50 protein-coding genes are annotated in these 56,918 nt (G+C 60.0%); 8 read left to right on the top strand and 42 right to left on the bottom strand.

Annotated features, from left to right (window positions below):
• Positions 1 to 60 precede the first annotated feature (60 nt).
• The 4 genes from ndk to I4W07_RS03655 all read right to left on the bottom strand — a co-directional run bounded on the left by ndk (position 61) and on the right by I4W07_RS03655 (position 4,029).
• Positions 61 to 465 (bottom strand): nucleoside-diphosphate kinase, encoded by a 405-nt coding sequence (gene ndk, locus I4W07_RS03670; protein ID WP_006234152.1) that lies wholly within the window; start codon positions 463 to 465, stop codon positions 61 to 63.
• Between the two features lie 386 nt (positions 466 to 851).
• Positions 852 to 2,282: an argininosuccinate lyase gene (gene argH / locus I4W07_RS03665; protein WP_196025641.1), complete on the bottom strand. Its 1,431-nt coding sequence runs from the start codon at positions 2,280 to 2,282 to the stop codon at positions 852 to 854.
• A gap of 118 nt (positions 2,283 to 2,400) precedes the next feature.
• Positions 2,401 to 2,571 (bottom strand): hypothetical protein, encoded by a 171-nt coding sequence (locus I4W07_RS03660; RefSeq protein WP_158550218.1) that lies wholly within the window; start codon positions 2,569 to 2,571, stop codon positions 2,401 to 2,403.
• 231 nt (positions 2,572 to 2,802) lie between these two features.
• The gene (locus tag I4W07_RS03655; protein ID WP_035138001.1) at positions 2,803 to 4,029 is read right to left on the bottom strand and encodes an argininosuccinate synthase; all 1,227 of its coding nucleotides are present in this window, start codon (positions 4,027 to 4,029) and stop codon (positions 2,803 to 2,805) included.
• 554 nt (positions 4,030 to 4,583) lie between these two features.
• Here I4W07_RS03655 and I4W07_RS03650 point away from each other — a divergent pair.
• Positions 4,584 to 5,411, top strand: coding sequence for a Cof-type HAD-IIB family hydrolase (locus tag I4W07_RS03650; RefSeq protein WP_196025640.1), 828 nt, complete (start codon positions 4,584 to 4,586; stop codon positions 5,409 to 5,411).
• 276 nt (positions 5,412 to 5,687) lie between these two features.
• On the opposite strand, the gene polA is transcribed toward I4W07_RS03650, so the two are convergent.
• Positions 5,688 to 8,438 (bottom strand): DNA polymerase I, encoded by a 2,751-nt coding sequence (gene polA, locus I4W07_RS03645; RefSeq protein ID WP_196025639.1) that lies wholly within the window; start codon positions 8,436 to 8,438, stop codon positions 5,688 to 5,690.
• A gap of 166 nt (positions 8,439 to 8,604) precedes the next feature.
• On the opposite strand from polA, the gene I4W07_RS03640 reads away from it, so the two are divergent.
• Together I4W07_RS03640 and I4W07_RS03635 are read left to right on the top strand one after the other, a co-directional pair.
• The gene (locus tag I4W07_RS03640) at positions 8,605 to 10,002 is read left to right on the top strand and encodes an aminopeptidase (protein WP_195544804.1); all 1,398 of its coding nucleotides are present in this window, start codon (positions 8,605 to 8,607) and stop codon (positions 10,000 to 10,002) included.
• 100 nt (positions 10,003 to 10,102) lie between these two features.
• Positions 10,103 to 10,912 carry a YaaA family protein gene (locus I4W07_RS03635; protein WP_055286104.1) on the top strand — a complete coding sequence of 270 codons (810 nt, stop codon included), beginning with the start codon at positions 10,103 to 10,105 and terminating at the stop codon, positions 10,910 to 10,912.
• A 134-nt stretch (positions 10,913 to 11,046) separates the two neighbouring features.
• On the opposite strand, the gene I4W07_RS03630 is transcribed toward I4W07_RS03635, so the two are convergent.
• Complete coding sequence (locus I4W07_RS03630; protein ID WP_006234163.1) at positions 11,047 to 11,568, bottom strand: hypothetical protein; 522 nt, start codon at positions 11,566 to 11,568, stop codon at positions 11,047 to 11,049.
• A gap of 171 nt (positions 11,569 to 11,739) precedes the next feature.
• On the opposite strand from I4W07_RS03630, the gene thiC reads away from it, so the two are divergent.
• Both thiC and thiD read left to right on the top strand, forming a co-directional pair.
• The gene (thiC, locus tag I4W07_RS03625) at positions 11,740 to 13,074 is read left to right on the top strand and encodes a phosphomethylpyrimidine synthase ThiC (protein ID WP_117820371.1); all 1,335 of its coding nucleotides are present in this window, start codon (positions 11,740 to 11,742) and stop codon (positions 13,072 to 13,074) included.
• A 182-nt stretch (positions 13,075 to 13,256) separates the two neighbouring features.
• A complete protein-coding gene (gene thiD, locus I4W07_RS03620; RefSeq protein ID WP_196025638.1) occupies positions 13,257 to 14,087 on the top strand; it encodes a bifunctional hydroxymethylpyrimidine kinase/phosphomethylpyrimidine kinase in 831 nt (276 codons plus the stop codon).
• A 61-nt stretch (positions 14,088 to 14,148) separates the two neighbouring features.
• On the opposite strand, the gene I4W07_RS03615 is transcribed toward thiD, so the two are convergent.
• The 4 genes from I4W07_RS03615 to I4W07_RS03600 form a co-directional block, all read right to left on the bottom strand.
• Positions 14,149 to 14,808 (bottom strand): SGNH/GDSL hydrolase family protein, encoded by a 660-nt coding sequence (locus I4W07_RS03615; RefSeq protein WP_195544807.1) that lies wholly within the window; start codon positions 14,806 to 14,808, stop codon positions 14,149 to 14,151.
• Between the two features lie 79 nt (positions 14,809 to 14,887).
• Entirely contained in the window at positions 14,888 to 16,003 is a 1,116-nt protein-coding gene (locus tag I4W07_RS03610; RefSeq protein WP_196025637.1) for a TIGR02452 family protein, read from the bottom strand.
• Positions 16,004 to 16,144: 141 nt separating this feature from the next.
• Entirely contained in the window at positions 16,145 to 16,840 is a 696-nt protein-coding gene (locus I4W07_RS03605; protein ID WP_196025636.1) for a Bax inhibitor-1 family protein, read from the bottom strand.
• Positions 16,841 to 16,918: 78 nt separating this feature from the next.
• Positions 16,919 to 17,257: a hypothetical protein gene (locus I4W07_RS03600; RefSeq protein ID WP_196025635.1), complete on the bottom strand. Its 339-nt coding sequence runs from the start codon at positions 17,255 to 17,257 to the stop codon at positions 16,919 to 16,921.
• Positions 17,258 to 17,507: 250 nt separating this feature from the next.
• On the opposite strand from I4W07_RS03600, the gene I4W07_RS03595 reads away from it, so the two are divergent.
• The 3 genes from I4W07_RS03595 to I4W07_RS03585 all read left to right on the top strand — a co-directional run bounded on the left by I4W07_RS03595 (position 17,508) and on the right by I4W07_RS03585 (position 20,065).
• Positions 17,508 to 18,557: an inorganic phosphate transporter gene (locus I4W07_RS03595; RefSeq protein WP_006234237.1), complete on the top strand. Its 1,050-nt coding sequence runs from the start codon at positions 17,508 to 17,510 to the stop codon at positions 18,555 to 18,557.
• Between the two features lie 67 nt (positions 18,558 to 18,624).
• Positions 18,625 to 19,248: a DUF47 domain-containing protein gene (locus tag I4W07_RS03590; protein WP_117655140.1), complete on the top strand. Its 624-nt coding sequence runs from the start codon at positions 18,625 to 18,627 to the stop codon at positions 19,246 to 19,248.
• Positions 19,249 to 19,534: 286 nt separating this feature from the next.
• A complete protein-coding gene (locus I4W07_RS03585) occupies positions 19,535 to 20,065 on the top strand; it encodes a nitroreductase family protein (protein WP_196025634.1) in 531 nt (176 codons plus the stop codon).
• Between the two features lie 166 nt (positions 20,066 to 20,231).
• On the opposite strand, the gene I4W07_RS03580 is transcribed toward I4W07_RS03585, so the two are convergent.
• The 32 genes from I4W07_RS03580 to I4W07_RS03425 all read right to left on the bottom strand — a co-directional run bounded on the left by I4W07_RS03580 (position 20,232) and on the right by I4W07_RS03425 (position 56,892).
• Positions 20,232 to 20,906, bottom strand: a complete 675-nt coding sequence (locus I4W07_RS03580) for a DivIVA domain-containing protein (protein ID WP_196025633.1) — start codon at positions 20,904 to 20,906, stop codon at positions 20,232 to 20,234.
• Between the two features lie 61 nt (positions 20,907 to 20,967).
• On the bottom strand, positions 20,968 to 21,213 hold the full coding sequence (locus I4W07_RS03575; RefSeq protein WP_227790178.1) for a YggT family protein: 246 nt from the start codon (positions 21,211 to 21,213) through the stop codon (positions 20,968 to 20,970).
• Positions 21,214 to 21,270: 57 nt separating this feature from the next.
• Entirely contained in the window at positions 21,271 to 21,993 is a 723-nt protein-coding gene (locus I4W07_RS03570; protein ID WP_196025632.1) for a cell division protein SepF, read from the bottom strand.
• 60 nt (positions 21,994 to 22,053) lie between these two features.
• Positions 22,054 to 22,791 (bottom strand): YggS family pyridoxal phosphate-dependent enzyme, encoded by a 738-nt coding sequence (locus I4W07_RS03565; RefSeq protein ID WP_089571590.1) that lies wholly within the window; start codon positions 22,789 to 22,791, stop codon positions 22,054 to 22,056.
• Between the two features lie 119 nt (positions 22,792 to 22,910).
• Positions 22,911 to 23,768, bottom strand: a complete 858-nt coding sequence (locus I4W07_RS03560; protein WP_196025631.1) for a phosphate signaling complex PhoU family protein — start codon at positions 23,766 to 23,768, stop codon at positions 22,911 to 22,913.
• 92 nt (positions 23,769 to 23,860) lie between these two features.
• Positions 23,861 to 24,664 (bottom strand): phosphate ABC transporter ATP-binding protein PstB, encoded by an 804-nt coding sequence (pstB, locus tag I4W07_RS03555; RefSeq protein WP_196025630.1) that lies wholly within the window; start codon positions 24,662 to 24,664, stop codon positions 23,861 to 23,863.
• A 12-nt stretch (positions 24,665 to 24,676) separates the two neighbouring features.
• Complete coding sequence (gene pstA / locus I4W07_RS03550) at positions 24,677 to 25,582, bottom strand: phosphate ABC transporter permease PstA (protein ID WP_196025629.1); 906 nt, start codon at positions 25,580 to 25,582, stop codon at positions 24,677 to 24,679.
• Positions 25,583 to 25,585: 3 nt separating this feature from the next.
• Entirely contained in the window at positions 25,586 to 26,512 is a 927-nt protein-coding gene (pstC, locus tag I4W07_RS03545; protein WP_006234251.1) for a phosphate ABC transporter permease subunit PstC, read from the bottom strand.
• Position 26,513: 1 nt separating this feature from the next.
• The gene (locus I4W07_RS03540; RefSeq protein ID WP_196025628.1) at positions 26,514 to 27,350 is read right to left on the bottom strand and encodes a phosphate ABC transporter substrate-binding protein; all 837 of its coding nucleotides are present in this window, start codon (positions 27,348 to 27,350) and stop codon (positions 26,514 to 26,516) included.
• Entirely contained in the window at positions 27,347 to 28,147 is an 801-nt protein-coding gene (locus I4W07_RS03535) for a purine nucleoside phosphorylase YfiH/LACC1 family protein (protein ID WP_138374476.1), read from the bottom strand. Before I4W07_RS03535 ends, I4W07_RS03540 begins: the two co-directional genes overlap by 4 nt.
• A gap of 210 nt (positions 28,148 to 28,357) precedes the next feature.
• Positions 28,358 to 29,512, bottom strand: coding sequence for a cell division protein FtsZ (ftsZ, locus tag I4W07_RS03530; protein ID WP_022094491.1), 1,155 nt, complete (start codon positions 29,510 to 29,512; stop codon positions 28,358 to 28,360).
• A 199-nt stretch (positions 29,513 to 29,711) separates the two neighbouring features.
• Positions 29,712 to 30,707: a cell division protein FtsQ/DivIB gene (locus I4W07_RS03525; RefSeq protein ID WP_230317456.1), complete on the bottom strand. Its 996-nt coding sequence runs from the start codon at positions 30,705 to 30,707 to the stop codon at positions 29,712 to 29,714.
• A gap of 217 nt (positions 30,708 to 30,924) precedes the next feature.
• On the bottom strand, positions 30,925 to 31,836 hold the full coding sequence (gene murB, locus I4W07_RS03520; protein ID WP_006234257.1) for a UDP-N-acetylmuramate dehydrogenase: 912 nt from the start codon (positions 31,834 to 31,836) through the stop codon (positions 30,925 to 30,927).
• Between the two features lie 5 nt (positions 31,837 to 31,841).
• Positions 31,842 to 33,260, bottom strand: coding sequence for a UDP-N-acetylmuramate--L-alanine ligase (gene murC / locus I4W07_RS03515; RefSeq protein WP_196025627.1), 1,419 nt, complete (start codon positions 33,258 to 33,260; stop codon positions 31,842 to 31,844).
• A gap of 97 nt (positions 33,261 to 33,357) precedes the next feature.
• A complete protein-coding gene (gene murG, locus I4W07_RS03510) occupies positions 33,358 to 34,473 on the bottom strand; it encodes an undecaprenyldiphospho-muramoylpentapeptide beta-N-acetylglucosaminyltransferase (RefSeq protein WP_195361176.1) in 1,116 nt (371 codons plus the stop codon).
• Positions 34,463 to 35,956, bottom strand: coding sequence for a putative lipid II flippase FtsW (gene ftsW / locus I4W07_RS03505; protein ID WP_195361177.1), 1,494 nt, complete (start codon positions 35,954 to 35,956; stop codon positions 34,463 to 34,465). The genes murG and ftsW overlap by 11 nt, the downstream gene beginning before the upstream one ends.
• 35 nt (positions 35,957 to 35,991) lie before the next feature.
• Positions 35,992 to 37,398, bottom strand: a complete 1,407-nt coding sequence (gene murD / locus I4W07_RS03500) for a UDP-N-acetylmuramoyl-L-alanine--D-glutamate ligase (protein WP_196025626.1) — start codon at positions 37,396 to 37,398, stop codon at positions 35,992 to 35,994.
• Between the two features lie 9 nt (positions 37,399 to 37,407).
• Positions 37,408 to 38,427 carry a phospho-N-acetylmuramoyl-pentapeptide-transferase gene (mraY, locus tag I4W07_RS03495; protein ID WP_006234262.1) on the bottom strand — a complete coding sequence of 340 codons (1,020 nt, stop codon included), beginning with the start codon at positions 38,425 to 38,427 and terminating at the stop codon, positions 37,408 to 37,410.
• Positions 38,428 to 38,430: 3 nt separating this feature from the next.
• The gene (locus I4W07_RS03490) at positions 38,431 to 39,855 is read right to left on the bottom strand and encodes a UDP-N-acetylmuramoyl-tripeptide--D-alanyl-D-alanine ligase (RefSeq protein WP_195239097.1); all 1,425 of its coding nucleotides are present in this window, start codon (positions 39,853 to 39,855) and stop codon (positions 38,431 to 38,433) included.
• 126 nt (positions 39,856 to 39,981) lie between these two features.
• Positions 39,982 to 41,604, bottom strand: coding sequence for a peptidoglycan D,D-transpeptidase FtsI family protein (locus I4W07_RS03485; RefSeq protein WP_055309809.1), 1,623 nt, complete (start codon positions 41,602 to 41,604; stop codon positions 39,982 to 39,984).
• Positions 41,605 to 41,864: 260 nt separating this feature from the next.
• Positions 41,865 to 42,335: a hypothetical protein gene (locus tag I4W07_RS03480; protein ID WP_196025625.1), complete on the bottom strand. Its 471-nt coding sequence runs from the start codon at positions 42,333 to 42,335 to the stop codon at positions 41,865 to 41,867.
• Positions 42,336 to 42,425: 90 nt separating this feature from the next.
• Positions 42,426 to 43,391: a 16S rRNA (cytosine(1402)-N(4))-methyltransferase RsmH gene (rsmH, locus tag I4W07_RS03475; RefSeq protein WP_117584231.1), complete on the bottom strand. Its 966-nt coding sequence runs from the start codon at positions 43,389 to 43,391 to the stop codon at positions 42,426 to 42,428.
• A gap of 20 nt (positions 43,392 to 43,411) precedes the next feature.
• Entirely contained in the window at positions 43,412 to 43,846 is a 435-nt protein-coding gene (locus tag I4W07_RS03470) for a division/cell wall cluster transcriptional repressor MraZ (protein ID WP_035137949.1), read from the bottom strand.
• Positions 43,847 to 44,308: 462 nt separating this feature from the next.
• Complete coding sequence (gene xerD / locus I4W07_RS03465; RefSeq protein ID WP_196025624.1) at positions 44,309 to 45,250, bottom strand: site-specific tyrosine recombinase XerD; 942 nt, start codon at positions 45,248 to 45,250, stop codon at positions 44,309 to 44,311.
• A gap of 2 nt (positions 45,251 to 45,252) precedes the next feature.
• The gene (locus tag I4W07_RS03460; protein ID WP_196025623.1) at positions 45,253 to 46,914 is read right to left on the bottom strand and encodes a CTP synthase; all 1,662 of its coding nucleotides are present in this window, start codon (positions 46,912 to 46,914) and stop codon (positions 45,253 to 45,255) included.
• Positions 46,915 to 47,092: 178 nt separating this feature from the next.
• A complete protein-coding gene (locus I4W07_RS03455; protein ID WP_196025622.1) occupies positions 47,093 to 47,431 on the bottom strand; it encodes a helix-turn-helix domain-containing protein in 339 nt (112 codons plus the stop codon).
• Positions 47,432 to 47,680: 249 nt separating this feature from the next.
• Entirely contained in the window at positions 47,681 to 49,162 is a 1,482-nt protein-coding gene (locus tag I4W07_RS03450; RefSeq protein ID WP_196025621.1) for a DUF1846 domain-containing protein, read from the bottom strand.
• Positions 49,163 to 49,718: 556 nt separating this feature from the next.
• Entirely contained in the window at positions 49,719 to 51,206 is a 1,488-nt protein-coding gene (locus tag I4W07_RS03445; protein WP_412766505.1) for a YfcC family protein, read from the bottom strand.
• A 138-nt stretch (positions 51,207 to 51,344) separates the two neighbouring features.
• Positions 51,345 to 52,340 carry an ornithine carbamoyltransferase gene (gene argF / locus I4W07_RS03440; protein ID WP_006234279.1) on the bottom strand — a complete coding sequence of 332 codons (996 nt, stop codon included), beginning with the start codon at positions 52,338 to 52,340 and terminating at the stop codon, positions 51,345 to 51,347.
• 105 nt (positions 52,341 to 52,445) lie between these two features.
• Positions 52,446 to 53,687, bottom strand: a complete 1,242-nt coding sequence (gene arcA, locus I4W07_RS03435; protein WP_196025619.1) for an arginine deiminase — start codon at positions 53,685 to 53,687, stop codon at positions 52,446 to 52,448.
• 579 nt (positions 53,688 to 54,266) lie between these two features.
• Positions 54,267 to 55,391, bottom strand: coding sequence for an aminotransferase (locus I4W07_RS03430; RefSeq protein WP_196025618.1), 1,125 nt, complete (start codon positions 55,389 to 55,391; stop codon positions 54,267 to 54,269).
• 259 nt (positions 55,392 to 55,650) lie between these two features.
• Complete coding sequence (locus I4W07_RS03425) at positions 55,651 to 56,892, bottom strand: arginine deiminase (RefSeq protein WP_196025617.1); 1,242 nt, start codon at positions 56,890 to 56,892, stop codon at positions 55,651 to 55,653.
• Positions 56,893 to 56,918: the final 26 nt, after the last annotated feature.

The following is a 56,918-nucleotide window of genomic DNA, read 5'->3' as shown; positions in this document are numbered from 1 at the left end:
CGGATGGAGCTCCGCGGCGCCCAAGCCACACGCTAACAGCTTTAAGGAGTCAAAGCTGGTTTAGCCAAAGAAGCGCTTGATCTCAATCTCGGCGTTCTCCAAACAGTCGGAGCCGTGGATCACGTTGGCGTTGACATCGACGGCAAAGTCGCCGCGGATGGTACCAGGAGCAGCGTCAAGCGGGTTGGTAGCGCCCATGAGGGTGCGCATCTTAGCAACAGCGGAGAGACCGGAAACGACCATCTTGACGACCGGACCGCTCGTCATAAAGTCGCAGAGACCGCCAAAGAAGGGCTTGTCGGCCAGATGGGCGTAGTGCTCCTCGACGGTAGCGCGCTCGAGCGTGGTCATCTCCATGCGCTCGATGACAAGACCGCTGCGCTCAATGCGAGCAACAATCTCGCCGATTTTGCGATCGCGCACGGCGTCGGGCTTAATCATGATGAAGGTCTTCTCGATAGCCATAAAAGTAGCCTTTCAAGTAGGTTCGCGCGTGCCCAAGTCCCATTCCGGCACCCGCCTGGACTGCATCGTAACAGAGTTTTAGCTGCAGTTAAACAAAAAGCTGTTTATTGAAACGCTGCAATTTATTAAAGCGCTCCATATGTGTCACTTCTGTTTCGAAGCCCGATTAGAGTACCATCCGACCGCCCATCAACCGCATCGAACAGAGCAGGCGGTCGGTTGCCGCCCGCGAACGTAACCCCTTCACAACCTGCCCAAAGGTCCTACAGAAGTTCTCGACAAGCCCCTCCCCCATAGCAACAAAACACGGGCGTCCGCATCAGCAGACACCCGTAAAAGCAAAAACGATTTATCGATAAATGGCCAAAGCCGCTTCAGTCAAATCCCTACTTTATCCCGTGGCCCATCTCGACGACCTTGGTCAGCGATCCAAACACGCCCTCGTCGGCCACGAGCTGTGCCTCGGCACGCTGCAGCTGCACGGCAACGGCGGCAGGGGCGGTACCGCCCTCGGTCGTGCGTGCAGCGACAATCGACGGGATGTCGAGCGCCTCGGTAATGTCGTGCTCAAAGAGCGAGCTTGCCTCCTGGAACACCTCAAACGGCAGGTCCTCAAGATTGCAGCCGCGCTTCTCACACATCAGGACCAGATGGCCCACCACGGCGTGTGCCTCGCGGAACGGCAGGCCACGCTTGGCCAGGTAATCGGCAACATCGGTAGCGGCAAGGTGCCCCACGCCGCACTCGCGCGCCATGGCATCCTCGTTGACAGTCCAGGTCGAAATCATACCGGCCATAACGGACAGGCACTGCATGAGCGTATGGGCGGTATCGAGCGCGCCCTCCTTGTCCTCCTGCAAGTCCTTGTTATAAGCGAGCGGCAAGCCCTTCATGGTCACGAGCAGCTGCACCAGGTTGCCATAGACTCGGCCGCTCTTGCCGCGGATAAGCTCGGCAAAGTCGGGGTTCTTCTTCTGCGGCATGATGGACGAACCGGTGGAGTAAGAGTCGGAAAGCGTGATAAAGCCAAATTCGGAGCTCGACCACAGCACGATCTCCTCGGAAAGACGCGACAGGTGCATCGCCATGACGGAGCCGGCGTAATGCAGGTCGAGGAGGAAATCACGGTCGGAAACCGCATCGAGCGAGTTGGGAATCACGCCCGCAAAGCCAAGTTCGGCAGCCGTCATCTGACGATCGAGCGGATAGCTCGTGCCGGCAAGCGCGGCAGCGCCCAGCGGACAGTTGTCGGCGGCATCAAAGGCGGCCTTCAGGCGTGTAAAGTCGCGCGCGAACATCCAGGAATACGCCAGCAGATGATGCGACAGCAGCACGGGCTGAGCATGCTGCATGTGCGTGTAGCCCGGCAGAATCACCTTGTCGTACTTCTTGGCCGCATCAACCAGCACATGACGCAGCCCAAGATTGGCCTCCATGAGCTCTTTGGCCAGCGCCTTGACGCCCAGGCGCGTATCGGTCGCCACCTGGTCGTTGCGCGAACGCCCGGTATGCAAGCGCTTACCGGCCTCGCCGATGCGGCGCGTCAGCTCGCTCTCGATGGACATATGAATGTCTTCGTCGTTGATGTCGAAGGTGAAGTTGCCGGCATCGATATCCTGTTCGATTCCGGTCAGGCCCTTGGCAATCGCCTGCTCGTCCTCGGCACTGATGATGCCTTGGGCGGCCAGCATCTTGGCATGTGCCTTAGAGCCGGCGATATCCTGCTTATAGAGATGTTTGTCGACCGGCAGCGACGCGCCAAACTCCTGCGTAACCTCGGCCACGCCCGCCTCAAAACGACCGCCCCAAAGAGCCATGGGATCGTCCCCTTTCATCAAATACCAAAACAAGCGCCCAAAGCAATGCGCCATATCGCTAAAGCGATTTTTCAACCGCTAGTTTTACACATTCCCCACCGTGTGCGGTGCCATGTAGCTAATTTGCAAAGAAGTGACGCGCCATGCACTTGGCGCCCAACGTCTCCCTCCGGATGTTGCCCTGCGAACCATCGATCCAGGCCTTCAGGCTCATAGGGACGTCCTCGACCCTTGCAGCATCGAACTCGGGCGCGAGGGCAAGTAAAGCATGCGCGATAGCATTGAACATAATGGATACTCCTCATATATAGGCGCAGAGCCGCCAAATTGATAGAAGGAGCCCCGCCGGACAACCCCGGCGGGGCTCGGACTCAGCCACAGTCGCGGCATCATATATGCGGGCGGAACGTAGGGGCCACCGATGTTAAGAAGTGTCAGCAAGCATAACGAAAGGTAGGGACCCCGTGCGCCCGTTATGTATCACGCGGATGGGCCGCGCGGATACCAAGGGAAGGAGGCGCTAGGCCTGGGCGGCAGCAGAGCTGGGGCCCTGGACCTTTGCCCACGTCTTGAGCGACAGCGTATCGATCTCGATAAAGCCGGCGCTGGCCTTCTCGTCAAACGTGGTGTCGCGGTCGTAGGTAGCCAGGCCGTAGTCGTAGAGGCTGAAGGGACTCTTGCGGCCGACGACATGGCAGTTGCCCTTAAAGAACTTCAGACGGACAGTGCCGGTCACGAACTTCTGGGTATCGGCCATAAAGGCGTCGAGCGCGTTCTTGAGCGGGCTGTACCACTGGCCGTTGTACACGGCGGTGGCCCAATCCTGCTCGAGCTTGATCTTGGTCTTGAGCAGGTCGCCCTCGACGCAGATGTCCTCGAGCGCCTTGTGGGCGGTGATGAGCGTCAGGGCGCCGGGAACCTCATAGCACTCGCGGCTCTTGAGGCCCACCAGACGATCCTCGACCAGGTCAAGACGGCCAAAGCCGTTGTCGCCCGAAATCTTGTTGAGGGCGATGACGATCTCGGAGAGCTTCATCTTCTTGCCGTCGACGGCGACGGGCTTGCCGGCCTCAAACTCAATCTCGGTGTAGGTCGGGGTGTCCGGCGTGTCCTCGGGGTTCTTGGTCATAACCCAAGCGTCGTCGAGCGGCTCGTTCCAGGGATCCTCCAGGTGACCGCACTCAATGGCACGACCCCACAGGTTGTCGTCGATGGAGTAGGGGTTGTCGTTGGCACCCTCGGGAACCGGCACGTTGTGAGCGTGGGCATAGGCGACCTCGTCGGGACGGCACTTCAGATCCCACTCGCGCACCGGGGCGATAACCTTGAGCTCGGGGTCGAGGGCCTTGACGGCGGCCTCAAAACGGACCTGGTCGTTACCCTTGCCGGTGCAGCCGTGGGCGACGTAGGTCGCGCCAAACTCGTGGGCGACCTCAACAAGCTTCTTGGCAAGCAGCGGGCGAGACAGGGCGGAGAGCAGCGGATACTTGTTCTCGTACATGGAGTTTGCGGCGATGGCCTTAGTCAGGAACTCATCGGAGAACTCGTCGCGCAGGTCGAGTACCTGGCAATCGAGAACGCCCAGGTCGAGCGCCTTCTGCTTCTTGGCATCCAGTCCGGTCTCTTCCTGGCCCACGTTGCCGCAGACACAAACGACATCGAGATTCTTCTCGTCCTGGAGCCACTTGACACAAACGGATGTATCAAGACCACCGGAATATGCGAGAACGACTTTTTCCTTGCTCATGGCTGTTTCCTTTCGCCCTTGGTAGCTAGTTAGAACATCGGTCAGTTGCAAGTCACCTTGAGGTCAAAAACCGTGCAATATCAGGTTATTCAGCAGAATGCATCACAGGCATGCCCTAGAAACATGCAGCTATGTCGTGCTTAAACCCAACGACCTCAAAATGACTCTGTTGAGGCATTGCGCCCCATGCGGACAGAGACGATTGTTATCGTCGTCGGGAAATTGCGCGCTGGCGTCGGATGGCATTGTCTGCAGTGGTGATGATCTTTACGAACTGCATCTGCCTCTCCTTTCACGTATCGCCGGGCGCAATTCAAATATCGCAAACGGTACCTTTTCCTCGGTAAACGGCTCTTTTGCCGTCTCCGTTTTCGATGTTCGCTATATTACGATAAAGTGCACGCTGCGCAAGCGACAAATTCAAATTTCTGAAAAGTTTTTTCATTAGTTTGTGAATTGCAGTGCAAATACGCACCATTCCTGCGAAAATACGCTCGACTACTAGTTGATGGTTATAACGTCTGAAACAATCTCGAAACGAAAGGCGCATTTTTATGCAAACTTACGAATCGGACGCCAACATCGGCAACATTAAGCTTCTCGCCGTCGATATGGACAAGACGCTGCTGACCGACGAGCGTGTGCTGCCCCAGGGTCTTGATGAGCGCCTGGACAAGCTCGCCGACGCCGGCATCGTATTCTGCCCCGCCAGCGGACGTCCCGCCCCCAAGCTCGAAGAGATGTTCGAGGGCATCAAGAACCGCCTCGCCTTTTGTCCCGACAACGGAGCGTGCGTGATCTATCGCGGCAGCTATATCTATAAGAGCAATATTGACGTGGAGCTGTATCAGCAGGTCTTGAGACGTGCCTCGGAGGATCCTCGCGCTGTCCCCGTCCTGTGCTGCTTCGACGAGTTCTACGTGCCTGCCCGCGACCATCAGTACCACGACGAGATCAGCGTCTACTACAACACGATCAACTACGTCGACAGCTTTGAGGGCATGGATTTCGAGTCCAACAAGATTTCGGTCTTCTTCCCCGGCTACGACGCCGAGCCCGCTTTCCGCGAGACCTATAGCCCCGAGTTCTCGGACAAGCTCTACGTCACCAACGCCGGGCGCGAGTGGATCGACTTTATGAACCTGGGTGTCGACAAGGGCGCCGGCGTCGCGCATCTGTGCGAGCAGCTCGGCATTGATATCGCCGATGCCGCCGCCGTGGGCGATACGTACAACGATATTCCCATGCTGGAGCGCGTCGGTCACAGCTTTATCGTGGACAATGCCGAGGAGCATATGAACGCGCATGCTAAGTGGCGCATTCCGAGCAACAACGACGGGGGCGTACTGACGCTCATCGACGCCATCCTGGCGGCTCGGTAACGTGGCTCGTCGGGCCTGGCCGGGCGGCGCGGATTAGTTTTTCGTTCGGTCAGGTCCTGGGCTCGCTCGGAAAGCACATTAAGTGCTTTCCGGCTCGTGCGGAATCTACGAAAAACTAATCCGCGCCGCCCGACCAGGTCCTAGGTTTACTTGCTTGCCGCCTAGATGGCGTCTTGAGTGTCTAGATACTTGGCTGATTTTTTGGAATGAAGGGGGCTCCTTGTTGGCAAGGAGCCCCCTTCTGCTTTTGGTTACTTCGGGATTGTGGGTGCTTCTTTATTTGGCGTCGGCCCAGGTTATGCCGGTGCTGGCTTCGGCGATTAGGGGGACGCGGAGGTCCACTACGTGTTCCATGACGTCGCGGACCATGGCGGTGAGGCGCTCGACTTCGTCGACGGGGCACTCAAAGTCCAGTTCGTCGTGCACCTGTAAGATCATGTGGGCGGCAAAGCCCTCTTCTTCCAGGCGGCGGCTTACGCGGGCCATGGCGATCTTGATGATGTCGGCGGCGGTGCCCTGCATGGGGTGGTTCATGGCCGTGCGCTCGCCAAAGCCGCGGAGTTGCGGGTTTTTGGCCTTGAGCTCGGGAATATGGCGTCTGCGGCCATACATGGTCTCGGCATAGCCCGTCTGCTTGGCGCGCGCCACCACATTGTCGAGGAACGTGCGCACGCCCGGGTAGGCCTCGTAGTAGCGATCGATCATATCGCGCGCCTCGGCCATCGAGATATGCAGCGACTGCGACAGGCCGTAGGCCTGCTGGCCGTACACGATGCCAAAGTTCACGGCCTTGGCGCGGCTGCGTAGGTCGGGAGTCACCTCGGACACCGGCACGCCAAACACGCGCGCTGCCGTCTCGGCGTGGAAGTCCTCGCCCTCGTTAAAGGCGCGCACCAGGTGCTCGTCACCCGAGAGATGCGCCAGCAGACGCAGCTCGATCTGCGAGTAGTCCACCGCCAAAAAGACGCTTCCCTCGCCTGCCGAAAACGCCGTCTTGACGGTACGCCCCAGCTCCGAGCGCGTCGGGATGTTCTGCAGGTTCGGGTCGCTCGAGGACAGACGCCCCGTCGCGGTGATGGTCTGGTTGTACGTGGTGTGCACGCGACCGTCACCACGGCGCAGCGGGCCCAGCGTGTCCAGATAGGTGGACTTGATCTTGGACTTCTCACGCCAATCCAAGATCAGACGCACGATCTCGTGGTCGCGGGCAAGGTCGCTCAACACCTTGGCGTTGGTCGAATAATAGCCGCGCTTAGTCTTTTTGAGGCCCTTGGTCGGAAGCCCCATAACGTCAAACAGCACATGCGAGAGCTGCATGGGACTGCCGATGTTAAAGGTCTCGTCACCCGCCAGGTCGCGAATGCTGCGCTCGACCTCGGCAATCTGAGTCGCCAGGCCCTCGGACAGACTATGCAAGCGGTCGGGGTCCACAAGCATGCCCGCGCGCTCCATCTTGGCAAGCACCGGAACGAGCGGCATCTCGATGCCATCGAACACGTTGGCGGCATTCTCGCGGGCCATGCACTCGCGCAAAGGCGCCACGAGCGCCAGCGTCAGGGCCGCCGTACGGGCGGCAGGCGCCGGAGCGTCCTCACCGGCACCCTCTGCACCGCGCGCCGCAGGCAGCGCCATCTGCAGATAGGTATCGGCCAGATACGCCTCGTCAAACTCGGAGCGGTCGGAATCCAACAGGTAGGCGGCAACCACGGTATCGAAGATGCGCGTGGAATCGACTGCCAGCGGATCCATGAGCTCGGGCTCGGAGGAATCGATGGGCGAAAGCTCATGCAGCAGCGCTTTCATATCCGGGCTCGCCACGCGGCCCTCCATAAACAGGCGCGCAAGCACGCCGGCAATCACGCCGTGGACGAAGTTGAAGCCCTCAACCTCAGCCGCCGCACCGCTGTCGCCCTCCTCGAGCGCGAACAGGCCCTTGGACGTCGCCAACCACAGCGTGCGCGTCAGTCCAAAGAGCGCGCCCTCTTCCTTGTCGTCGTCCACCACGGCGGCGACCCACTCACCGGCACCAATCGCACGGGAGACCTCAGCCGCAACGGCACCAAGCGCGTCAGCATCGCCGGCGGCCGCGCGAACCATCGCAGGCATCTCAAACACACTGGAGGCAGCAGCAGCCCCGCCCTCGCCGCCGATCAGCGCCAAGAAACGGTTCTGCATGGCGGTGATACCAAGCGTACCCAGCGCCGCGGAAACCTCATCGGCAGAAAACGCCGGGAAGGACGTCGTCTCAAAATCGAGCTCAACGGGCGCATCGGTGCGGATGGTCGCGACCTTGCGGCTCAGCAGGGCATCGTCGATGTGTGCTCGCAGGTTTTCGCCCATCTTGCCCTTGACCTCGTCGGCGTGTGCGATGACCTCGTCCAGGCTACCGTACTGCGCAATGAGCGCGCTCGCCTTTTTGGGGCCGATGCCCGGCACGCCGGGGATGTTATCGGACGTGTCGCCCTTCAGGCCATAAAAGTCGGGCACGAGCGCCGGCGTGATACCGTGATACAGATCGTCCACGCTCTCGGGCGTCATGATCGCCACGTCGGACAGGCCCTTGCGGGTCGAGACCACGTTGACGTGCTCGGTCACGAGCTGATACATATCGCGATCACCGGTCACCAGCAGCATGTCGCAGCCGGCCTCCTCACCCAGGCGCGCCATGGTTCCCAGGATATCGTCGCCTTCCCAGCCCTCAGACTGCAGAATCGGCACGTTGAGCGCACCGAGCAGCTCCTTGATCATAGGGAACTGCGCATGCAGATCGGGGTCCATGGGCGGGCGCTGCGCCTTATACTGCGGCAGCATCTCCATGCGCACGCGCGGCTTGCCCTTATCAAACGCCACGACCACGCCGTCGGGGTTAAAGGCATCGATCATCTTAAGAAACATGTTCAGGAAGCCGAAGATCGCGTTGGTGGGGCGACCGTCCGGCGCGTTCATAGTCGGCGGCACGGCGTGGAAGGCGCGATGCATGAGCGAGTTGCCGTCGATAACGGCAAAGGTGCGGCGCTTGTCAGACATATTGAATACCTCGCTTTAGGCTGGGCACGGTTTGCTCACTCCAGTTTACACGCTCCCCGCCCCGCGGCCACCTCACATCAAGCTCCCCCGCCACCGTGAGCCCGCGCGTGATACGATGGCTCACGGTACATCAACCAGCACGATCGATCCGAAAGGAGCCTGCGTCATGGAGCGTCCCTGCGCATGGAAAAAGTACACGCCACAGCAAGTCGAGGAGCTCGAGGAGCTTTGCCGCGGCTATAAGCAGTTTTTGAGCGAGAACAAGACCGAGCGCCTGTGCGTCAAGACCGGCATCAAGATGGCCGAGGAGGCAGGATACGTCGACCTGGAGACCGTGATCGCCGAAGGCCGCGAGCTCAAGGCAGGCGACAAGGTGTACGCCGCCAATCACGGCAAGGACCTCATGCTCGTCAACCTGGGCAACGCCCCGCTCGAGCAGGGCTTTAACATCCTGGGCGCCCACGTGGACTCGCCGCGCCTAGACCTTAAGCAGAACCCCGCCTTCGAGGCCGGCGACATGGCTTATCTCGACACGCACTACTACGGCGGCGTCAAGAGCTACCACTGGGTGGCCTCCCCGCTCGCACTCGTGGGCGTCATCTGCAAAAAGGACGGTACCACCGTCGACATCAATATCGGCGACAAGGCCGACGACCCGGTCTTTACCATCTCCGACCTGCTGATCCATCTCTCGAGCGAGCAGATGTCTAAGCCTGCCAAGGACGCCGTCGACGCCGAGATCCTCGACGTGATCGTGGGCGGCCGTCCCGTCAAGTTCGATGAGGACGACAAGGACGCCCCCAAGGAGCCCGTCAAGCAAATGTTCCTGGACATCCTTAAGGAGCAGTACGACGTCGAGGAGGAGGACTTCCTCTCCGCCGAGATCGAGGTCGTGCCCGCCGGCCCCGCCCGCGACATGGGCCTCGACCGCTCCATGATTTTGGGCTATGGCCACGACGACCGCGTCTGTGCCTACCCCTCCATGCTCGCCCAGATCGACGTCGCCAACGTGGAGCGCACGAGCATCACGCTCATCGTCGACAAGGAGGAGATCGGTTCCGTGGGTGCCACCGGCATGACGAGTCGCTTCTTCGAGAACACCGTCGCCGAGATCATGATGCTCGCCGGCGAGGACAGCCCGCTGGCTCTGCGCCGCGCGCTCGCCCGCAGCCGTATGCTCTCCTCCGACGTGTCCGCCGGCTTCGACCCGGGCTATGCCGGCAAGTTCGAGACCAAGAACGCCGCCTTCATGGGTCGCGGCCTGTGCTTTAACAAGTACACGGGCAGCCGCGGCAAGGGCGGCTCTAACGACGCCGACGCCGAGTATGTGGCCCTCGTCCGCGACATCATGGACGAGGCCGGCGTGGACTTCCAGACCTGCGAGCTCGGCCGCGTCAACGCTGGTGGCGGCGGCACCATCGCCTACATCATGGCCAAGTACGGCATGAACGTCATCGACTCCGGCGTTGCCGTCCTGTCCATGCACGCCCTGTGGGAGGTCGCCAACAAGGCCGACATCTACGAGGCATATCGCGGTTACAAGGCCTTCATCGAGCGAGCCTAACCAACCCTTCATCAGTTGCGGTGAAATACGGACTAAACTGGCCCATAAACAGCCAAAACAGACCGTATTCCACCGCAACTTTTTTGGCAGAGGAGAGCCCATGCTGCAGGTCATCATTTCGCCCGCCAAGCAGATGCGCGCGGCCCAAGATGCTTTTGAAGTCCTGGGCATCCCACCCTTTGTGCGCGAGACGGCTCGCCTCCACCGCGCACTGCTAGATATCGAGCGGAATGAAGGCAGCGGCGGCCTGCAGGCGCTGTGGAACGTGAGTGACAAACTGCTGGGACCTTGCCTCAACACCCTGCATGAGTTCGGGCCCATCCTGAAAAGCGGCGATCTCGACAATCCCGCACTCGCCCGTCACCTCTCCCCTGCCGCCATGTCCTATCACGGCATTCAATACCAGAGCATGGCACCCGAGGTGATGGATTCCGCGCAGCTCGCATGGCTGCAAGACCATCTGTGGATCCTCTCCGGCCTCTACGGGTGCGTTCGTCCCTTTCATGCCGTCGAACCGTATCGGCTGGAGATGGGCGCGAAGCTTGTCGTCGACGGTGCCCGAGACCTCTACGCATTTTGGAGCGATAAGCTCGCGCGGGCTATCGCCCCGGCAGGTTCAAACACCACGATCGTCAACCTCGCCAGCGTAGAGTATGCCAAAGCCGTTCTGCCCCACCTCGCGGGCGACGCCACAGCCGTCACGTGCCTCTTTGGCGAGGGTATCCGCAACGGGAAGCCCATCCAACGGTCGACCGCCAGCAAAAAGGCGCGCGGCTCCATGGTGCGGTGGATGGCAGAAAACAAGCTCGAGGATGCAAGCGAACTTACCGCATTCAACATCGGCTATCGCCACGTCCCCGAGCTCTCATACCTAGGCACCCTCATGTTCATCAACGAACAGATGCTCTAGAGCCGGCACCCAACACTGACCCGCTCAGCCTTCTCTATATAACTTGCGGTGGAATAATTCCTATTTGAGCCTTTTTCGCACAATCAGGAACTATTCCACCGCAACTTTTATGAATTGGCTGCTAGGCTCGACACCTATTCTGCTAGACCGTCGGCCTTTGCAATCCCGTTTGTCGAACCGTCCTGATAGACAATCTTGACGTGCTCGACCTCGGACACCGCAACACCCGACGGGGGCTCCAGGCGCCATTCCGTCAGCGCGATATCCATCGTCGTGGGCACATCCCCTTGATCTTTGAGCTTCACCGTCAACGTTTTGAACGTCGCATCATACGTCACGCGTTCGATTTCCTCACCAGGAATAGACCCACCACTCAGCTGCAACTGCACAAACTCATCGCACGGGTACCAATAATCGCCCGGAACGGCGAGCGTATTGGCATTACCGCCAGTACTCCTCACCGTCATAATCGGTAGGCTATCATCAGCCTCGAACTCCCATGCAGCGCCGCCGCGACCACCAAACGTCCAGATACAAAAGGCAATCACCAGCACGGCAAGCACCGCAAAACCGATCGCGACAAGGCCATGGTGCGCACGGCTTTCCTCGGCCGATACATCCCATTGCGTCTCTCGATATAGATGCTTGTCTTCCATGTTCGCCTCCTCACAGGCACGCTCGTTAGGCCAATCGTACCCATTCGAGCTATACTTGAGCCCATTACATAAACGGGGGGCTTGCAGGACAAGACGGCAGGCTGAGATTGGGCGCGCCCGCCCTGACCCGCAAACCTGATATGGGTAATGCCAACGAAGGGAGCCGTGCCAATGAGCACACAGACCGAGCCCAAGCTCGTCACGCAAATCGACTTCGCCCGCGCCGGGCAGATCACACCGCAGATGAAGGAGGTCGCCGAGCGCGAGCATCGCGACCCCGAGTACATCCGCGAGCGCGTGGCCGACGGCCGCATCGCCATTCCTGCCAACATCGTGCACATCAAAAAAGGCATGCGCGCCTTTGGCGTCGGTGAGGGCCTGTCCACCAAGGTCAACGTGAACTTGGGCATCTCGGGCGACAAGGCCGATGCCGCCGAGGAATGGAAGAAGGTCAAGATCGCCGAGGACTTTGGCGCCGACGCCATCATGGACCTCTCCAACTCGGGCAAGACGCGCCAGTTCCGCCAGCAGCTCATCGACGAGACGCCGCTCATGGTAGGTACCGTCCCCATGTACGACGCCATCGGCTACATGGAAAAGCCGCTGGTCAAGCTTACCAAGGACGACCTGTTCGAGGTCGTGCGCGCGCACGCCGAGGACGGCGTGGACTTTATGACCATCCACTGCGGCATCAACAAGTCGGTCACAAAGACCTTTAAGGAGACCGGCCGCCTCATGAACATCGTGAGCCGCGGCGGCTCGCTGCTGTTTGGCTGGATGGAGGTCACCGGTAACGAGAACCCGTTCTATGAGTTCTACGACGAGCTGCTCGAAATCTGCCACGAGTACGACGTGACGATTTCGCTCGGCGACTCCTGTCGCCCGGGCTGCCTCTACGACTCCAACGACGCCACCGAGACCGCCGAGATGATCGAGCTGGGCAAGCTGTGCAAGCGCGCATGGGCCGCCGGCGTCCAGGTTATGGTCGAGGGTCCGGGCCACATGGCGCTCGACGAGATCGCCGCCAACATGAAACTGCAGAAGCGCCTGTGCCACAACGCCCCGTTCTATGTGCTCGGGCCGCTGGTGACCGATATCGGCGTGGGCTACGACCACATCACCGCTGCCATCGGCGGCGCTATCTCCGCCAGCTCCGGCGCCGACTTCCTGTGCTACGTGACGCCGGCCGAGCACTTGTGCCTGCCCAACGCCCAGGACGTGCTCGACGGCCTCATGGCCACCAAGATTGCCGCACACGCCGCCGACATCGCCAAAAAGGTGCCCCACGCCCGCGACATGGACGACAAGATGGGCCAGGCACGCCGCAAGCTCGACTGGGACGCCATGTGGAAGTGCGCGCTCGACCCGGTTACGGGCAAGAAGCGCTACGAGGAGTCCCCCGCCGCCACCGAGGGCACTTGCACCATGTGTGGCAAGATGTGCGCCGTCCGCACCGTCAACAAGATCTTCGAGGGCACCACGATCGACCTCGGCATGGAGGACTAACCCTGTCGCCGCGGCCGCTTCTGGCGGCGAGCTGGTGCCTGTCAATTGTTGACTTGTGAACATTTACTTACACTTGCGTAGAGATTGCATCGCCCGCCCGGGTTCGGCATAGAGTCGGCCCGGGCATCTTTATAATGCTGGCTTAAAGACCCATTTGATTCCGACCGAACAAGGGAGCGAACATGGATCGTAGTAAGGTACCTGCCGTCCTGTCCATCGCGGGATCCGATTCCAGCGGTGGCGCCGGCATTCAGGCCGACATCAAGACCATCACGGCGCACCGCCTGTATGCCGAGACGGCCATCACCGCCATCACAGCGCAAAACACCCTGGGCGTTACCGCCGTGCAGGATATCTCGCCAGATATCGTAGCCGCGCAAATTGACGCCGTTTTTGACGATATCCGCCCCAGCGCCGTCAAGATCGGCATGGTTTCTTCTGTCGAGATTATCGAAGTCATCGCCGACCGCTTGAGCGCCTGGAACGCAACGAACGTGGTCGTCGACCCCGTCATGGTCGCCACCTCGGGCGCGCGGCTGATTGCCGAAGATGCCGCCGAGGCGCTCACCCGCCGCCTGTTCCCGCTAGCGACGGTTATCACGCCCAATATTCCCGAGGCCATGGCACTGCTCGACTATGAGGTCGACTCCGAGCGCACGCAGCAAAATGCTGCCATGCTCCTCACCCGCCGCTTTGGTTGCGCATCCCTCGTTAAGGGTGGGCATCTTGTCAACGAGGCCAACGATGTACTGGCCGAACCCGCGCCACTCGATGACGAGGGCAACCATCTGGGAGATCCACTCACCACGTGGTTCCGCCACAAGCGCATCGAGACCGACAACACGCACGGCACCGGATGCACGCTCTCGTCCGCCATCGCCTGCGCGCTGGCTCAGGGCATGGATCTTGCCGACGCCGTCAACGCCGGCAAGGCCTACCTAACCGGCGCTCTGGCCGCCGGCTTTGACATGGGCAAAAGTTCCGGCCCCGTCAACCACATGTGGCAGTATTAAGATTTGCAGCCCAAAACCACCGCAAAGGCGCCCGTCCCCTTTGCGGTGGCTTGGGGTCGCGCTACTCTCCGAGCATCTCTTGGAGCTTGGCTGCCACGGCGTGACCCAGGCTCTCATGGCTTTCGGGCATCATATGCAGATAGTCGATATCGCCCGGCTCGGCAAAGTCGGCGGCATTCAAAAAGTCGCAGCCAAACTGCTCAGCCACATGCGCGTAGTACTCACCAAAATGTTCCGAGGCTTCTACGGAATGCTCGTCAAAATCGGTCATATATACGTCGGCGATCTGCGGCTTAATCTTGATAGGCGCCATCAGCAGAATGCGCGGACAAGGCGCAGCGTCGGTCCACGGAAACGCGCGGACGGCGCGAATCAGCGCCATGGCGCCACGAGCGATATCGGCAGCCGTCACGTTAAAGACCGTCTTGCAGTCGTTGGTGCCCAGCATGATCACAATGGCGTCCAGCGGCTTATGGGCCTCGAGCATCATCGGAAGCGCGCGAATGCCGTTAAGATTGGTGTCCAGATGGCACATGTCGTCGCGTACCGTCGTGCGGCCGTTGAGGCCTTCTTCAATTACATGCCAGCCCTCGCCTAAGTCACGTTGGGCCACGCCACACCAGCGCACATCCCGCGCATAGCGCACCGCGGTGCCGTCGCGCATGCCCGCCGGATCGTAACCATAGGTGTTGCTGTCGCCAAAGCATAGAACGTTTTTCATCGTAAGCCCTTCCTTTTAGTAAAAAGCCGGCGGGAGCAGCCTCTCCCGCCGGCTCGACCTATCTGTCAACACGTACCGGTTACAGGTACTTGCGCCAATCGTCCTCGTCCTCATCATCCTCGGTAGCAGCCTGGGCCTGCTCGGCGGCGCGAGCTGCCGCAGCGCGAGCGGCAACCTGAGCATAGGACTCCTCGTTGCGCTCGGGGAAGTTTGCCAGCACGTGCTCGAACTTGGCAAAATCCTCATCCCAGCGCGTAGAAGGCACGGCAAAGAAGACTTGCTTGACCTTAAAGTCGCCCGACGCGAGCTCCTTGCGGAAGAGCTCGGCCACGGCCTCTGCGTCAAAGCCGTTGTTGTCGCAGCCCCAAGCACCCAGCACGAGCTTCTCGCGACCCAGCTCGTCGCAGATGGCAAGCACAAAGCGAATGCGGTCGCGCAGGGCATCCAGCAGAGCATCGTCGCTCACGCGATACTCCTGGCGGGCGCGCTTAACGTTGGGCGCGGCGGCCACGATCACGTCGGCGTATGCATGCACGTGGTTGCGGTCGAAGCGCACCGCAGGCACCACTAGGGCGCGGTTACGATAGAGCTCGCAGTTGATGTTGCGGCGACGGTTCTCGCCGTACCACTTACGCTGCTTATCGAGAACGTTGTACAGAAACGAATCGGCGCACAGCGTGGCCTCCTGGCCCAGATAACCCTGAATATAGCCACCGCCCGGGTTGGTGAACGAGGCAAAGGCGAGCACGGCCATGTCGCAGAACTGCGCATAGCCACGACCGTTGTCCAGGATGGCCTGCGTGGCGGAGGCATCGAGCACGGTGACCTCGGGCAGAGCCGGAGCGGGCTCCTCAGCAGGCGCGGACTCAGCTTCAGCGATTTCCTCGGCAGGCTCCTCGACGGGCTCGAGCGCTGCCTCGACCTCGGCAGCCTCCGCGCCCTCGACGTCCTCGGCAACCTGTTCTTCGGCGGCCACAGCAGTCTGAACCTTGGCCTTCATCGCCGCGACAAAGCCGGCAGGCATACCGTCAAACTCGCGAACACCGGCAAGCGAACGCTCGATATCCTTGGCGCACGCTTCGGACACAGTTGCCACGTGACGCTCGGCGGCCTTGGCACGGGCCTCGCGCTTGGGATTGTGCTGACCCGCTCGGTTGGACCTGCGGTTACGGTTCCTGTTGTCGACGTCTGCCATAAGTGGTCACCTTTCTCGGTCTCTGCCGCTATCGGCTTTTCCCATCCATGATACCCCGCCGCGTACAAAAAAGACGGCCCCGAAGGACCGCCTTTCGCATCGTTTTACCGTGTCCGGCAAGAAGCGTCGCAATGCCGCGCTTTAATCGCGACGGCCGAGGATGTTCAGAATACGCAGGAACACGTTGATAATGTCCACGAACAGATTGGACGCCATGAGCACGGCGTTGGGCAGCGTAGGCGGCACCGTCGTGGCAACATAGGTGTCGTAGCCAATAAAGCCGGCGAACACCACGATCACGATCAGGTCGGTGATGGACTGCGAAACGCCCATGAACATCAGCACGATCTCGACCAGAATCGTGGCAAGCAGGATGCCAAAACCAATGCCATACACACGCTGGAAAAACTTGGGGAACGTCACGCCCAAGGCGCCAAAGACAAAGGTGATGGCGGCCGTGGCGATAAAGGCAGTGTTGATAGTGGGCAGGTCATAGTTGGCAAGGCCAAACGACGCGGTCAGGCCAAAGGTGCTCGCAAAGATCACGTAACCCACGAGCGACAGGCCCACGGACTGCTTGCCCGCAGCAGCCGACATCATGACGATACCGACAATAGTCAGGATAAACGAGCCAAAGACCAGTGGCAAGGCGGCGCCGCTCATCATCATGCGGGTAAACGCCATGGTGCTCGTAAAGTAAGCACCGGCGCCCATGGCGCAAAAGCCCAAGAAAATGAGAGCAGACATGGCGAGATTGTACGCGCGCGGCGACATCTCCTTGGCGCGACTTGCGCCGGTCTCGATGGGGCCGTTCTGATAGCCCTGGATATCGTTCATACTTCGTCCTTTCAAAAAACGCAAGACAGCGCCGTAGTTGACAAGATTCCTGCCATTGTACCCGAATGCTGTACGTCCTTACCTGCGGCGCTCGCCCTCAAGCGTACGATCAAAGGCCCAGACCCACCAACGCATCACGTGCGCCTGCGAGCCGTCCGCCCGCTCGCGCGTCTGGTCCTCCAGATACAACTCGGTCGCGTGCCTGCCAAAACGCACCTTATAGGTTGCCGTACGGATGCCGTGAACCGTCAGGCCAAACCCAGTGGTCGAGACAATCTCGTCAATCGTAAAGCAACGACCGTCGACCCAGCAGACGGTGACCGGCACGACCTGTCCGCCCGCGAGGATGCGAGCCACGACGTCCACATACTGCTTGTGCACGCGCCGAGTTTTGCCATCTGTCTGTCGATATTCCATGCCTCCTATTATCGAACGCATGTTTGCATGTTGTAAAGCGAACAGACTGTGGTTTTGGAGTGTCGTAGTAATCGCACGTGTCCGCATGGCGTGTTAGCAAAAAGAACACCCGCGGTCAACAGGGCTAATATTCAATTTTAGTGCCAAAAAGTTCACTTCTCCCATCAGAACTCGGTAAAGAGACCCGCAGGAGGTGATACGATTTATCATGTTTTTGTAACGTGTCTGCAAACTTCGAGAAAGCCCATATATGGACGTAACGTTCTCAACCTTCCTCGGCCAAATTGTGTCGAACCCAGTCCTTGCCGTCACCGTGATCCTCGCGTTGGGCGCCATCTTCGTCAATGGATGGACCGACGCGCCCAACGCCATCGCGACCTGCGTCACTACGCGTTGCATGCCCGCCCGCGCCGCCATTCTCATGAGCGCCGCATTCAACTTCCTCGGCGTGCTCATCATGACGCACTTTAACGCGAGTGTCGCCAACACCATCTCACATATCGTCGACTTTGGCGGAAACAGCACCATGGCGCTCGCCTGCCTATGCGCGGCGCTGTTCTCCATCGTCGTCTACGGCGCCACAGCGTCGCGTTTTGGCATCCCCACCTCGCAAAGCCACAGCCTTATCGCCGGCCTGACCGGTGCCGCCATCGCCCTCGGCGGTGCGAGCAGCGTCAACGTCCACGAGTGGATGAAGGTCATCTACGGCCTAGCACTCTCCATCGGCCTGGGCTTTGTCATGGGCTGGGTCCTGTGCAAGCTCGTCTCGATCCTTTTCGCCGCCGCCAACAGGCGACGTGCCAATGTCTTCTTTAAATACGCTCAGATCGCGAGCGCTGCGGCCATGAGCTTTATGCACGGCGCGCAGGATGGACAGAAGTTCATCGGCGTGCTCTTTTTAGGCGTGGCCTTTGCCAGCGGCCAGACGAGCGTCGGCGATGCAGGCATCCCCATCTGGATTATGCTGCTGTGCTCGGCCACCATGGGTATCGGCACCAGCGTGGGCGGCGAGCGCATCATCAAGTCCGTCGGCCAGAGCATGGTTAAGCTCGAGAAGTATCAGGGCTTCTCCGCCGACCTCGCGGGCGCCGCGAACCTGCTACTTGCCACCCTTACCGGCATCCCCGTGTCCTCCACGCACATCAAAACCTGCGCCATTATGGGTGTCGGTGCCGTCAAGCGCCTTTCGGCCATCAACTTCGGCGTCGTCAAGGACATGATGTTCACCTGGTTCTTCACCTTCCCCGCCTGCGGACTCATCAGCTTTGTCATGGCCAAGCTGTTCATGATGTTCCTCTAGTCAAACCGAACGTCCATCTGGACCGCAACACTTCGCCCACCCGTCTTCGCCTCGAAAGGACCCACCCATGGCAAAGAAACCCGATTCGTTCTACTTTGACAACTACGTCGCCTGCGCCGACCTTGCTGTCCAGGCCGCAGAGTTGCTCATCAAGATTTTTGAGAACTTTGATCCCGCGCAGATCCACGACATGCTCGAGGAGATGCATGCGATTGAGCATGCGGCAGACAAGAAGCACCACGAGCTCGAAGACGCCCTGCTCACCGCCTTTATCACCCCGCTCGAGCGCGAGGATCTGGATCTGATGAGCTGCGCGCTCGACACCGTGCTCGACCGTATTGAGGGCGTCGTGCAGCGCGTCTACTTCACCAACATTCAGAGCATCCATCCCGACGCCATCGTCATCGCCCACAAGGTGACTGACGCCTGCCGCGCCATGAAAGACCTGATGGTCGAGCTTCCCAACTACCGCAAGTCCAAAACGCTGCGCGAGCTGGTCATCCAGATCAACACCATCGAGTCCGAGGCCGACGAGCTCTACATCAACGCCATGCGCAACCTGCACGTTAACGGCAAGGATCCGCTCGAGGTCATCGCTTGGCGTGACGTCTACGCCTTCCTGGAGTACTGCGCCGACTGCTGCGAGAATGTGGCCGATGTTGTGGATTCGATTGTCATGAAGAACAGTTAATTGGGGGTACGTGTCCCGGCGGTCGCGGGACCGGCCACTAATAACCTTTTTCACTCCGGCTGCAAGCAGAGTCGTTCAAAAGGTTATTAGTGGCCGGGCCCGCTCCCTTACGTACCACCATTGGGAACTTTGGCTGATAGTTATAGCGCAATGGGGGTTTGGCTGAAGGGACCTTTGGTATCCGTTCGGACACTTTGGCCCTCGATGAGCGTTTGGCTGATTGCTGCTTTGGGTACTGTTTGGGTTACTTTGGGTTTGTTTGATTTTTAATTGTTGGAGGGCTTGTATGTCTTATTTGGATCTGGCTCGGGGTCGGTATTCTTGTCGTGAATTTCAGGATCGTTCTGTTGAGCGGGCTGTGGTGGATGCCATTGTTGAGGCTGGGCGTATTGCTCCTTCTGCTTGTAATAATCATCCAACCCGCGTGATGGTGTTGGATACGCCTGAACTTCTGGAGAAGGCTGCTGCTTGTCAGCCTCGGTTTGCTCGTGATGGGTCTATCTTTGGCGCTCCGCTTATCTTCCTTATTTGCAGCGTTACCGATGATGCTTGGGTGCGCCCGTATGATCAGATGAACTCGAGTGCCATCGATACTTCGATCGTCTGCGATCAGATGATGATGGAGGCCACCGAGCAGGGCCTGGGAACGTGCTGGGTATGCCATTTTAAGCCTGAGGTGGCACAGGAGCAGTTCAATCTGCCCAAGGGCGTTTATCCCTATCACATGCTTGTCTGTGGCTATCCTGCCGACCACATCGCCGACCCCGAGCATCGCGAGGCCCGTACCATTCCCCTCTCCGACTTCCTCCTCAAGTAGATTTTGGGACATGCCCTAAAACCTATCCTTGACCGCTCACCGGTTCGCCGAGTTCTGCGCCACTATGTGCAGGGCTCGGTTTTTTATGTTGCGCGCCCCGGTACAGTCATAAAAAAGGACCCGCAAGCTGCGGGTCCTTTCTAGGCACTAAATTGTAGGCCGAATGTTAGTCCAGGTCGTCGGCAGCAAAGTTGTCGATCGGGGCGAAGGGATCGGCCACGGGGACAACCGGGTCAGCGACGGGTAGCGGCTCGGCGGGAACAGTCACCGCAGGAGAAGCGGCAGAACCGACCGGCGTGGAGGCCATGAGGTCGGCCGGGAAGGAGTTCTGGGCATCGTCCATGAAGTGCTGGATGAGCTTGAGATACTCGGCCTTGAACTCCTCACGAGAAGCCTTGAGACGATCGATCTCCTCGAGCTCGGCCTGCTTCTCGGTCAGAGCTTGGCGGATAACCTCGCGTGCCTTGGCGTCAGCCTCGTTGCGGATACGCTCAGCGTTCTCGTTGGCATCGTTGACGATGGTCTCAGCGGTCTGCTGGGCAGCGATCAGGGCAGCGGAAATCTGGCGCTCCTGAGCGGAGAAGTCAGGGGCGGGAGCAGCCACGGGGGCGGCAGGAACGGCCTGGACGGGGGCATCCTGAGCCTGGGCAAGCTGAGCCTGCGCATCGGCAAGCTGCTGCTCGGTAGCAGTCAGACGACCTTTAAGGTCGACGATCTTAGCAAGCATAGCGTCAACCTCGGAGGACAGCGTCTCCAAGAAGACGTCGACCTCGGCAGGATCGTAGCCACGCTTGGCCTCAGAGAAAGTCTGAGCCTGGATGTCTGCAGGGGTAATAGCCATAACAAGTCTCCTTTTTCATCGCCTTGGCGCCACACGCCCGACGTAAGTTACTAAGTCAGTTCTACACGAGTATACCTATAAGAAGCTGCAGAACCAGCCTCTGCACCAACTGCAAGGCAATAATCGCAACGACCGGCGAAAAATCGATACCGCCCATCGGCGGGATGAAACGACGGAACAGGTTAAGCCACGGACCGCACACGCTATCAAGCACCGCAGCAATATCCTGAAGCAAACCACCCTGCTTCATGGGAATCCACGTCATAAAGCAGTAGACGACAATGAGCGTGGAATAGAAGTTGAACAGCGTGTTGACCAGCTGGACGATAGTGTAGATGTTGATGGGAATCTCCTCGTCTTGTCTTTACTTAAGGTAGCCGTCGGCACGAAGCTTCTTGAGATCGGAATCTTTGACCTCGCAACCGGCGGGCAGCACCATGAACACGCGGTCGCCCACCTCCTTGACCGTGGCGCCCAGACCACAGGCAAAGCCATAAGAGAAGTCCAAGACGCGCTTGGCAACTTCGGTACGTACGCCCACAAAAATCAGTGCGACAGGCTGCTTGGTGCGAACGCGGCGCACCACGGTCTCCACGTCGTCATAGCTATCGGGGCGCAGGACATAGGCCGGCAGCTGCGGTGTGGCGTTGATGATATTGCTCGCATAGGCCGAGGCATCGCTCGGTGCAGGCGCGGGCGCAGCGACGGCACGGGCGCGGGTGTTCTCGGCGTAGCTCGACGGCGTGTCATAGGCACCAGGACGATAACCGCTCGCAACACTGTCCTGCGAGCGCGAAGGCGGGTTATACGTCGTAGCATGGCGGGAGTCATCGCCGACCAGCTGACCGGAGCGCGTATACACGGCAACCGACTCAGCTTCACCGCGGCGCGTCTGACCAAGCAGGCCGTTGCTCGGCTCGTCTTGGGTGTAGAAGCCCTCGCCCGAAGCACCGCTGTAGCCGTTGCCCTGATAACTATCGTCATAGCCGTCATCGTAGCCGTAGTCGTCGTCCTGGCCATAACCCTGGTCGTAACCCTGCTGGCCGCCCAGGTGCATCTTATTTTTAATCTCGTCAAGGAAGCCCATGGTTGTGTCCTCTCGCGGTTTAGTGCAGGCGCCCCGATAATCAGTGCGCACTTCAGAGCCTTATTTTACTGCAAACTCCGGGCTAAATACTACCCTGCCCAGGCGAACGAGCGTAGAGCCCTCCTCAAGGGCAGGCTCAAAGTCCTCGCTCATGCCGCAGGAAAGCTCAGGCAGGTTCAAATCGGGATGCGCCGCCTCCAGCTCATCCCTCAGCTCACGAAGCCCCGCAAAGGTGCGGCGTGCCACATCCTTATTCCCCCGGGGCGCCATAGTCATAAGCCCCTGCACGCAAATTCCCTCAAGTTCCGCAAGCTCACCCGCGGCGGCGCGAATCTCATCGGGCGAAAAGCCTCCCTTCGACTCCTCACCACTCACATTGACCTCAATGAGCACACGCTGGGGGCCGGCGAGCTCGCCTGCCTCAATCTTGCGGACAGCACGGCTCGAGATCGCCTGCGCCAGATGCAGCGAACCCACCGAGTGAATCAGCTCGGCTGAGCCCAGCACCGCATTGATCTTATTGGTCTGCAGGTTGCCGATCATATCGAAGCGCACCTCGGGCAGCTCCGGATGCTCCGCCAGACCCGTGAGCTTGCGAACCAGCTCCTGCGGGCGATTCTCGGCAAAATGGCGATACCCCGCCTGGATGGCGGCAACGGTCTCATCGACACCAACGGTCTTGGACACGGCAATGAGGCGCGCGGCGTCGTGGGGACGGCCTGCGCGATCGAGCGCCGCATAAAAACGTTCCAGAATCTGCTCGCGGCGAGCGCGCATCAAGTCCAAATAGTTATCCATTGCCAATCGCCTCCGCTGACAGCCAAACAAGTAGTCCCATGCTATCGCAAGAGCGCGGCCCCGCATGTGCAAGGCCGCGCTCACTTAGGTATTTACAATCTTTCGACGAACGGAATTACTTACTCCTCGTCGTCCTCGCCATCGTCCTCGTCCTCAAGATGATCGAGCAGGTAGCGAAGACCCTCGCTGACCTCGTTAGTGGGCACCTTGGCAACGTAGCGAGCGTCGACGGCGGGCCTCATGATAACACCCTCGCCCGAAGGCACGCGCATGCTCTCGAGCTCATCCTCATCAGTGCGGGCGATATCGCCGGCATTCATGCGCTGACCGGTCAGCAGGAAGGTCAGACGGCAGGCGGCATCGATGGAAATCGAGGCGATACGATCAAGGTAGCGCGAGACCATGATGGCGCGGCGCAGGTCATCGTAGTTGCTGTCGTCGTCCATAAACTCGCTGGCGTCCATGCGGTTAAAGGTACGGAAGAACTTCTCATAGGCAGCGTGCACCGGCTCGTCCTCGACGGCCAGGTTGCAGATGATGGACATGTCGTTGGCGACCAGAGCGGAGATCGAGGAACCAAGCACCTGGTAGACGGCCTCGGCCTCGGCATCAACCAAGGTCACAAGCTCCTGAGGCAGCGAGATATCGGCCTTGACCATGTGGCTGGCGGCACGGCAGATCTGACGGACCTTATCGGTCATGCGTTGCAGGTTAAAGTCGACGTAGATGATCGTCTGAAGCAGGCGGAAGTCGGAGGCGACCGGTGACTGCGTGGCGATCAGGTTGTAGCAGACGGCCTCCAGGTTGGCGCAGCGTGCGTCAATCGAAAGCGTGCGCTTCTTGGTCTTGGTGGCGAGCTTGCGGTCGTCGGTCACATAGGCCTTAACGGCATCGTGGAGGGCCAGATCGACGGCCTCGTAGATGCTCAGTATCTCGTGACGGGCCTCGATGAGCTGACGGGAAAACAGTTTGCGCATGGTTCACTCCAATCAGTTGGGTGCGGTCATGCCGCCCGCACAGTGAATACGCACCGGACCAGGTCCGATCGGATTGGGACTAGTCGCACCGATCAGCCAAAGCGGCCGGTGATATAGTCTTCCGTCCGCGAATCTACCGGGCTTGTGAAGATCGCGTCGGTTTGACCATACTCGATGAGCGTGGCGGGCTCGCCGGCAACTTCCTGCAAGAAGAATGCGGTGTAGTCGCTGATACGAGCTGCCTGCTGCATTGAATGCGTGACGATGATGATCGTCATCTCGGGCGCCAGCTCGGCCATCAGATCCTCAACCTTAGAGACGGACGTGGGGTCGATGGCGGAGCATGGCTCGTCCATCAGAAGGACATCGGGCTGCACCGCAAGCACGCGCGCGATGCACAGACGCTGCTGCTGACCGCCCGAGAGCGCCAAACCATCCTTGTTGAGCTGATTGGATACCTCTTTCCAGAGGTTGGCGCGTTTGAGCGATTCTTCCACGATGTCATCGAGGTCGCTTTTGCTAGTCACGCCCTGCAGACGAGGGCCAAAGGCGACATTCTCGTAGATGGATTTGGGAAACGGGTTGGGCTGCTGAAAGATCATGCCCACACGACGACGGAGGTCGACCGGGTCGACACCCTCGGCATAGATATCATTGCCGTCGAGCGTCATGGTGCCCGCGACGCGCGTACCCTCGATCAGATCATTCATGCGGTTGATGCAGCGCAAAAACGTCGACTTGCCGCAGCCCGAAGGGCCAATGAAGGAGGTGATGGCGTTTTTGGCGATGTTGAGGTCAAGCCCCGTCAGCGCATGAAAGTCACCGTACCAAAAGTTGAAATCCTTGGCCGTAATGGCCGCTTGCTCCAACGCGGGAGCGGACTGATAAACGGACATGGGACTCCTTAACTAGCGACGCTTGCGCGACAGGAAGCGCGCAAACAGGTTGAAGGCCAAAATGATCACCATCAGCAAGAGCGCGGTGCCGTAGGCTGCGTTCATGTTGATGCCGTCGTTGGCAAGCAGGTACAGGTGAACGGTCATGGGACGACCGGAATCGAGCGGCGAAATAGGTAGATTGATGGCCTGGCCCATGGTGTAGAGCACCACGGCGGTCTCGCCGATGGCACGGCCGATGGCAAGGACGATGCCCGTGGCAATGCGGCCAAAGGCCGAAGGAAGCACGATCTTGGAGACGACCTGCCACTTGGTAGCGCCCAGGCCGTACGCGCCCCAACGGATATAGCGCGGAACGGCGCGAATGGCTTCTTCGGTGGTGCGCATGACGATGGGAAGCATCAAGAGCGCGAGCGCCAGAGCGGCCGAGACCATCGAAAGGCCCAGGCCCATAGCCTCGACAAACAAGGCGTAGCCAAACAGGCCCATAACGATGGAGGGCACCGAGGCCAAAGCGTCAGCAGCGTAGCGAATGAGCTCGACGACCTTGCCCTGCTTGGCGTACTCGGCCAGATAGACGGCTGCCAGCACAGCGATCGGCGTGCAGATAAGCATGGCGAACGCCGTCACGTAGACGGTCGAGACGATCGTGGGCCAAATTCCGCCCTCGGCGTTGACGCCCTGGGGCCAACCGAAGATAAAGTCGAGCGAGATGTGTGGCAGGCCGTTGATGACCACGTAGGCGATGATAGCGACCAGCACCAGCGTGGTGATGTAGGCAGCGGCACGAAACACGCCAAGCATGATCTTGTTGGACAGGTCCTTGTTGATGCGGCCCTTCTTGCCGTGGGAAAGGGCACGCTTGATGCGCTCGCGCGACGAGGTCGTATCGACCGTCGTGTCAACGGAATCGGACATAGCCTACCCCCTCTTCTTCTTGGAAATCAGACGGACGATGCCCACCAGCGTGGCGGAGATGATAAACAGGACCACACCCATGCCGAACAGCGCCGAGCGGTGCAGACCCGAGGAATAGCTCATGTCGAGCGCAATCTGGCTCGTGAGCGTCGAGATGGGGCTCGCAATGCTGTCGGGAATAACCGGGGCGTTACCTACGACCATGAGCACGGCCATGGTCTCGCCGATGGCACGGCCCATACCCAGCACGATGGCATCAACGATACCCAGCTTGGCGGCAGGTAACACGACCTTATAGATGGTCTGCCACTTGGTGGCGCCCATGGCATACGATGCCTCGCGAATGCCCATGGGAATGGAATTGAGAGCATCGATGGTGAGCGTGGTGATGGTAGGGACGATCATGATGGCGAGCACAAACCACGCCGTCAGCGCACCAAAACCAAGGCCGCCGGTCAGTTGTGCGATAAACGGGCGGATGATGATCATGCCAAAGAAGCCGTAGATGATGGAGGGTATGCCCGCCAGCAGGTCAACGGCGGGGCTGATGAGCTTGCGCACGCGCTTGCTGGCAATCTCGACCAGGTAAACGGCCGTACCCACGCCCAGCGGCACGCCCATGGCGAGCGCACCGACGGTCACCAGACCCGAGCCGGCAAGCAGCGACAAGATGCCGTAGTGGCCCTCGGAAGGCGCCCACGTAAAGCTAAAGAAGTCCGCCAGACCGATGTCAGTAAAGACGGGCAGCGCCGAGTACGTGGTAAAGACAAAAATCAGGATGACGGTAACGACCGCCAAGAACGCGCAAGCAAAGAAGATCCACTGCAGCGCCTTCTCCTTGATATAGGTACTGCGCGATACGAGCGCCAGCTCGCGCTTCTTGGGCGTCTGAACATTCTGCTCAGTCTGGGAGTTTTCCTGTGCTTCCATGCTACTCACTCCCCTTCTCGTCGTTGGTGACGGGAATAAAGCCCGCCTCGCGAATCTGCTTGTCCATCTTTTCGGACGTCACATAGTCGATGTAATCCTGCGCCTGCTGCGAAGGCGCACCCTTCACAAAGAAGTAAAGGTCGCGCGAGATGGGATAGCCGCCACTCGCGACCGTCTTCTCGGACGCCTCAACATGATTGACCGAGACGGCCTTGACCGAGGTATTGGCGTTGAGGCTATCGACGAAGCCCAGTGAAATGTAGCCGATGGCCCCACGCGAACGAGATACCACGTCGCGCACCTGGCCCGTACCCGAAAGAACAGCCGAGCGGCGATCGAACGGCGTGCCATCCATCACGATGGTACGGAAGGCCTCGCGCGTACCGGACGCCTCGTCTCGGTTGATGACCTGAATCCTCAGGTCCTCGCCACCGACCTCTTTCCAATTGGTAATCTTGCCGGCGTAGATATCACGGAGCTGCTCGGTCGAGAGGTTATCGACGGGGTTGTCGTCGTTCACGATGACCGCAATACCGTCGTGGGCAATGACGATGGGAGTCAGGCCCAGATCCTGTTCGTCGGCATTGAGCCCACGGGAGGAGCTGGCGATATCGGCCGTGCCGGCGCTGACGGCCTCGATCCCAGCGGAAGAACCCAAACCGGAAACGAGCACGTCGATGCCGGTCTCCTCCTTAAAGCCCTCGGCCGCAATCTCGGCGATAGGAAGGCAGGTCGTGGAGCCGGCCACGGTAATGGAAGAGGTAGAAGATCCCGAAGAACAGGCGCACAGCGTAAGCGTAAGCACAGCGGCGCTCAGGACCGATACGATCTTTCTCATAGCATCACGCCGATCGCAGCATGGCGCCCACAGGTGCCGTCCTCGTTACGGTAGGAATAAAAGCGGTCGTTCTGACGCACGGTCGAAAGCTGGGTATCCACGATATTATCCGCGTCGACACCGACATCTACCAGCGCCTCGCGAATGGCAGCGGAAAGATCGAGCATGCGAGAGGTATTCGCATCGATGCAAGAGAACTCGGCGGCAAAGCGATCCATGAGTTCCTGGGATACCTCATATTCGTCACCCAAGATATGGGGGCCGATATAGGCGGAAACGTCGCTCGCATCGCAACCGGCAGCATCGCAAAGCGCCTGGCACGCCTTGGCGGAAATACGTGCAATCGTGCCCTTCCAACCGGAGTGCACCACGGCAAATCCGCCGGGGGCCACCAGCACCACGGGAACGCAGTCGGCAAAGCAGAGCAGCACGGGCACGTTATGCGCCGTGCAGACGATGGCATCACAGCCCTCGGCAATCTGCTCGCGAACGTCCTCAAGGTCATCGGCGCCGTTCGAGGTCACCGCAACGATATGATCACCATGGACCTGATTGGGAACGAGCAGGTTGTGCTCGCACTCGGCGGCACCCATAGCCTCGAGCGCACGACGACGATTTTCTTGAACAGCAAAGGGGTCATCGCCAACATGCGAGCCCAAGTTGAGTGAGGAGTACGCATCTTCGGAAACGCCACCGGCACGCTCGGTGAAGGCAAAGCGAACATCGGATGTCGCGCCCTCCACCAACGTAACTCCATCATGGTCGACACGCGAAACTTTGTCCGCACGTGCTGCCATACTAAAGCCTCCTAATAACACAAGTACCGCGGCATCGCCGCTACAGCCCGCGTTTATACGGCTGTCATACTTCTCTAAAAGGATACCTGCTGCGCTGGAGGCAATCGTAAAGGGAACGTAAAGAGATTGGAGGTTCTAGTTTACAAAGTCGAAATAAAAAGGGCGCGTCCATACGGACACGCCCCTGTGCACAACAATGCAAAGAACGACTTAGAAGCTACCGCGCTTCAGGAAGTCGGGAAGCTCGAACTGATCGTTGCCGAAGTTAGGAAGCTCGGTGCCACCGACGTTGCGGGTCGGAGCGGCCTGAGCCGGGCTCGTGGCAGGAGCGGTGCGCTGCGGCTCAGCGGAGGCAGCGGCCTTGCTCTGAGACTGCTGAGCAGCAAAGAGCTCGTCCTGACGGTTGACGTTGGAGTCGGAGAAGCCCGTAGCGATGACGGTGATACGCACCTGATCGCCCAGGGACTCGTCGACAACGGTACCGAAGATGATGTTGGCCTCGGGGTCGACGGCGTTGGCGACAACGTCGGCGGCGTCGCTGATCTCCTGGATGCCCAGGTCCTTGGAACCGGCGATGGAGAGCAGCACGCGCGTGGCGCCATCGATGGAACTCTCGAGCAGCGGGCTGGAGATGGCCTGCTGGGCAGCGTCGACGGCACGGGTGTCCCCAGAAGAGGTACCGATACCCATCATGGCGGTACCGGCCTGCTTCATGATGGTCTTAACATCGGCGAAGTCCAGGTTGATGATACCGGGGACGGTGATGAGGTCGGTGATGCCCTGGGTGCCCTGGGAAAGGACGCCATCGGCAATCGCGAAGGCCTCGAGCATGGTGGTCTTCTTCTCGGCGATGTCGAGCAGCTTATCGTTAGGGATGACGATCATGGTGTCGACGCAATCGGAGAGGGTCTTAATGCCCTCCTCGGCGCTCTTCTTGCGCTTGCGGCCCTCGAAGGTGAAGGGCTTGGTCACGACGGCGACGGTCAGCGCACCGACCTCGTTCATCGCGATATCGGCAACGATGGGAGCAGCGCCGGTACCGGTGCCACCGCCCTCGCCGCAGGTGATGAACACCATGTCGGCGCCAGCGAGCGCCTCGGCAATGTCGTCGCGGGACTCATCGGCAGCCTTGCGGCCAACCTCGGGGTTGGCGCCGGCGCCCAGGCCGCGGGTAAGGTCGGTGCCGATGTGCACCTTGATATCGGCATCAGAGATCGCGAGTGCCTGAGCATCGGTGTTGATGGCAACAAACTCGACGCCGCGGATGCCCTCTTCGATCATTCGATTGACCGCGTTGGTACCGCCGCCGCCGACGCCGACCACCTTAATGACGGCAAGGTAGTTGTTGATCTCTGTCTCGTGCATGTCGGTCCTCCGAACAAAGGTTATAGCCATAGCATGGGTCGACCCCTGCGCACATTAACCTTCAGGTTGAAAGTAAATGCAAAGGTAAACCGTATTATGTTTGCACATTATGAACGTATCAGTCAAATAATTGACCGTGAAAACCAAACAAACCAGATAAACGGCGTGGTATGGCCCCTCAACAAAGCATCAACCAGCGCTACGAGGTCGGAGCGTTCCTAAATGTATAGTTACCCGGAGAGCGCACATTGATATACGTTACGCCCTCTACCTGCGAAAGCAGCTTGGTGACTACGCGCTCCTTCTTGACGATATCGTTCGAATCGCCCAGCGACACCTCAATGCCGTTATTGAGGTTTGCCGAGATGGCTTCGACCGAAGGCGTGGAAATATCCTTGACTTGTCCCAAGAACTCGCTCGAAAAACCACGCACATAATCCAAGCCAGCCTTAACGGCCTTGGAGCTCACCGCCTGGCCGGAAACCGGAGCGACATCCGCCGAGACATCAGTCAACAACACCGCGCCATAGTGCTTAGCGAGCGCCAGCGCGGCATCAATGCCGGTCAGGGTATTTGAGCCCTGCCCTGTCGTGATGACGTTGCCCTGGCCATCCACTTCGACCGACGTCGACAGCGGGGCGATCCAGGTGTCATCATCCCCGATGGCCCAGGCAAGGTCATCGGAGCTGATATAGGCAATTGCGATGACCTTGCGCTCCATAGGCGTAATGATGAGCGTATGCGGGAACTGGCGCTGGACATCCACGCCCGAGACCCACGGGTTCTGCTTGAGGTCCTCGGTAATCTGGTCGGGATCGACGTTAAAAAGCGACGTTCCCTCGGGCAAATCGATCAGCTGGATAGCATCGTGCTTCGTCACATGCTCGCTGCCTTGAATCTGAATATCAGTGGCGGTAAACAATCCAGAGTTGATCACCACGACGGCAACGACGACGAGCACGGCCAAGACGGCCAGAACGCCGCCCACGATTTTGCCTTTGCCTGTAACGAGAGAAGCGGCGTCTGACGTTTTATTTGCCATCGCCCCAAGTGAAGACAACGGGTTGACGCCTTTTTTACCCGAAGGCTTCTTGGCGGTAGCCGGCACCGATGTCAGCGAGCGCGGTTTCGATGCGCCCAGCGTGCGACCCGGACGCGCCGCCTTAGTTCCCGTCGAGGGCTTAGGAGTTGCCATGGGACGGGCAGGCTTGGCGCCCATAACAGGCTTTGACGTCACCGAGGGACGCGAGGACTTTTTTGCGGCCGGACGATTACCGAGCTGAGAGCCGACGACCGGACGACTGGTCTGTCGAGCATGCCCGACAGACTTAGAGTGCGCGACGGTATTGCGTTGAGGTTTGGCAGGCGCGCCGGAACGCCCTCCGGCGCGGCGGAAGGTGGGTTTCGATGCTCTAGAAGCCGAGGAATTTAACTTCCGGTCTGAGCTCGATGCCATACGCCTCCCTCACCTTTCCGTGCACATGTCTGATAACCGCGGCAACGTCATCGGCCGAGGCGGTTCCGTTATTAACGATAAAATTAGCGTGAACGGGCGAAACTTCCGCGCCGCCAATCGAAAAACCCTTTAATCCACAATCCTCGATAAGCTTGCCCACACTCGCATCGGGCGGGTTGCGAAAGACCGACCCGCAGGATGCGCGACCCATGGGCTGCGTACGCTTGCGCCTCGTCAGGTACCGCTCCATGCGCTCGCGAATGTCGGCCTTGGGCGCCGGTTTAAGCTTGAGCACGCACTCGAGGATAATCTCATTGCGGGGAAGACTACATTCGCGGTAGCCCCAAGTGATCTCGGACCCCGCATAATGCTTGATACCGGATGCCGGGTCAAACGTTACGACATCCTCAACCAGCGAGCCAATCCACTCGGTCCGTGTGCCTGCATTCATAGATATCGCACCGCCAACCGAGCCAGGGATGCCAACGGCAAACTCAAGGCCCGAGAGGCTACGCGACAGGGCATCGTTGACCAGGCGCGCAAACATCACGCCCGCACCGACCGTCAGCGTACAACCGTCATCGGCAACAACCGTGCGCTGAAACTCACGTCCGAGCGAAATGACGGCACCGCGATAACCGCCATCGGCAACCAGCAGATTGGAGCCCTTGCCGATGATGACCCACGGCACCTGCTCGCGATCGAGCACCGCCACGGCGCGGCGGAGGGCATGATAGCTATGGCACGTCACAAAGAGGTCGGCCTTGCCGCCGATACGATAGCTCGTATGACGCGCAAGGCGCTCGTCCTCGATCACATCCGTGTCGATCATGCCCGAGAGCGCCATGACGGCGTTAAACAGACCCATTAGACTTAAGCGTCTTTCTTGGCAGTCAGATACTCGATAAACTCGGGACCGACGGTCGTAACGTCACCGGCACCCATTGTGAGCAGCAGGTCGCCCTCGCCCACCATCTGCTCGAGCTCCTGATTGAGCTCAAGACGGCTGGAGCAGTACACGACCTCCTTGCCAGGATGCTTGGCGCGCACGGTATCGGCGAGCATCTTAGAGGTGACACCCGGAATGGGCATCTCGCCAGCCGAGAACACATCAATCAGCAGCAGTTTATCGGCATTGGCAAATGCATCGGCAAAGTCGTCGCACAGGGCCTGCAGGCGCGAATAGCGATGCGGCTGGAACACGACGTCAACGTGCTTGTAGCCCAGCGACGAAGCGGCAGCAAGCGTCGCCTTGATCTCGGTGGGGTGATGGCCGTAATCATCGACCACGGTGATGCCATCGATATCGCCCACGTGGGTAAAGCGACGGCGGACGCCCTCAAAGCTCGAGAGCGCCTTGGCGGCGGCGTCGATGTCAAGGCCCAGGACATGGGCGACGGTGAGCACCGCCGTGGCGTTGAGCATGTTGTGGCGACCGGGATTGCTCTTGATCTCCACAGCGTGCTCAGTGCCGTCCTCAAAGCGAACGATAAAGTCGCTCTGGATGCCCTTGACATCCGGGTGCATGCAGACGATGTCGTTGCTCTCGGCAAAGCCGTAGGAAAGCACGTGACGGTCCGTCGACTTGGCGAGCTCGACCAGATGCGGGTCCTCACCGCAGACGATGACGGTGCCGTCCTCGCCCACCAGGCTCATGAATTTGGCGAAAGTTGCCTCGATCTCCTCGATACCCGAGTAGTGATCGAGGTGGTCGGCCTCGACGTTGGTCACAATGACCACGTTGGGGTTCAGGAACAGGAAGGAGCTGTCGGACTCGTCGGCCTCGGCGACAAAGTAGTCGCCCGAGCCGTTCTTGCCGTTCGTGTCATAGCCCTCGACGATGCCACCGATCAGGAAGCTCGGATCCAGACCCATGCGGTCGAGCATGGTGGCGCACATCGAAGACGTGGTGGTCTTGCCATGCGTGCCGGCAACAGCGACGGTGGTGTAGCCGTGGCCCAAAGCAGAGAGCATCTTGGCACGGGGCCACACGGGAATACCAAGCTCGCGAGCGCGCACGAGTTCAGGGTTGGACTCCGGAATAGCGGTGGAGACAACAACCACGTCGGGCTTGACCTCGTCGATCGTGGCGGCCTCATGGCCCACATGCACCTTCACACCAGCGCGGGTAAGCTGGCGGATATAACGTGACGTCTTAAGGTCGGAGCCGGTAACGGCATAACCGCGCTCGTGCAGAACGAGGGCGATGCCGCTCATGCCGGCGCCGCCGATACCGATAAAGTGGGCGCTCTTAAACTCGGGCGCGGAGGTTGCAGTCTGGGAATCAGCCATGTGCTCGTGTACTCCTTGCGTAAACACTGCCTGTAACCCGTTAACTGTACCGCACCTACCGCATCAGCGCGAGGGCGACCGACGATATCCCGTCTAACTAACGCAAACCCTCTACCGCATCCGCCAGAAGAGCGGCGGCCCTATCCTGAGCCAGACCACGCGCCGCCTGACGCATGGCGTCGCGCGCCGCCGCGTCATCGACCAGGTGCAGCAGTTCATCGGCAAAGGCAAAACCGTCGATATCGGCATCGGCGCAGAGCACGCCGGCCCCGGCGTCGACCAGATAACGGGCATTGGTGGTTTGGTGGTCGGCCGTCGCATGCGGATACGGCACGAGCACCGAAGGTACGGCGAGCGCAGCGATCTCGGCCACGCTCGATGCGCCCGAACGCGAGAGCACCAAATCGGCAGCAGCCAGCATATCGCCCATGTTGTCGATGTAAGACTGGACGCGGTAACGCTTCGCCTCCTCGGGCGTCAGCGCCAAAGCGCGCTCGGTCTCCTCAAAGCCGTCGGCACCCGTCGAATGCAACACATAGAGGTTCTTGCGCGAAAGCAGCTCGTTTTTGAGCGAAACCACGCGCTCGTTGAGGTGCTGGGCGCCAAGTGAACCGCCAAAGACGAGCAGCAGCGTAGCGTCCTCGGGAACGCCAAGTGCTTTGCGGCCGCGAGCGCGATCGCCCTCGATCACCGAGCGACGTACGGGGTTGCCGGTCATGAGCACGTGGCCAGGGTCACCTTCGCGCTCAAAGACCGAACGCGCTGCCGGCACCGAGATGCACACGCGGGCGGCGTGGGAGTTCATCATCTTGTTGGCCAGGCCCGGAACAGAGTTCTGCTCATGCAGCAGATACGGAACGCCCGCGCCCTTGCACCACCCCAGCAGCGGAACCTCGACATAGGCTCCGAAACCGATGGCAGCGTCGGGCTTGCCGACCTTTGAGAAATGACCAGCGAGCGCACGCTTGGCCTTGTTGACACGCCACAGCGAGGTCAGCGCCGTCCAAGGACGGGAGCGGTCGAAGCCAGTGACCGTAATGGGCACAAAATCAAACCCAGCCTCGGGGACCAGACGACCCTCGAGCTTGCGCGACTGGCCCACGAACACAACGTGGTGGCCACGATCACGCAGCTCTTCGGCCAAGGCGAGCGCGGGGTTGATGTGTCCTGCCGTGCCGCCGGCTGCAATAGCAACGGTCATCTTATCGGTCATGGTAGTCCCTTCGTACACGCGGTCCCTGGTCGTCGGTGCGCAGACGCGCCGACGGGTCCGAGTTCAAATCGATTCGATTATATCCGCCGCCCGCGTTGCGAGGGCTGGGGCGCTGAGGACGACCTTGCGGCGCCGTTCGCTGACGCGGGCGGACTGCCGGCTCGGTCGCAGAGCCATCCAGGACGGTAAAACCGTTACGCGAAGATCGCTCGCCGCGCACGTGGGGCACGCCAGCGGTACTCTCATCCATAACGGCAAAGCTCTCGCGGCGACGGTCGTACTCATCGCGACGGGCGCTCTCGTACGAAACGCGCAGGATCAATCCGGCAAGCATAAGCGACACAATAATCGACGAACCGCCGTAGCTAATAAACGGCAACGGTTTGCCCGTCATGGGAAACACGTTGAGGATGCCCAACGCGTTAATCAAAAACTGCACCGCGAGAATGACCGCGGAGCCAGACGCCATAAGCGCGCCCCGACGATCGGTCGCCTGCTCGGCAATGCGAAACGCCGAATAGATCAGCATCGCAAACACCAAGAAGAACAGCACGGTTCCGACAAAACCGACCTCCTCGCCAATGATGGCCAGGATGTAGTCATTGTGCGCCTCGGGCAGATACGAGTACTTCATGGTTGAGTTGCCGATGCCACGGCCGAACAGACCGCCCGAGGCAAAGGCCATGATGGCAAGCGTAGCCTGATAGCCGTCACCATACTCGTCGGCCCAAGGGTTCAAGGCAACCTGAATACGCACCATACGGTACGGCTCTGCAACAAGCGCAATCACAATCACGAGAATGCCGAAGATTAGCACGCCGATGATAAATCTGGGGTCGAGACCCGCAAACAACGCCATGCACATGAGGGTCAACAGGATGATCAGGACAGTACCGAAATCGGGCTGGATAAAGATCAGAAAGAGCGAAATGCCCAAGTAGATGCCCATCTTGCGAAGGAATTCGTTGATGTTGCCACCGGGCGAAAAGAAACGATCAAGCATGATGGCCGAATACGCAATGGCAAATGGCTTTAAAAACTCGGAAGGCTGGAACTGAATGCCGGCAATGTTGAGCCAGCGCGTGGCGCCACGGCTGCCGCTGCCCACCAAGAACACCAGAAACAGTAGCCCTATCATGCCTATGAGGAAGATCCTGAGCACGTCTTCCCCAAACCAACTGTCCGGCAAGATGCGCACGATGGCAACCATAGCCAGCACGCCAACTCCGGCAAACGCGGCTTGTCGAAACAGAAAAAACGTCGCCGAGCCATTCTCGTGCAGCGCCTCGACCGAAGACGCCGAGTACACCATCAGCAGGCCAAAGCATACCAAGGTAAACAGGCAGGCCATGAATATCAAACGGGGGCGCATGATACGGGCGGGAACGCCGGCAATATAGCGTTCGCTAAACGTCTGCCCGCCGCGACCGGAACGCGGTGTGCTGCGCCGCGAGGAAGCACGGTCCGAGTCGGGCCTCCTCATACCTTGTCGGGGGCTCTCCTCTCTCACCGCAACCCCTATTCCATTTGTGATTTCGCTGTAGCGGCAAGCTGAGCCACGTAGTCCTTAAACACGCGGCCGCGCTCCTCATAGCCCGAGAACTCATCGAACGAAGAGCAGGCAGGAGAAAGTAAGATCACGTCACCACGGCTCGAAAGCGAACGGGCAACGTCCACGGCATCGCGCAGGTCATCCGCCTGGGCGATATCCACATCGCCATCGACATCAGCCTCGTCCATAGCGGCGGTGAAGCGCTCGCGCGCATCGCCAAAGCAGATGACCGAGCGCACGTTGTCCATAACGACGCGCGCGAAGTCCGTGAGCGGCGTGCCCTTATCGTGGCCACCGAGCAGCAAGATCACGTCGTCATCGGGAAATGCCGTCAGTGCCTTCTCGACCGCATCGGTGTTGGTCGCCTTGGAATCGTTGACGTAGCGCACGCCGTCAATCTCGCCACACGGCTCCACGCGGTGCTCGAGCGGCTGGAACGAGGCAAGACCGCGGCAGACACCGTCGACATCGGCACCGACCGCCAAGGCAGCCGTGGCAGCGCATAGGGCATTGATAACATTGTGATGGCCCGAGATCTTGAGCTCGGATATAGCGATGAGCGGGGTCTCGACACCCTTCAGACGCACGATCATCTTGCCATCGCGCACAAAGGCGGCATCCTCGCCCTCAGGCTCGTCAAAGGCAACCTTGCAGATGCGACGACCCGGCGTGTAGATGTACTCATCGAACTCGTGAATGCCGGCGTCTTCGACGTCGACAACCACCAGATCGTCATCGACCATATTGTCAAACAGTTTGATCTTGGCAAGCGCATAGTTCTTATGGCTCTTATGCCAGCCCAAGTGGTCGGGAGTGATGTTGAGCAGCACCGCCACGCGGGGGTGGAGCTCGGTTGTCGTAGCAATCTGATAGCTCGAGAGCTCAGCCACAAACCACTCGTTGTGGGCTCGGCCGTCAATCTCGTTGACCGGCGGCTCGCCGATGTTGCCGACAGCAACGCTGGCCTCGCCGGCAGCCTTAAGCAGATAATCAGTCAGCGACGTGGTGGTCGTCTTACCGTTGGTGCCCGTGATGGCAATCCAGTTATCGGGCGACAGGCGATAGGCAAACTCGGGCTCACCCATAATCTGGGCGGCATGCTCGCGCCCGGCCTTAAAGAAGCCCGAGAACTCCGAGATGCCCGGGCACGTCACGCATACGCCATAGGCGCCCTCGACCTGTTCGGTCCCATAGACAAACGACGCACCAGCAGCCTCGAGCGCACGCGTGGCGTCATTGGGCTCAGAGGTGCCACCGCCATACACGGTAACGGCACTTACGCGCTCGGGATGTGCCAACGCCCAGCGGGCGACATCGAGACCGGATTTGCCCTGACCCAAAACGAGCAGGCTAAAGACATCAGCAAGAGGCATGAAAGACCACTATCCCAACTGGAAGAACAGAGCAAGGCCAACGGCACCAAAGGCCGCAGCGATAATCCAAAAACGGATGACGACCTTGGTCTCGGCCCAGCCCTTCTTTTCGAAATGATGATGGATGGGCGCCATAAGGAAGACGCGCTTGTGCGTAAAGTGGAAGTAGACAACCTGAATCATGACCGACAGGGTCTCAACGATAAACAGGCCGCCGATGATGAGGGAGACGACCTCGGTGTTGGTCATGATGGACGTGCAGGCAAACGCGGCGCCCAGGGCAAGCGAGCCGGTATCGCCCATAAAGATGCTCGCCGGATAGCAGTTGAACCACAGAAAGCCCAAGCAGGCACCGGCACACGCGGTGCAGAAGATGGACAGGTTCACGTCTCCGTGCAAAAACGCCATCGCAGCCATGGCGAGCATGGCGATCATGGAGGTGCCGCCAGCAAGACCGTCAAGGCCATCGGTCAGGTTCACGGCATTAGAAAGACCGGCGATCATCAGCCAGCAAAAGACAATGTAGAGCCACGGGAACGAAAGGCCGCAGATGGTGGTCGAAAGCACGCCAAGGTCAATCGTCAGGCCGCCGGGAAAACGAATCTCGGGGGCGACGCCGCACCAGTTAACGGCAAGTACCGTAAAGGTGACACAGATAATGGTTAGGCCGATCATCTTGGCATGAGGCGTCAGACCGAGCGAGCGCCCATGCGTAACGGAGGTCAGGTCGTCGATCAGGCCCAGCACGCCGGTCGCCAGCGTGGCGAGCAGCACGAGCACGAGCTCGGTGGTGAGCTTGCCCATCAGCAGGCAGGTCAGCGAAATCGCGACGAGAATGACAACGCCACCCATGGTGGGCGTTCCCTGCTTAACCAAATGACGCTTGGGGCCGTCGGCACGAACCTGCTGGCCGATACCCTCGACCTTAAGTAGCTTGATCCACCACGGCATGAGCAGCAGCGCAATGGCAGCGGCGATGCCAAGCCCCAAAAAAGCCTGATACGTTGGATACGAGGGATTGCCGAACATGGGCTAGCACACACCTTCCACAAAGCGGTCGAGCTCAACAAAGCGGGAACCCTTGACCAGTACAACATCATGTTTTTCAAGCGCGCCGCCCATGCGGTCGAGCACCTGCTGATAATCGGAGAACACCTGGATACGGTCCTCGTCCATGCCCATCATGCGCGCGGCATCGGCCATAAGCTGGGCCAGCTCACCACCCACGCACGCCAGCATGTCGAGCTTCTTGGCGGCGGCATAGGCGCCCACGAGCTCATGCATGCGAGGAGCCTCATCGCCCATCTCGCCCATCTCGCCCAGGATCGCCATGCGAGACCCCGTGCACGAAAGCGAGCACAGCAGATCGAGACCAGCAGCCATGGATTCGGCGCTGGCGTTATAGGAATCGTCGATGACGCGGGCACCGCTCTTGGCGCGCTTGATCTCCTGGCGGTGCCCGGTGATCGTGAGGCCCCTAAAGGCAGCATCGATCTGCTCGGGCGTCACGCCCAGGCGATAGGCAACTGCGGCGGCCTTAACGGCATTTGGGACGGACTGCACGCCGGGGATGGCAAGCATGGTATCGGTCGTCTCACCCTGGCCAAAATCGAGCGTAAAGACCGGACGGCCCTCGTCATCAACACGAATGTCGCGGGCACGGACCTCATCATCGTCCGAGACGCCGGCCAGCATCACATCGATACCAGCAGGCTGGGCGAACGTATCGCGAATGAACGGCGTAAAGTCGTCCTCACCGCCCAAAACCAGCAGCGGCAAGAAGTCGCCGGCGGCGCACATACCCTGGACAATCTCGGCCTTAGCGCGGGCGATGTTCTCGCGGCTGCCCAAAATGCCGATGTGAGAGGTACCAATCTTGCTCACGATGGCAAGGTTGGGATTGGCGGACTGGGACAGGCGCTCAATCTCGTGGAAATGGTTCATGCCCATCTCGAGCACCAGGACCTCGGTATCGGCCGGAGCGGAAAGCACCGTGAGCGGCATGCCGATCAGGTTATTGAAATTGCCCTTGGTGGCCCAGACACGATAGCGCTTGGCGAGCACGGCGGCGAGCACGTCCTTGGTCGTCGTCTTGCCGATGGAACCGGTAATGCCAACGACCAGGCAGCCAAGCTCCAGGCGATACGTGTGCGCCAAACGCAGCAGAAACTCCTCGGGATCATCGGTCAGCAGGATGGCGCACCCCTTGTCCTGCGCCAGCGAGACCAGCTCAGCCTCGGGCTCACGCGTCATCACGACGGCGCCGGCACCCGACTGGACGGCACGGGAAGCAAAATCATTGCCGTCGACGTTTTCACCGGGAAAGGCGACGAAAATCGTCCCTTCCTCGACCTGGCGCGAGTCGATAACGCACCCGCGGCATACCCGATCGGCTTCTCCCGTCACGGTTCGGGCCCCTGTTGCGGCCGCGAGGTTGTTGACGGCGATCTCTATCATTGCAGCTCCCCTGTAAACCTAATAATGCTATCGGCGTATTGTATCCCAGCGCCGCACATGCGTGGTGCAGGGCATGTGAACACCCTCATATGGGACAACAAACAACGCCCCAAAGATTGTAACCCCCTACTTCGTGTGCGGGATACCCAGCACGTCGAGCGCGTTGGCCATAATGGACTGGAACGGCACCGCAGCGGCATCTGAGCCGCTCGGCGTTCCGTCGAGCGTGATATAGCACAGCACCTTGGGCGATTGTGCCGGTGCAAAGCCCATAAAGGACGACATGTAGTTCTCCTTGAGGTAGCCGCCGTTCTCGTCGGCACGTTCGGCCGTACCGGTCTTACCCGCCACGTCATAGCCGTCAACCGCGCCGCCAACGCCCGTTCCCTCGGACACGACCGTCTGCATGCACGATGTCACCTGGGATGCGGCGTCCTCCGAAATCGCGCGCTCGCCTTCACCCCAGTCCTTCTCGTCGCCTTTGCTGGACTTATAGAAGTGCGGTGTCATCATCACGCCGCCGTTGGCGATGCCGCCCACGGCACGTGCGATCTCAATCGGCGAGACGGACAGTGCCTGTCCAAAGCTCATCGAGCCCAGCGTGGCGCCGTCATACTGGTCACGCTCCTTGACGATACCCAGGCTCTCTCCCGGAAAATCGACACCCGAGCTGTGACCGATGCCCCACTTGTCCACATAGGCGGCAAAGTCGTCGGCACCGATCTTGCGCCCCACCAGGACAAAGCCCACGTTGGACGAACGGCGCATCATCTCGCGCACATCCATGGTCATGGCATAGTCGCGCTTGTCGGCATCGGTGACGGTATCGTCGCCCACCTTGATGCTCGCCGGCACCTCAAACGACGTACTCGATCGCACGACGCCCAAGTCGAAGCCGGCGCCCGCCACGAGCGTCTTAAAGACCGAGCCGGGCTCGTAGGCGTCGGTGACCAGGCGCAGATTCATATCCTCGGTCTTGGCATTCTCCAGATCGGTCTGGTCGTAGGTCGGGTACGAGCAGGCTGCCAAAATCTCGCCTGTCGTAGGATCGGTGACCAGCGCCGAGCCGTTCTTGGCCTTAGTCTTCTCAACTGCCTCTGCCAGGGCATCCTCGGCCGCACGCTGGATATTGACGTCGAGCGTCGTCACGATATCAACGCCGTCGACCGCAGCCACCTTTTTATAGGCACCGCCCGCGATATAGCTGCCGTCCCTCGCGCGCTCGCGTACGAGAGAACCGTTCGTGCCGGTCAGAAGCTTGTTGTATTGCTTTTCGAGACCCGTCAAGCCGTCGTTGTCTACATTCACTACACCCAGCACCTGCGATGCCAGATTGCCGTATGGATATACGCGCTTCATGGCCTGCTCAAAAAGCACGCCGGGCAGGTTCTTCTTCTCCAGCGCCGCAACATCGTCTTCGTCCACCTGGCGCTTGATATACACCCAGGTTCCATCGGACTCAACGAGCTTGCGGCAGGTCTTTTTATCGATTCCAGTTGCCTTGACCAGCGCCGACACCGTCTTGTCAACATCCTCGACAAGCTGCGGGTTCACGGCGATGTTGCGACATTCGACCGACGACGCCAACACGTTGCCGTTGCGGTCGTAGATGGTGCCGCGTTTGGCATAGAGGGTCTGCGCAAGCAGGCGGCGCGCATCGGCACGCTCGCGCAGTTTATCGGCTTCGACAATTTGATAGTCGGCAAGGCGAAAGACGCCCAAGCCCAAGCCAAGCCCGATGAAGCCCATGACGGCTTTGCGGCGAGGCAGAGGTGCGCCTGTGAGCCATTCGGTCGACGAACTCTTGCGCGACCTGGTGTTATGCACTTGAGGGCCGCCCGAGCCGCGAAGTCGCGACGCCGGGTCGTTGCCACGGGACTGCCCGACGTTGTAAGATTGCCGACCCGTTCCTTGATAACCAGAACGTCCCCGCGACGAGGGACGTCCAGAACCGCGGCCCCCATCGGAACCGCGGCGATAGTCATTTGTCATACTCAGCTACCGTCTTGCTACTGAGCGGTCGCGGTCGCGTTGGCGCCCGCGGCTGCATCCTGCGAAAAGTCAAGTGTAACGCTCTCGCTGGGCTCCACCATGCCATAAGCGCCCGCAAGGTCGCGAATGCGCGTGTCGGCGCCATAGACCGAATGCATGACCTCCAGGTCGGAGCTCTCATCGGTCGCCTTTTCGAGCGTGCTGGTAAGCTCGGCGTTGCTGTTGAGCACCTGGGCCGTAACGCCGGCGAGCGCCACGCGGGCGACGCCGATCGTCATGAAGATAGCCGCAATGATGCAAAACGTTTTAAGAACGCTCATGAAAACCGGGCTTACCGCCTGGTTTGCCTGACGGCCCGCGCCCGTGTAGACATCAAAGCGCGGCGCGCGCTGCTCACGGGGAGCAACGGGGGCCTGCGGCGCCTCACGATAGGCGGGCATGGCGTTCATATCATAGGCGAGTGCTGCGCTTGAAGTGTTGTAGCCCATGATATGCCGCCTCCCATCCCGAGTACGTTGGTAGTGTGTTTAAGCTTCGTTTATGGTGCGAGCGGGAGGTCCAATATCGCGCGGTCGCGCCTACAGACGCTGCGCCACGCGGATTTTGGCTGATCTCGCCCGAGGGTTGCGCTCAACCTCATCAGGCTGGGCAACCAAGGGTTTGCGGGTGATGACCTTGAGTATCGGCACGTTGCCGCACACGCACACCGGAATCTCCGGCGGACACGTGCACCCCTGGCTCATCTCCTTAAAGTGGTTCTTTACGATACGGTCCTCGAGCGAGTGATACGAGATGACGCAGATACGTCCGCCCGGGTTGAGCCACCTGGTGGCGGCATCAAGCCCTCGTTCGAGCACATCGAGCTCGTGATTGACCTCGATGCGAATGGCCTGGAAACTTTTCTTGGCCGGGTGTCCACCATGCCGACGAGCGGCAGCCGGGATACCCGCCTTGATGATCTCGACAAATTGGCCGGTGGTTTCGATCGGTTCTTGCTCGCGGCGGCGCACGATCTCGCGCGCGATCTGCGAGGCGAACTTCTCTTCGCCGTAGACGCGTAGAATCCGGGCGAGGTCGTGTTCGTTATAGGTGTTGATGACCTCAGCTGCGTTTAAGGTGTTATTACCCGGATCCATCCGCATGTCCAATGGGGCGTCCTCGTTGTACGAAAAGCCCCTGCCAGGGATATCGAGTTGCGGCGACGAAACGCCCAAGTCGAACAGGAAGCCATCGACCCCGGGCACCTCGGCCGAGCAAAGCAGCTCGTCCAAGTCGCCGAAGTTGCCCTTCAGCAGCTGGTGCGGTACGCCGGGAACCTCGCGGTCCAGACGGGCGCCAGCGGCCTCGAGGGCCATGTCGTCCTGATCGACGCCGAGCAAAAGGCCGGTCTCCCCCACCTGTGCGGCCATCTTTACCGAATGGCCGGCACCGCCAAGGGTGCAGTCGCAGACGACGGAACCGCTCTTTAGCTGCAGCGACTCAAGCACTTCGCCGAGCATGACAGGTTCATGCCGATATTCTTGTGTCAAGATCCCACGCTCCATCCGTTACTCGTGCCTTGCCCTTACGAGAAGAAGAGGTCCAGCAGGGCCTCGTCGTCATCGTCCTCATCGGCCGTAGCGCGGTCCCAAACCTCAAGGTGGTCGTAGTTGCCCACAACCGTGACCTCGCGGTCGAGGTTCGCCTGCTTGCGGAGAGACTCGGAAAGACCGATACGACCCGCGCTGTCCACATCCATCGACGTGGTGCGCTTGTTGATCGCCCTCATGAGCTTCTGGTCGTTGATGTCACGCGGGTTAAAACCCTCGTGGCCCTCACGACCCGCGAAGAGTCCTTCGACCCACTTATCGAAGGCCTCGGCAGAGAACACGTACAGAGCATCGACATCCAGGGCTTTGAACACGCGAACGTGCTCTCCAAGCTCCTCACGAAGGGGTGCAGGCAGGGATAGACGACCTTTTGCATCGAGATTGCGCTCGTATGCACCCGTCATTCCCATGTGCGCCCTCCCCTCGGTTACTCAGATGGCACGTACGCGGGGAACCACCCCGCCTGTCGACGTCATCAATAATATGGGGAACCGCCCCATTTTTCAACACCTTTCCCCCCCCCTTCCCCCACCCCGCCCCACCACTCCACTCCCAATATGTTGTAAAACACCCCCGAGCATATGTTCGAAAACACAATATGTTGTGTTTGCAGCAAAGGCGGGATGCCACCTGTAGAACCACGTCCGTGAACCTCAACCTTCAAGTTGACCTTGAGGCGATTTTTACGTCCCTTTACACGCCGTTCACATCGCCCCCAAACTCCCCCACCCACGGCACACACGGCCCACCACCGCGTCGATGTCTGGCGAAAAATGGGACGGGCCCCAGATTGCCCATGCGCGCAAAAGTGCGTCTCGGCAATCTGGGGCCCGTCCCCTTTAATATTTATAAATATGCAGGTCAGCGAGGTGCTAGCGATGTGCCAGCGGATGCGCCGCCAGATAGACCTCGGTCAGTTGCGTGCGGTCGACATGCGTGTAGACCTGCGTGGTCGAAATATCGGCATGGCCCAAAATCTCCTGCAGCACACGCAGGTCGGCACCGCCCGCGAGCATGTGGGTGGCAAAGGAGTGGCGCAGGGTGTGGGGATGGAGCCCAACCAGCCCCACCTGGCGCCCATACCGCTCGCATATCGCATGCACGGCCTGGCGCGACAGGCGACGTCCGTTCTTATTTAAAAAGACCGCCGAGGTCTCCGTCCCGTGAGCATGGGCGGCCAGGAGAGTGCGCCCGTCACCTATATAGCGTGTCAGGGCACGCGCCGCGCTTCCCACCAACGGGGCCAGACGCTCCTTGGAGCCCTTACCGCGCACCAGGACAAACCCGTCATCGATATGGATATCGCCCACATCGAGCCCAACCAGCTCACTCACGCGCAAGCCGCAACCGTAAAGCACTTCCAAGATGGCGTGATCGCGCAGTCCCATCTCGCCCTCGGGAAAGTCTTGATCGAGCAGTGCCGAGACGTCCTCCACCGAAAGGTATTCCGGCAGGCGATCTGCCTTTTTGGGCAGGCGCAACGCCGCCGTCGGGTTTTGGGCCACGGCCCCATCGCGCACCAAAAAGGCATGCAGGCCCTTCACGGCAGCAAGCGCGCGCTCCACCGAGGCGTCGGAATAGCCTCCGTCGCGGCGATCGGCAACAAAGCCCTCCACGACCTGACGGGTCACCTCTTCAAAAGACGCAATGTCAGCCCGCTCCAGATAGGCGCAGTACGTCGTCAGGTCACGACGATAGGCCGCAATCGTGTTGCGCGCCAAGCCCCGCTCGACCGCGAGGTAATCGAGATACTCCCCCGCCGCCACGGCGAGCGACGAGGGAGTAGCTTCGGTATGTTCCTTATTCGCCGGCACCCTTAGTCCGTAGCGAGGTTCTTGGGCGTCACCTGCAAGCGATCGACGCCCTCATGCTGGCCGATCGAGGCGCGTACGAACTCGCGGAACAGCGGCTGCGGGTTGGTCGGGCGGCTCTTGAACTCGGGATGAGCCTGGGTGGCCACATACCACGGATGTACGTCGCGCGGCAGCTCGACCATCTCGACCAGACGCTCGTCGGGCGAAAGACCCGAGATAACCAGACCGGCGTCCTCGAGCTGGTCACGGAAGGCGTTGTTGAACTCAAAACGGTGACGGTGACGCTCGTAGACGAGCTCCTCGCCGTATGCCTCGCGCGCGAGGGTATCGGCGGCGAGCTTGCACGGATAGGCGCCCAGGCGCATGGTGCCGCCCTTCTCGGTCACGTCCTCCTGCGAGCTCATCAGGTCGATGACACTATACGGGCCGTCCGGATCGAACTCGGAAGAGCTGGCGCCGGCAAGGCCGACCACGTTGCGGGCGAACTCGCACACGGCTACCTGCATACCCAGGCAAATGCCCAGATACGGAATCTTGTGCTCGCGGGCGAACTCGGCCGCGAGGATCTTGCCCTCCAGGGCGCGCTTGCCAAAGCCGCCAGGGACCAAGATGCCCGAGGCGTCACCCAGGACCTCGGAGACGTTCTGCTCGTCGAGGCTCTCGCCATCGACCAGCTGCACGTCAACGTGGCGATCGTAGAACACGCCCGCGTGGTGCAGGGCCTCGATAACCGACAGGTAGGCATCGGGCAGCTGCGTATACTTGCCCACGACGGCGATCTTCACCTTGTCGGCGTGCTGGTTGGCATGGTTCTGCTTGCGCAGGAACTCGTTCCACTCGCTCATGTCGCGCTCACGCGGGTCCAGACCCAGACGCTCGCAAATGCGCAGGTCAAAGTCCTGCTCGGCGAGCAGCTGCGGAACATCGTAGATGCTCGCGCAGTCCTCGTTGGTAAAGACACAGTCGGTGTCGACGTCGCAGAAGCTTGCAATCTTGCCGCGGATGGCATCGTCGATATGGTGGTCGGAGCGCAGAACGATAATATCGGGCTGGATACCAAAGCTGCGGAGCTCCTTAACGGAGTGCTGCGTCGGCTTGGTCTTGACCTCGTGGGCGGCGGCGATATAGGGAACGAGCGACACGTGGATGTAGCAGACGTTCTCGGGGCCGGCCTCCTTGCGATACTGACGAATGGCCTCGACAAACGGCTGCGACTCGATGTCACCGATGGTGCCGCCCAACTCAGTGATGACGACGTCGGAGCCGGTCTGCTCCTCAATACGACGGAACTTATCCTTAATGGCGTTCGTGACGTGCGGAATCACCTGCACGGTGCCGCCCAAAAAGTCACCGCGACGTTCACGGGCGATCAGGCTCTTATAGATGGCACCAGTCGTAAAGTTGGAATCGCGGGTCAGGTTCTCGTCAATAAAGCGCTCGTAGTGGCCCAGGTCCAGATCGGACTCGTAACCGTCCTCGGTCACAAAGACCTCACCATGCTGGAACGGGCTCATGGTGCCGGGGTCGACGTTCAGATACGGGTCGGCCTTTTGCATCGTTACCTTGTAGCCGCGCGACTTGAGCAGACGGCCCAGCGAGGCCGCGGTAATACCCTTGCCCAGAGATGAAACCACGCCGCCGGTCACGAACACATGCTTGGTCATATTGAGTTACCTGCGCTTCCCGTAGAAATTGTCGATACACATCTTACGGGTCTTCATTGTAATACTCGCGACGCGCGCCGCACGCAATTTTTCTTACGCGCAATCGCATTTCTCCATCTCGAAACAAAACGCCGTCCGGTTGCCCAGGCGGCGTCGCTTCGACTATAAATGCGCGCTGTTATCGATCGGCGACTTCGTCCTTGATCAAGTCCTGCACGAGCATACCGGCACGGACGCCCTCTAGATACCACTCGCCACGCTCCGTAAGACAAATACCATTTGCGAGCTGGCCGCCGTCTTCGCTGTAGCGCGAGACGACCTCGATGATGTCTTCGGATTCCAAGCGTTCAATTGCCGCGCGGGCACGATACGGAGACACCCCCACACGCTCGGCAAGCGTCTTGCGCGAAAAGCCATAAAATCCGCCGTTGTCTTCGGACAGCTGTGCGATCTCCATCAGCACCTGCACCTCGACACGCTTCATATCGTTGACACTCGCACGACCCTTGCCAGCCATGGCAGCCTCCTCAAACCGAGCACGGCCATCACCTGCACCGTGCGCGACCGGCACACCCCATGATGGCCGGCAACATCCATCATGCGGCATCCCCGCAAAAGGATGAAACAATTAGGGTTATTGTATACCGCCCAAATCGCTTATAGGCAGGTAAACGGGCTATTTTTAGGTTAAACGGTAGCTTTGTTGATAAAAGGGGCACACCGAATGCATACCCGATGCGCCCCTTTCAGACCAATTTATCCAGGCTTAGCGGTGGAAGAAACCACGGCGCTCGAACTTGGGCTCGCAGCACACGTTGATGCCCAGCTTGCGCAACACCGTTTCGTCAGTCGGCGAGATGATCACGCTAAAGAAGGCATCGCAGCCGCGCAGCTGCTCCAGGCCCGAAAGGACGCGGGCCGCAGTCTCGCTCGTTGCCGAGGTAATCGAGAGCGCCATAAGCGTCTCGTCGGTGTGCAGGCGCGGATTCTTGCTACCCAGGAAATGTGTCTTGAGCTTGCTGATAGGCTCGATCGCCTCATCGCTGATGACCTCGAGCTCAAGGTCAACGCCCGAGACATGCTTAAGTGCATTCATGATGAGCGAGCTCGCGGCGCCCAGGCGCGTGGAAGTCTTGCCGGTCACCACGGAGCCGTCGGGCATGACCATGGCGCCTACGGGGCCACCCGTCAGCTGCTCCCTGGTAAGGGCGGCCGAGCGTGCCGGCGAGTAATTCTTGTCGATACCGGCCTTCTTCATAATGATCTTGAGACGGTCGACTTGCTCATCGCCCACACCGGTGCGGCGCACGGCCTCGACCGCAGCAAAGTAGCGGCGGACGATCTCCATCTTGGAGGCATCGCGACAGGCATCGTCATCGGTGATGGCAAAGCCGACCATATTTACACCCATGTCAGTGGGGCTCTGGTAGGGGCTCTCCCCCAGAATCTTTTCCATCAGGGCACGAACCACCGGGAAAGCCTCGACGTCACGGTTGTAGTTGACCGTGGTCTTGTTGTAGGCCTCCAAGTGGAAGGAGTCGATGATATTGGCATCGTCGAGGTCGGCCGTTGCTGCCTCATAGGCGATGTTGACCGGATGCGTGAGGGGCAGATTCCAGACCGGGAAAGTCTCGAACTTGGCGTAGCCGGCAGCGGTGCCGTGTTTGTGCTCGTGATAGAGCTGCGACAGGCAGGTGGCGAGCTTACCCGAGCCAGGACCCGGCGCGGTGACCACGACGAGCGGACGGCTGGTCTCGACAAACTCGTTCTTGCCGTAGCCGTCGTCGGACACGATCAGGTCGACGTCGTGCGGATAGCCCTCGATGGGATAGTGCAGCTTGGCGGGAATGCCGAGCGCGTTTAGGCGATTACGGAAGACGTCAGCGGCGGGCTGGCCGGCGTACTGGGTGATAACCACGGCCGCGACGGCAAAACCGTTGCCGCGGAACAGGTCGACCAGGCGCAAAACGTCCTCGTCATAGGTAATGCCCAGGTCACCGCGAGCCTTGTTCTTCTCGATGTGGTTCGCGTTAATGGCGATGATGACCTCGACGTCGTCTGCAATGCTCTTGAGCATGCGAAACTTGCTGTCCGGCTCAAAACCCGGCAGCACGCGGCTCGCGTGATAGTCGTCAAACAGCTTGCCGCCAAACTCCAAATACAGCTTGCCGCCAAACTGCGAGATGCGCTCCTTAATATGAGCGGCCTGCAGCTCGATATACTTCGCGTTGTCGAAACCCTGGCGCATGTATGGCTCCCGTCGCGTTTCCAATTAATGTTCTAGGCGATTATAACGGAGCCCGCCCTCCCCGATACCCAGACCATCAACAGGCACCAACCAAACACGCCCACCGCAACCACCGGGGACCCGGGGTAGCTAATTTGGAGCAGGGAACAAGTCACTCCGCACCAACAATGGAAACGTCACAGGCAGAGCCAAAACCAGCAAACGTGCACCGGAACGAGCAAGCTGCCTCCTGCCTGCAACAATGGCAGCGCCGCAGGTTGAGCATAAGTCAGCGAGCGCCGTCCAGGACGTACAAGTTGGCATGAAAAAGGCAAGGCATAGACCTTCTGGTCATGCCTTGCCTTTTGAATGACAAATTGTCGTTCTGGGCGGCGCGCAGCGTCGACTGGTTGCGCGGTTCGTAGAACCGCGCAACATGAGAGCGCCCCCTCCCGCGCACGGAACGGGAGGGGGCTAAAGGTAGGAGTCTACCGGTGGGTTGACCCCACCGGACAGACGATGACCAGGTGATCCTTTACAGGATCGTCAAGGTTTCCGTGGGGTACCCGTTGGGTACTTAGAGCAGCACGCAGGCGACGGTCAGGATGACGGCGCAGACGACGGAGAGAGCGACGATGAGCTTAAGGGCAAACTTGAGCCAGGTCGTCCACTCGATCTTGGCCAGGGCGAGACCGCCCATGATGGCACCGGAGGTCGGGGTGAACAGGTTCACGACACCGATAGCAGCGGAGAAGATCATGACCATGACCTCGGGCGAGAAGCCGAGCTTAACAGCCAGCGGTCCCATGATGGGCATGGAGACGGTGGCCATACCGGAGGTCGAGGGGATCAGGAAGGACAGGCCGAAGTAAACCAGGAAGCTCATGGGAGCGAAGATCACGCCGGACAGGCCAGCCAGGGCATTGGCGGCAGCGTCGAGGACGAAGACGTCGAGGCCGGTGTTAGCCATGAGGACGGAGATACCACGGGCGAGGGCGATGACGAGAACAACGGACATCATGTCGGCAGCGCCGGTGATGAAGGTGTTGACGATCTGCTTCTCGGACAGGCCACCGATGATACCGATCAGGACGGCCATGAGGAAGAACCAGGTGGAAGCCTCGTCGAAGTACCACTGGCCAATGGGCAGGCCGGTGATCAGGGCAGACCAGCCCTGGACGACGGCGTTACCGTCGGCGTCGTAGACAGCGCCAGCGTCGAAGAAGTTGGCGACGCCCTCGTTGAGGTCGGCCAGCGGGATGAAGCCGACGATCATGACGACGAAGGTGAAGGCGAAGGCGATCAGAACACCCTTCTGACGACCGGTGAGCTTGACCTCCTTGTGGACCTCGGAAGCAGCCTTGCCGTGAGCCTCTTCGGCGTCCTTGAGCTCCTGCATCGACAGGATGGTGGAACCCTTGTCAGCCTTGACCTTCTTGGCATAGTTCATCACGAAGACGATGGACATAGCGGTGGTGACAATCCACAGGACGGCACCGAGGCCGATGATGATGGACTGGTTGACCTCAATGCCAACGCCGGTCAGAGCGTCGACGGCAGCGCCGACGGCGAACGGGTTAACCGTGGAGCCCAGGCAGCCGCAGCCAGCGCCGAGCAGGACGGTAGCGGCGCCGACCATGGGGTCGAAGCCAGCGGCCATCATGGTAGCGGCGAGCAGGGCGTAGAAGGGAACGGTCTCCTCGCACATACCATAGGTGGTACCACCGAGAGAGAAGATGAGCATCAGCACGGGAATGAGCATGATCTCGTTGCCCTTAAGCTTCTGCACCAGAACGGCGATGCCGTTGTCCAGGGCGCCGGTCTCGGTCATCATACCGAGGAAGCCGCCCAGGATCATAACGAAGAGGCAGACGGGCAGAGCGTCAGCGAAGCCCAGGATCGGGGCGGTGCAGAAATCGCTCAGACGGGCTGCAGTAACCGCGCCGCCGGACGTGCCGGAGACGATAACGGTAATCACTGCAACAATTGCCAGCAGAGCTAGAAGAATGGTGAACGATGAAGGCATACCGCGCTTTTTCTTAGCGGTCTCAGTCATAGTTCTCATCCCCCCTTCATAAATCATTTAACTTTCTCGCGCGAAGCGGATCTTCCGTGCCGTGCCCACCGCCCGACGCGAGATATTTACCAGACAAAGCCGCTCGGGGTGTGCAGCAAGACACCCCGAGCGAGATGCTAGATGCTCTTACTTGAGCGTGGCGTACATGACAGCCTTAATGGTGTGCATGCGGTTCTCGGCCTCGTCGAAGACCTTGGAAGCGGGGCTCTCGAAGACCTCGTCGGTGACCTCCTGCTCGGTGATGCCGAACTGCTCGCACTTCTCGGCGCCAATCGTGGTGTTGGTGTCGTGGAAGCTGGGCAGGCAGTGCAGGAAGATGGCACCCGGGTTGGCCATAGCCATGACCTCGGAGGTGACACGATACGGGGTGAGCTGAGCGATGCGCTCAGCCCAGACCTCGTCGGGCTCGCCCATGGAGACCCACACGTCGGTGTAGATAACGTCGGCACCGGTGACGCCGTCCTTGACGTCGGTGGTCAGCTTGATGGTGCAGCCGTTGGCCTCGGCGATGGGCTTGCAGGCCTCGATGACGTCGTCGGCGGGCATGCACTCCTCGGGGCCGCAGGCCACGAAGTTCATGCCGAGCTTGGAGCAGACAACCATGAGGGAGCGAGCAACGTTGTTCTTGCAGTCGCCCATGAAGACGAGGGTCTTACCCTTGATGTCGTAGTTGAAGTTCTCCTGGACGGTCAGGATGTCGGCAAGCATCTGGGTGGGGTGCCACTCGGTGGTCAGGCCGTTCCACACGGGCACGCCGGACTTGGCAGCGAGCTCCTCGACGTCGTCCTGGGCAAAGCCACGGAACTCGATGCCGTCATACATGCGGCCGAGAACGCGGGCGGTGTCCTCGATGGACTCCTTCTTGCCCATCTGCGACGAACCGGGATCGAGGTAGGTGACGCCCATGCCCAGATCCATGCCGCCGACCTCGAAGGCGCAGCGGGTACGAGTGGAGGTCTTCTGGAAGAGCAGAACGATGTTCTTGCCCTCGAGATAGCGGTGCGGAACGCCAGCGCGCTTCATGTCCTTGAAGTTCTTGGAAAGCTTGAGCAGGTACTCGATCTCCTCGGTGGTGAGGTCGAGAAGCTTGAGGAAGCTACGGCCGGAGAGGTTAACACCCATGGTTCGTTTCCTTTCGAAAAAATGAATTACGTAAGTATTAGTGTTGCCCGTTTGACGGGCGAAACCGGTGCGGTTGTAGGGGGACCGCACCGGAAACGGAAAGACTTAGAGGTCCTCGCGCCAGAAGGGCATGCTCATGCAGCGCGGGCCGCCGCGGCCGCGGGAGAGCTCGGCGGAGGGCACGACGAGAAGGTCCAGGCCCTCCTTGTACAGCACGTCGTTGGTGACGGTGTTGCGGGCGTAGACGCAAATCTTGCCGGGCTCGACGCACAGGGTGTTGGAGCCGTCGTTCCACTGCTCGCGGGAGGCCGCGATCGGGTCGCCGCCGCCGCAGGGGATCAGCTTGACCTGGTCGACGCCGGTGGCGTCCTCCAGGACGTGCTCGAGGGTGTCCTCGATCAGGCGGATGTTCACGTCGCCCGGGTTCTTGCCGGCGGTCAGCTCGTAGACGCGCAGGGTGCCCATGATGGCGGGGTGGATCGTGAACTTATCGACGTCGATCTGGGTGAAGACCGTGTCGAGGTGCATGAAGGCGCGCGAGACCGCGACGTCGAAGGCCAGGATGCGCTCGACCTTGGAGTCGGAGTTCCAGAAGATGTTCTGGGCCATGACGTCGATGGCCGCGGCCTGGGTGCGCTGGGAGATGCCGACGGCGAGGGTCTTCTCGTTGATGTTCAGCACGTCGCCGCCCTCGGTGTGGAACTGGCAGTCGCGGCGGAAGTACAGGGAGACGTCCTTGTAGTCGGGGTGGTACTTGAAGACGTACTTGCCGTACAGGGTGTCGCGGTTGCGGGTGACCGAGTACATGCGGTTGAGGTTGACGCCCTCGCCGACGACCGCGAACGGGTCGCGGGTGAAGTAGAGGTTGGGCATCGGGTCGATGATCAGGTCGGACTCGGACTCGGAGTTGACCAGGGAGTCGAGGGTCGTGGACGCCGTGAGGGGCATGTCGATCTCGGCCTTGGTCATGCCGGCCATGGTCTTCTTGACGAACTCGAGGTTGTCCTCGATGGAGTCCAGCTTCTCGCGGACGATCTGCGGCATGTGCTGGCCGCGGATGCCGGCCTCGGCGATGTACTGGTCGGTGAACTCGGCGCGGGCGCCGGGGACCTGGTCGAACACCTCGGCGACGAGGTTCTCGAGGTAGAGCACCTCGACGCCCTGGTCCCTCAGGATCTGGGCGAAGGTGTCGTGCTCCTGCTGCGCGACCTCCAGGAACGGGACGTCGTCGAACAGGAGTCGCTCGAGCTCGTCGGGCGGCAGGTTGAGGAGCTCGTCGCCGGGACGGTGCAGGCAGACCTTCCTGAGCTTGCCGATCTCGGAAGGCACGTGCAGACCTTTCGTCATGGCCTCCTACCTTTCTTTCGGGCCCCTGTCAGGGCCGATTCGTTAGCGCCCCTCCGTGTGAGGCGTTATTGCTGACGACATATTTATATCCAAAATCAGTCCATACTTCCACCTCGCCCCCGAACGGTTTTATATGAGGGGTGAACGGCATACACATATACTTCACGCATGGCATACTTTGATTAAATAAAGTGGATTTACGTGCTTAAACGCTTTTTAACCGCAAGATCAATTGAAACTAACCTTTGTTAAACCACCCTCAAATTGCATATTTCGCGCAACGATATGAATAGAATTCGCAATTCTTGCTGTGTCTCAACCATTTTGATTTTTATTCAGAATAAAGTTCGTCCTATTCATTTTTGGCAAACAGGTTACCGTTTACCAGACGTTGGATACCGTTCACCGGAAGCTCAGTATAAGGCCCGTCGAATACCCGATAGATCTTGCGTCTCCATTTGTAACAACTTGTCTTTTCCGGCGGCAAAGACAAACAGACCCGTTCCCCAAAAGGGAGCGGGTCTGCATTCGGTACACCTAGGGCCCAGTAAGGTTTAGGCCTTCGAGAACCCCAAGGGACTAGCGATCGAACTCGGCCAGTGCCTCGCCCAGAAGCCTCAGACCCTCGCGAAGAACATCTTCGCTCGCGCAGTAGCCCAGGCGCGCTCCGCAGGGAAGCTCAAAGCGGCTACCGGGTACCAGCAGCACTCCCCTCTCGGACAGCAGGCGCTTGCAGAACTCCTCATCGTCCTCGGGAATATCCAGTTGGATAAACGAGGTAGACACGCCCCGCGGAGCCGTCCAGGAAACGCGATGCTGCGTATCGATCCAAGCCTGCGCGATATCGCGGTTGCCAAACACGATCTTGCGGTTGCGCTCGAGAATCTTGTCCTTGTGCTCGAGCACGTAGGTCGCCAAAGCATCGTTAAACACGCCACCGCAGATCATGGTGTAATCGCGATAGGTACGGATGCGGTTGGACACCTCTTCGTCCGCAACGACCCAGCCCACGCGGGCTGCAGGCGTCGAATAGGTCTTAGACACCGAGTTGGTGACAATGGCCCTCTCATACACGTCGGCCATCGACATAAAGGACTCGGTGTTCTCGAGCGGCAGATACACCTCGTCGCACAGCACGTAGGCGCCCACCGAACGGGCAATCTCGGCAATCTGCCCGAGCGTATCGGCATCAAGCACCGTACCGATGGGGTTCGATGCGTTATTGATGCAGATGAGCTTCGTGTTGGGGCGAACGAGGCGCTTGAGCTGATCGATATCGGGTTTCCATCCGAGCTCCTCGCGAAGCTCCCAAAACTCGACCTCGGCACCGAGCGTACGCGGAATCTCATAGAGCGGCGCGTAGGTGGGCCACTCGGCGATGACATGGTCGCCGGGCCCGACAACGGCCATGATGGCGTTGAGGTTGGCGCCCGTGCAGCCATTGGTCTGCAGAATGTGATCGGGATTGACCTCGCAACGATACAGCTTGGCGACCTCGGCCTTAAACTCCGGCGAACCCTCGATCCAGCCGTAGTTCATCTTCTCGCGATCCAGACGCTCGTAGAACGTAGCGCCGTCCTGCTCGTCGAGCGCGCGAAGCTCGCCCATGGTCAGCGATGAGATCGTCGACTGGGCAATGTCCCACGTAGCGCTCTTCTCCCAAACGTTGAGCCATTCCTCAACGCCAATTGTCTTGATATCCATGACTAAGCTCCAATCGCTAGAACACGAGGATGATGCCGGCAAAGGTCATGGGAATCGAGATGATGCCCAAAAGGCAAAGAAGCCGACACCGTTGGGGTATCAACGTGACCGCCTCTAGACATAATGGACACCTTATCTGATGCTAATTTAGCTTATTTGACAAGAATGGGGCGGTGCGAAAAACCCGCACCGCCCCATTTGGAGACATCTAATGGCAGCTAGATGTTTGTATTAAGACCCGTACGGATCTTTGAAAACCTTAGAGGTCCTCGCGCCAGAAGGGCATGCTCATGCAGCGCGGGCCGCCGCGGCCGCGGGAGAGCTCGGCGGAGGGCACGACGAGAAGGTCCAGGCCCTCCTTGTACAGCACGTCGTTGGTGACGGTGTTGCGGGCGTAGACGCAGATCTTGCCGGGCTCGACGCACAGGGTGTTGGAGCCGTCGTTCCACTGCTCGCGGGAGGCCGCGATCGGGTCGCCGCCGCCGCAGGGGATCAGCTTGACCTGGTCGACGCCGGTGGCGTCCTCCAGGACGTGCTCGAGGGTGTCCTCGATCAGGCGGATGTTCACGTCGCCCGGGTTCTTGCCGGCGGTCAGCTCGTAGACGCGCAGGGTGCCCATGATGGCGGGGTGGATCGTGAACTTATCGACGTCGATCTGGGTGAAGACCGTGTCGAGGTGCATGAAGGCGCGCGAGACCGGGATGTCGAAGGCCAGGATGCGCTCGACCTTGGAGTCGGAGTTCCAGAAGATGTTCTGGGCCATGACGTCGATGGCCGCGGCCTGGGTGCGCGGGGAGATGCCGACGGCGAGGGTCTGCTCGTTGATGTTCAGCGCGTCGCCGCCCTCGGTGTGGAACTGGCAGTCGCGGCGGAAGTACAGGGAGACGTCCTTGTAGTCGGGGTGGTACTTGAAGACGTACTTGCCGTACAGGGTCTCGCGGTTGCGGGTGACCGAGTACATGCGGTTGAGGTTGACGCCCTCGCCGACGACCGCGAACGGGTCGCGGGTGAAGTAGAGGTTGGGCATCGGGTCGATGATCAGGTCGGACTCGGACTCGGAGTTGACCAGGGAGTCGAGGGTCGTGGACGCCGTGAGGGGCATGTCGATCTCGGCCTTGGTCATGCCGGCCATGGTCTTCTTGACGAACTCGAGGTTGTCCTCGATGGAGTCCAGCTTCTCGCGGACGATCTGCGGCATGTGCTGGCCGCGGATGCCGGCCTCGGCGATGTACTGGTCGGTGAACTCGGCGCGGGCGCCGGGGACCTGGTCGAACACCTCGGCGACGAGGTTCTCGAGGTAGAGCACCTCGACGCCCTGGTCCCTCAGGATCTGGGCGAAGGTGTCGTGCTCCTGCTGCGCGACCTCCAGGAACGGGACGTCGTCGAACAGGAGTCGCTCGAGCTCGTCGGGCGGCAGGTTGAGGAGCTCGTCGCCGGGACGGTGCAGGCAGACCTTCCTGAGCTTGCCGATCTCGGAAGGCACGTGCAGACCTTTCGTCATGGCCTCCTACCTTTCTTTCGGGCCTT

Source organism: Collinsella aerofaciens, from assembly GCF_015670745.1.
Taxonomy (GTDB): Bacteria; Actinomycetota; Coriobacteriia; order Coriobacteriales; family Coriobacteriaceae; genus Collinsella; species Collinsella aerofaciens_T.
The sequence above is the reverse complement of the archived record's forward strand: the minus strand, read 5'-3'. Positions and strand labels throughout refer to the sequence as shown.

What these genes read in the sequence shown, in the direction of transcription:
- ndk (WP_006234152.1), bottom strand. Translation starts at nt 465, where the DNA reads ATGGCTATCGAGAAGACCTTCATCATGATTAAGCCCGACGCCGTGCGC.
- argH (WP_196025641.1), bottom strand. Translation starts at nt 2,282, where the DNA reads ATGGCTCTTTGGGGCGGTCGTTTTGAGGCGGGCGTGGCCGAGGTTACG.
- I4W07_RS03660 (WP_158550218.1), bottom strand. Translation starts at nt 2,571, where the DNA reads ATGTTCAATGCTATCGCGCATGCTTTACTTGCCCTCGCGCCCGAGTTC.
- I4W07_RS03655 (WP_035138001.1), bottom strand. Translation starts at nt 4,029, where the DNA reads ATGAGCAAGGAAAAAGTCGTTCTCGCATATTCCGGTGGTCTTGATACA.
- I4W07_RS03650 (WP_196025640.1), top strand. Translation starts at nt 4,584, where the DNA reads ATGCAAACTTACGAATCGGACGCCAACATCGGCAACATTAAGCTTCTC.
- polA (WP_196025639.1), bottom strand. Translation starts at nt 8,438, where the DNA reads ATGTCTGACAAGCGCCGCACCTTTGCCGTTATCGACGGCAACTCGCTC.
- I4W07_RS03640 (WP_195544804.1), top strand. Translation starts at nt 8,605, where the DNA reads ATGGAGCGTCCCTGCGCATGGAAAAAGTACACGCCACAGCAAGTCGAG.
- I4W07_RS03635 (WP_055286104.1), top strand. Translation starts at nt 10,103, where the DNA reads ATGCTGCAGGTCATCATTTCGCCCGCCAAGCAGATGCGCGCGGCCCAA.
- I4W07_RS03630 (WP_006234163.1), bottom strand. Translation starts at nt 11,568, where the DNA reads ATGGAAGACAAGCATCTATATCGAGAGACGCAATGGGATGTATCGGCC.
- thiC (WP_117820371.1), top strand. Translation starts at nt 11,740, where the DNA reads ATGAGCACACAGACCGAGCCCAAGCTCGTCACGCAAATCGACTTCGCC.
- thiD (WP_196025638.1), top strand. Translation starts at nt 13,257, where the DNA reads ATGGATCGTAGTAAGGTACCTGCCGTCCTGTCCATCGCGGGATCCGAT.
- I4W07_RS03615 (WP_195544807.1), bottom strand. Translation starts at nt 14,808, where the DNA reads ATGAAAAACGTTCTATGCTTTGGCGACAGCAACACCTATGGTTACGAT.
- I4W07_RS03610 (WP_196025637.1), bottom strand. Translation starts at nt 16,003, where the DNA reads ATGGCAGACGTCGACAACAGGAACCGTAACCGCAGGTCCAACCGAGCG.
- I4W07_RS03605 (WP_196025636.1), bottom strand. Translation starts at nt 16,840, where the DNA reads ATGAACGATATCCAGGGCTATCAGAACGGCCCCATCGAGACCGGCGCA.
- I4W07_RS03600 (WP_196025635.1), bottom strand. Translation starts at nt 17,257, where the DNA reads ATGGAATATCGACAGACAGATGGCAAAACTCGGCGCGTGCACAAGCAG.
- I4W07_RS03595 (WP_006234237.1), top strand. Translation starts at nt 17,508, where the DNA reads ATGGACGTAACGTTCTCAACCTTCCTCGGCCAAATTGTGTCGAACCCA.
- I4W07_RS03590 (WP_117655140.1), top strand. Translation starts at nt 18,625, where the DNA reads ATGGCAAAGAAACCCGATTCGTTCTACTTTGACAACTACGTCGCCTGC.
- I4W07_RS03585 (WP_196025634.1), top strand. Translation starts at nt 19,535, where the DNA reads ATGTCTTATTTGGATCTGGCTCGGGGTCGGTATTCTTGTCGTGAATTT.
- I4W07_RS03580 (WP_196025633.1), bottom strand. Translation starts at nt 20,906, where the DNA reads ATGGCTATTACCCCTGCAGACATCCAGGCTCAGACTTTCTCTGAGGCC.
- I4W07_RS03570 (WP_196025632.1), bottom strand. Translation starts at nt 21,993, where the DNA reads ATGGGCTTCCTTGACGAGATTAAAAATAAGATGCACCTGGGCGGCCAG.
- I4W07_RS03565 (WP_089571590.1), bottom strand. Translation starts at nt 22,791, where the DNA reads ATGGATAACTATTTGGACTTGATGCGCGCTCGCCGCGAGCAGATTCTG.
- I4W07_RS03560 (WP_196025631.1), bottom strand. Translation starts at nt 23,768, where the DNA reads ATGCGCAAACTGTTTTCCCGTCAGCTCATCGAGGCCCGTCACGAGATA.
- pstB (WP_196025630.1), bottom strand. Translation starts at nt 24,664, where the DNA reads ATGTCCGTTTATCAGTCCGCTCCCGCGTTGGAGCAAGCGGCCATTACG.
- pstA (WP_196025629.1), bottom strand. Translation starts at nt 25,582, where the DNA reads ATGTCCGATTCCGTTGACACGACGGTCGATACGACCTCGTCGCGCGAG.
- pstC (WP_006234251.1), bottom strand. Translation starts at nt 26,512, where the DNA reads ATGGAAGCACAGGAAAACTCCCAGACTGAGCAGAATGTTCAGACGCCC.
- I4W07_RS03540 (WP_196025628.1), bottom strand. Translation starts at nt 27,350, where the DNA reads ATGAGAAAGATCGTATCGGTCCTGAGCGCCGCTGTGCTTACGCTTACG.
- I4W07_RS03535 (WP_138374476.1), bottom strand. Translation starts at nt 28,147, where the DNA reads ATGGCAGCACGTGCGGACAAAGTTTCGCGTGTCGACCATGATGGAGTT.
- ftsZ (WP_022094491.1), bottom strand. Translation starts at nt 29,512, where the DNA reads ATGCACGAGACAGAGATCAACAACTACCTTGCCGTCATTAAGGTGGTC.
- I4W07_RS03525 (WP_230317456.1), bottom strand. Translation starts at nt 30,707, where the DNA reads ATGGCAACTCCTAAGCCCTCGACGGGAACTAAGGCGGCGCGTCCGGGT.
- murB (WP_006234257.1), bottom strand. Translation starts at nt 31,836, where the DNA reads ATGGGTCTGTTTAACGCCGTCATGGCGCTCTCGGGCATGATCGACACG.
- murC (WP_196025627.1), bottom strand. Translation starts at nt 33,260, where the DNA reads ATGGCTGATTCCCAGACTGCAACCTCCGCGCCCGAGTTTAAGAGCGCC.
- murG (WP_195361176.1), bottom strand. Translation starts at nt 34,473, where the DNA reads ATGACCGATAAGATGACCGTTGCTATTGCAGCCGGCGGCACGGCAGGA.
- ftsW (WP_195361177.1), bottom strand. Translation starts at nt 35,956, where the DNA reads ATGAGGAGGCCCGACTCGGACCGTGCTTCCTCGCGGCGCAGCACACCG.
- murD (WP_196025626.1), bottom strand. Translation starts at nt 37,398, where the DNA reads ATGCCTCTTGCTGATGTCTTTAGCCTGCTCGTTTTGGGTCAGGGCAAA.
- mraY (WP_006234262.1), bottom strand. Translation starts at nt 38,427, where the DNA reads ATGTTCGGCAATCCCTCGTATCCAACGTATCAGGCTTTTTTGGGGCTT.
- I4W07_RS03490 (WP_195239097.1), bottom strand. Translation starts at nt 39,855, where the DNA reads ATGATAGAGATCGCCGTCAACAACCTCGCGGCCGCAACAGGGGCCCGA.
- I4W07_RS03485 (WP_055309809.1), bottom strand. Translation starts at nt 41,604, where the DNA reads ATGGGCTTCATCGGGCTTGGCTTGGGCTTGGGCGTCTTTCGCCTTGCC.
- I4W07_RS03480 (WP_196025625.1), bottom strand. Translation starts at nt 42,335, where the DNA reads ATGGGCTACAACACTTCAAGCGCAGCACTCGCCTATGATATGAACGCC.
- rsmH (WP_117584231.1), bottom strand. Translation starts at nt 43,391, where the DNA reads ATGGAGCGTGGGATCTTGACACAAGAATATCGGCATGAACCTGTCATG.
- I4W07_RS03470 (WP_035137949.1), bottom strand. Translation starts at nt 43,846, where the DNA reads ATGGGAATGACGGGTGCATACGAGCGCAATCTCGATGCAAAAGGTCGT.
- I4W07_RS03460 (WP_196025623.1), bottom strand. Translation starts at nt 46,914, where the DNA reads ATGACCAAGCATGTGTTCGTGACCGGCGGCGTGGTTTCATCTCTGGGC.
- I4W07_RS03455 (WP_196025622.1), bottom strand. Translation starts at nt 47,431, where the DNA reads ATGGCTGGCAAGGGTCGTGCGAGTGTCAACGATATGAAGCGTGTCGAG.
- I4W07_RS03450 (WP_196025621.1), bottom strand. Translation starts at nt 49,162, where the DNA reads ATGCGCCAGGGTTTCGACAACGCGAAGTATATCGAGCTGCAGGCCGCT.
- I4W07_RS03445 (WP_412766505.1), bottom strand. Translation starts at nt 51,206, where the DNA reads ATGAGAACTATGACTGAGACCGCTAAGAAAAAGCGCGGTATGCCTTCA.
- argF (WP_006234279.1), bottom strand. Translation starts at nt 52,340, where the DNA reads ATGGGTGTTAACCTCTCCGGCCGTAGCTTCCTCAAGCTTCTCGACCTC.
- arcA (WP_196025619.1), bottom strand. Translation starts at nt 53,687, where the DNA reads ATGACGAAAGGTCTGCACGTGCCTTCCGAGATCGGCAAGCTCAGGAAG.
- I4W07_RS03430 (WP_196025618.1), bottom strand. Translation starts at nt 55,391, where the DNA reads ATGGATATCAAGACAATTGGCGTTGAGGAATGGCTCAACGTTTGGGAG.
- I4W07_RS03425 (WP_196025617.1), bottom strand. Translation starts at nt 56,892, where the DNA reads ATGACGAAAGGTCTGCACGTGCCTTCCGAGATCGGCAAGCTCAGGAAG.